Origin of the sequence: Pseudomonas sp. MWU13-2517, assembly GCF_023242545.1 — a bacterium.
Taxonomy (GTDB): domain Bacteria; phylum Pseudomonadota; class Gammaproteobacteria; order Pseudomonadales; family Pseudomonadaceae; genus Aquipseudomonas.
This window is the reverse complement of record NZ_JALMFA010000022.1, coordinates 1-57671: the sequence shown is the minus strand read 5'-3', so window position 1 is coordinate 57671 and position 57671 is coordinate 1. Positions and strand designations below refer to the sequence as shown.

Annotated in this window: 50 protein-coding genes (1 of these 50 running past the window's edge); 21 read left to right on the top strand and 29 right to left on the bottom strand. The window is 60.7% G+C overall.

Annotation, left to right across the window (positions count from 1 at the left end):
- The 3 genes from M5B97_RS25870 to M5B97_RS25860 form a co-directional block, all read left to right on the top strand.
- Positions 1-699, top strand: partial view of a transporter substrate-binding domain-containing protein gene (locus tag M5B97_RS25870; RefSeq protein WP_134660432.1) — the 3' portion only. Its footprint begins 99 nt before the window's first position; the window shows 699 of its 798 coding nt (coding positions 100-798); its start codon lies beyond the left edge, outside the window; the stop codon is at positions 697-699.
- A 173-nt stretch (positions 700-872) separates the two neighbouring features.
- Positions 873-1832, top strand: coding sequence for an amino acid ABC transporter permease (locus M5B97_RS25865; protein ID WP_123716242.1), 960 nt, complete (start codon positions 873-875; stop codon positions 1830-1832).
- Entirely contained in the window at positions 1825-2559 is a 735-nt protein-coding gene (locus tag M5B97_RS25860) for an amino acid ABC transporter ATP-binding protein (protein WP_134660434.1), read from the top strand. Before M5B97_RS25865 ends, M5B97_RS25860 begins: the two co-directional genes overlap by 8 nt.
- 3 nt (positions 2560-2562) lie before the next feature.
- Here M5B97_RS25860 and M5B97_RS25855 read toward each other — a convergent pair whose 3' ends face one another.
- The 11 genes from M5B97_RS25855 to ubiE all read right to left on the bottom strand — a co-directional run bounded on the left by M5B97_RS25855 (position 2563) and on the right by ubiE (position 12654).
- Positions 2563-4470, bottom strand: coding sequence for a methyl-accepting chemotaxis protein (locus M5B97_RS25855; RefSeq protein ID WP_248733065.1), 1908 nt, complete (start codon positions 4468-4470; stop codon positions 2563-2565).
- Positions 4471-4598: 128 nt separating this feature from the next.
- On the bottom strand, positions 4599-6515 hold the full coding sequence (locus tag M5B97_RS25850) for a methyl-accepting chemotaxis protein (RefSeq protein ID WP_134660436.1): 1917 nt from the start codon (positions 6513-6515) through the stop codon (positions 4599-4601).
- Between the two features lie 167 nt (positions 6516-6682).
- Positions 6683-7390: a 16S rRNA (uracil(1498)-N(3))-methyltransferase gene (locus M5B97_RS25845; RefSeq protein WP_248733064.1), complete on the bottom strand. Its 708-nt coding sequence runs from the start codon at positions 7388-7390 to the stop codon at positions 6683-6685.
- The gene (tatC, locus tag M5B97_RS25840) at positions 7387-8178 is read right to left on the bottom strand and encodes a twin-arginine translocase subunit TatC (RefSeq protein ID WP_123716237.1); all 792 of its coding nucleotides are present in this window, start codon (positions 8176-8178) and stop codon (positions 7387-7389) included. Before tatC ends, M5B97_RS25845 begins: the two co-directional genes overlap by 4 nt.
- Positions 8175-8576 carry a Sec-independent protein translocase protein TatB gene (tatB, locus tag M5B97_RS25835; RefSeq protein WP_123716236.1) on the bottom strand — a complete coding sequence of 134 codons (402 nt, stop codon included), beginning with the start codon at positions 8574-8576 and terminating at the stop codon, positions 8175-8177. The genes tatC and tatB overlap by 4 nt, the downstream gene beginning before the upstream one ends.
- Before the next feature lie 10 nt (positions 8577-8586).
- Entirely contained in the window at positions 8587-8865 is a 279-nt protein-coding gene (locus M5B97_RS25830; RefSeq protein WP_012721795.1) for a twin-arginine translocase TatA/TatE family subunit, read from the bottom strand.
- Between the two features lie 25 nt (positions 8866-8890).
- Positions 8891-9223: a phosphoribosyl-ATP diphosphatase gene (locus M5B97_RS25825; protein WP_123716235.1), complete on the bottom strand. Its 333-nt coding sequence runs from the start codon at positions 9221-9223 to the stop codon at positions 8891-8893.
- Positions 9224-9225: 2 nt separating this feature from the next.
- Positions 9226-9618 (bottom strand): phosphoribosyl-AMP cyclohydrolase, encoded by a 393-nt coding sequence (gene hisI, locus M5B97_RS25820; protein ID WP_012721796.1) that lies wholly within the window; start codon positions 9616-9618, stop codon positions 9226-9228.
- A gap of 41 nt (positions 9619-9659) precedes the next feature.
- Positions 9660-11264, bottom strand: coding sequence for a ubiquinone biosynthesis regulatory protein kinase UbiB (gene ubiB, locus M5B97_RS25815; protein ID WP_123716234.1), 1605 nt, complete (start codon positions 11262-11264; stop codon positions 9660-9662).
- Positions 11261-11884 carry an SCP2 sterol-binding domain-containing protein gene (locus M5B97_RS25810; RefSeq protein ID WP_123716233.1) on the bottom strand — a complete coding sequence of 208 codons (624 nt, stop codon included), beginning with the start codon at positions 11882-11884 and terminating at the stop codon, positions 11261-11263. Before M5B97_RS25810 ends, ubiB begins: the two co-directional genes overlap by 4 nt.
- The gene (gene ubiE, locus M5B97_RS25805) at positions 11884-12654 is read right to left on the bottom strand and encodes a bifunctional demethylmenaquinone methyltransferase/2-methoxy-6-polyprenyl-1,4-benzoquinol methylase UbiE (RefSeq protein ID WP_025858682.1); all 771 of its coding nucleotides are present in this window, start codon (positions 12652-12654) and stop codon (positions 11884-11886) included. Before ubiE ends, M5B97_RS25810 begins: the two co-directional genes overlap by 1 nt.
- A 145-nt stretch (positions 12655-12799) precedes the next feature.
- Here ubiE and M5B97_RS25800 point away from each other — a divergent pair, with 145 nt between their 5' ends.
- From M5B97_RS25800 to M5B97_RS25790, 3 genes are all read left to right on the top strand, one after another.
- Complete coding sequence (locus tag M5B97_RS25800) at positions 12800-13075, top strand: polyhydroxyalkanoic acid system family protein (RefSeq protein ID WP_071482648.1); 276 nt, start codon at positions 12800-12802, stop codon at positions 13073-13075.
- A 104-nt stretch (positions 13076-13179) separates the two neighbouring features.
- Complete coding sequence (locus M5B97_RS25795) at positions 13180-13602, top strand: phasin family protein (RefSeq protein ID WP_123716232.1); 423 nt, start codon at positions 13180-13182, stop codon at positions 13600-13602.
- Positions 13603-13614: 12 nt separating this feature from the next.
- Positions 13615-14541 (top strand): phasin family protein, encoded by a 927-nt coding sequence (locus M5B97_RS25790; protein ID WP_248733063.1) that lies wholly within the window; start codon positions 13615-13617, stop codon positions 14539-14541.
- A gap of 65 nt (positions 14542-14606) precedes the next feature.
- Here M5B97_RS25790 and M5B97_RS25785 read toward each other — a convergent pair whose 3' ends face one another.
- The 6 genes from M5B97_RS25785 to M5B97_RS25760 all read right to left on the bottom strand — a co-directional run bounded on the left by M5B97_RS25785 (position 14607) and on the right by M5B97_RS25760 (position 21066).
- Positions 14607-15134, bottom strand: a complete 528-nt coding sequence (locus M5B97_RS25785) for a fimbrial protein (protein ID WP_123716230.1) — start codon at positions 15132-15134, stop codon at positions 14607-14609.
- Between the two features lie 18 nt (positions 15135-15152).
- On the bottom strand, positions 15153-16094 hold the full coding sequence (locus M5B97_RS25780) for a fimbrial protein (protein ID WP_248733062.1): 942 nt from the start codon (positions 16092-16094) through the stop codon (positions 15153-15155).
- Between the two features lie 56 nt (positions 16095-16150).
- Positions 16151-18718, bottom strand: coding sequence for a fimbria/pilus outer membrane usher protein (locus M5B97_RS25775; RefSeq protein ID WP_248733061.1), 2568 nt, complete (start codon positions 18716-18718; stop codon positions 16151-16153).
- A 139-nt stretch (positions 18719-18857) separates the two neighbouring features.
- Positions 18858-19586: a fimbria/pilus periplasmic chaperone gene (locus M5B97_RS25770; protein ID WP_248733060.1), complete on the bottom strand. Its 729-nt coding sequence runs from the start codon at positions 19584-19586 to the stop codon at positions 18858-18860.
- Positions 19587-19631: 45 nt separating this feature from the next.
- Complete coding sequence (locus tag M5B97_RS25765; RefSeq protein ID WP_248733059.1) at positions 19632-20408, bottom strand: fimbria/pilus periplasmic chaperone; 777 nt, start codon at positions 20406-20408, stop codon at positions 19632-19634.
- A gap of 76 nt (positions 20409-20484) precedes the next feature.
- Positions 20485-21066 carry a fimbrial protein gene (locus tag M5B97_RS25760; protein ID WP_123716225.1) on the bottom strand — a complete coding sequence of 194 codons (582 nt, stop codon included), beginning with the start codon at positions 21064-21066 and terminating at the stop codon, positions 20485-20487.
- Between the two features lie 370 nt (positions 21067-21436).
- Between M5B97_RS25760 and M5B97_RS25755 the strand changes: the two genes are divergently transcribed.
- Positions 21437-22099: a response regulator transcription factor gene (locus M5B97_RS25755; RefSeq protein ID WP_248733058.1), complete on the top strand. Its 663-nt coding sequence runs from the start codon at positions 21437-21439 to the stop codon at positions 22097-22099.
- A gap of 22 nt (positions 22100-22121) precedes the next feature.
- Here M5B97_RS25755 and M5B97_RS25750 read toward each other — a convergent pair whose 3' ends face one another.
- The 10 genes from M5B97_RS25750 to M5B97_RS25705 all read right to left on the bottom strand — a co-directional run bounded on the left by M5B97_RS25750 (position 22122) and on the right by M5B97_RS25705 (position 34890).
- Positions 22122-22742 carry a TetR/AcrR family transcriptional regulator gene (locus tag M5B97_RS25750; RefSeq protein ID WP_123716224.1) on the bottom strand — a complete coding sequence of 207 codons (621 nt, stop codon included), beginning with the start codon at positions 22740-22742 and terminating at the stop codon, positions 22122-22124.
- A 28-nt stretch (positions 22743-22770) separates the two neighbouring features.
- Complete coding sequence (gene phaC, locus M5B97_RS25745) at positions 22771-24453, bottom strand: class II poly(R)-hydroxyalkanoic acid synthase (RefSeq protein ID WP_134660444.1); 1683 nt, start codon at positions 24451-24453, stop codon at positions 22771-22773.
- An 89-nt stretch (positions 24454-24542) separates the two neighbouring features.
- Positions 24543-25388 (bottom strand): poly(3-hydroxyalkanoate) depolymerase, encoded by an 846-nt coding sequence (gene phaZ, locus M5B97_RS25740; RefSeq protein WP_123716222.1) that lies wholly within the window; start codon positions 25386-25388, stop codon positions 24543-24545.
- Positions 25389-25536: 148 nt separating this feature from the next.
- On the bottom strand, positions 25537-27216 hold the full coding sequence (gene phaC / locus M5B97_RS25735; protein WP_123716221.1) for a class II poly(R)-hydroxyalkanoic acid synthase: 1680 nt from the start codon (positions 27214-27216) through the stop codon (positions 25537-25539).
- A 248-nt stretch (positions 27217-27464) separates the two neighbouring features.
- Complete coding sequence (locus tag M5B97_RS25730) at positions 27465-27842, bottom strand: DUF971 domain-containing protein (RefSeq protein WP_123716220.1); 378 nt, start codon at positions 27840-27842, stop codon at positions 27465-27467.
- Between the two features lie 99 nt (positions 27843-27941).
- Positions 27942-29279, bottom strand: coding sequence for an ATP-dependent protease ATPase subunit HslU (gene hslU / locus M5B97_RS25725; protein ID WP_134660446.1), 1338 nt, complete (start codon positions 29277-29279; stop codon positions 27942-27944).
- Positions 29280-29316: 37 nt separating this feature from the next.
- On the bottom strand, positions 29317-29847 hold the full coding sequence (gene hslV / locus M5B97_RS25720) for an ATP-dependent protease subunit HslV (RefSeq protein WP_003171209.1): 531 nt from the start codon (positions 29845-29847) through the stop codon (positions 29317-29319).
- Between the two features lie 256 nt (positions 29848-30103).
- Complete coding sequence (locus M5B97_RS25715; protein WP_123716218.1) at positions 30104-30805, bottom strand: SPOR domain-containing protein; 702 nt, start codon at positions 30803-30805, stop codon at positions 30104-30106.
- Position 30806: 1 nt separating this feature from the next.
- Positions 30807-32543 (bottom strand): arginine--tRNA ligase, encoded by a 1737-nt coding sequence (gene argS, locus M5B97_RS25710; RefSeq protein ID WP_248733057.1) that lies wholly within the window; start codon positions 32541-32543, stop codon positions 30807-30809.
- A gap of 127 nt (positions 32544-32670) precedes the next feature.
- Positions 32671-34890 (bottom strand): primosomal protein N', encoded by a 2220-nt coding sequence (locus tag M5B97_RS25705; RefSeq protein WP_248733056.1) that lies wholly within the window; start codon positions 34888-34890, stop codon positions 32671-32673.
- 216 nt (positions 34891-35106) lie between these two features.
- On the opposite strand from M5B97_RS25705, the gene rpmE reads away from it, so the two are divergent.
- The 3 genes from rpmE to M5B97_RS25690 all read left to right on the top strand — a co-directional run bounded on the left by rpmE (position 35107) and on the right by M5B97_RS25690 (position 37605).
- Positions 35107-35325, top strand: a complete 219-nt coding sequence (rpmE, locus tag M5B97_RS25700) for a 50S ribosomal protein L31 (RefSeq protein WP_010213765.1) — start codon at positions 35107-35109, stop codon at positions 35323-35325.
- A gap of 35 nt (positions 35326-35360) precedes the next feature.
- Entirely contained in the window at positions 35361-36155 is a 795-nt protein-coding gene (locus M5B97_RS25695; RefSeq protein ID WP_248733055.1) for a thermonuclease family protein, read from the top strand.
- Positions 36156-36336: 181 nt separating this feature from the next.
- Positions 36337-37605, top strand: a complete 1269-nt coding sequence (locus M5B97_RS25690) for a malic enzyme-like NAD(P)-binding protein (protein WP_123716214.1) — start codon at positions 36337-36339, stop codon at positions 37603-37605.
- 156 nt (positions 37606-37761) lie between these two features.
- On the opposite strand, the gene M5B97_RS25685 is transcribed toward M5B97_RS25690, so the two are convergent.
- A complete protein-coding gene (locus M5B97_RS25685) occupies positions 37762-40227 on the bottom strand; it encodes a penicillin-binding protein 1A (RefSeq protein ID WP_248733054.1) in 2466 nt (821 codons plus the stop codon).
- Positions 40228-40456: 229 nt separating this feature from the next.
- On the opposite strand from M5B97_RS25685, the gene pilM reads away from it, so the two are divergent.
- The 10 genes from pilM to hemE all read left to right on the top strand — a co-directional run bounded on the left by pilM (position 40457) and on the right by hemE (position 54957).
- A complete protein-coding gene (gene pilM / locus M5B97_RS25680; RefSeq protein ID WP_248733053.1) occupies positions 40457-41113 on the top strand; it encodes a type IV pilus assembly protein PilM in 657 nt (218 codons plus the stop codon).
- Complete coding sequence (locus tag M5B97_RS25675; protein ID WP_123716212.1) at positions 41110-41661, top strand: PilN domain-containing protein; 552 nt, start codon at positions 41110-41112, stop codon at positions 41659-41661. Before pilM ends, M5B97_RS25675 begins: the two co-directional genes overlap by 4 nt.
- Positions 41658-42620: a pilus assembly protein PilP gene (locus M5B97_RS25670; protein WP_248733052.1), complete on the top strand. Its 963-nt coding sequence runs from the start codon at positions 41658-41660 to the stop codon at positions 42618-42620. The genes M5B97_RS25675 and M5B97_RS25670 overlap by 4 nt, the downstream gene beginning before the upstream one ends.
- Before the next feature lie 69 nt (positions 42621-42689).
- Positions 42690-44015 (top strand): type IV pilus secretin PilQ family protein, encoded by a 1326-nt coding sequence (locus tag M5B97_RS25665; protein ID WP_248733084.1) that lies wholly within the window; start codon positions 42690-42692, stop codon positions 44013-44015.
- A gap of 4 nt (positions 44016-44019) precedes the next feature.
- Entirely contained in the window at positions 44020-44538 is a 519-nt protein-coding gene (aroK, locus tag M5B97_RS25660) for a shikimate kinase AroK (RefSeq protein WP_003187914.1), read from the top strand.
- Positions 44539-44663: 125 nt separating this feature from the next.
- Positions 44664-45764 carry a 3-dehydroquinate synthase gene (gene aroB / locus M5B97_RS25655; protein WP_248733051.1) on the top strand — a complete coding sequence of 367 codons (1101 nt, stop codon included), beginning with the start codon at positions 44664-44666 and terminating at the stop codon, positions 45762-45764.
- 10 nt (positions 45765-45774) lie between these two features.
- Positions 45775-47343 carry an AAA family ATPase gene (locus M5B97_RS25650; RefSeq protein WP_248733050.1) on the top strand — a complete coding sequence of 523 codons (1569 nt, stop codon included), beginning with the start codon at positions 45775-45777 and terminating at the stop codon, positions 47341-47343.
- A gap of 355 nt (positions 47344-47698) precedes the next feature.
- On the top strand, positions 47699-52144 hold the full coding sequence (gene gltB / locus M5B97_RS25645) for a glutamate synthase large subunit (protein ID WP_248733049.1): 4446 nt from the start codon (positions 47699-47701) through the stop codon (positions 52142-52144).
- Between the two features lie 124 nt (positions 52145-52268).
- Complete coding sequence (locus tag M5B97_RS25640) at positions 52269-53687, top strand: FAD-dependent oxidoreductase (RefSeq protein WP_248733048.1); 1419 nt, start codon at positions 52269-52271, stop codon at positions 53685-53687.
- A 202-nt stretch (positions 53688-53889) separates the two neighbouring features.
- Positions 53890-54957 carry a uroporphyrinogen decarboxylase gene (hemE, locus tag M5B97_RS25635; protein ID WP_123716205.1) on the top strand — a complete coding sequence of 356 codons (1068 nt, stop codon included), beginning with the start codon at positions 53890-53892 and terminating at the stop codon, positions 54955-54957.
- 156 nt (positions 54958-55113) lie between these two features.
- Here hemE and M5B97_RS25630 read toward each other — a convergent pair whose 3' ends face one another.
- Entirely contained in the window at positions 55114-56388 is a 1275-nt protein-coding gene (locus M5B97_RS25630; RefSeq protein WP_134660454.1) for an MFS transporter, read from the bottom strand.
- 124 nt (positions 56389-56512) lie between these two features.
- On the opposite strand from M5B97_RS25630, the gene M5B97_RS25625 reads away from it, so the two are divergent.
- On the top strand, positions 56513-57406 hold the full coding sequence (locus M5B97_RS25625; protein ID WP_134660455.1) for a LysR family transcriptional regulator: 894 nt from the start codon (positions 56513-56515) through the stop codon (positions 57404-57406).
- Positions 57407-57671 lie beyond the last annotated feature (265 nt).

Genomic DNA, 57671 nt, shown 5'->3' with positions numbered 1-57671 from the left:
ACGCTGAAAGTCGGCATGGACCCGACTTACATGCCGTTCGAAATGACAGATAAGCGCGGTGAAATCATTGGCTTCGAAGTCGACATCCTCAAGGCGATGGCCAAGTCCATGGGCGTCAAGCTGGAGCTGGTCTCCACCGGTTATGACGGGATCATCCCCGCTTTCCTGACCGGCAAGTTCGACATGATCGGCAGCGGCATGACCCTGACCCAGGAGCGTAACCTGCGCCTGAACTTCAGCGAACCGTTCATCGTGGTCGGCCAGACCCTGCTGATTCGTAAGGACCTGGAAGGCACCATCAAGTCCTATAAAGACCTGAACGACGAGAAATTCCGCCTGACCTCCAAGCTCGGCACCACCGGTGAGATGGTCGCCAAAAAGCTGATTTCCAAGGCCAAGTACCATGGCTATGACAACGAGCAGGAAGGCGTGCTGGACGTGGTCAATGGCAAGGCCGATGCCTTCGTGTATGACGCCCCCTACAACGTGGTTGCCGAGAAAAAGGTCGGTAACGGCAAGCTGGTGTTCCTGGAAGAACCGTTCACTTTCGAGCCATTGGCATTCGGTTTGAAGAAAGGCGATTACGACAGCATCAACTACATCAATAACTTCCTGCACCAGATCCGCAACGACGGCACCTACGATCGCATCCATGACAAGTGGTTCAAGAGCTCCGAGTGGCTCAAGGACATGGAATAAGATCGGCTGTTGCGGCGAGGGAGCTTGCTCCCGCTGGAGTGCGAAGCGCTCCGACCAGGCAATGCGGTTTATAGGCCAATTGCCGGTCGCCGGTAGTGGGGCTGCTTTGCAGCCCAGCGGGAGCTAGCTCCCGCGCCACAGAGGGGCTTGCCCCACCTTTTGGATGTTGAGTAATGAAACAGAAAAAAGCCCAATGGCCCTGGCACCTGCTGACGGTGGTCGTGTTGGTCGGCCTGGCCGGCGCCTTGTACTACGCCACTTCGCTGATGTCCTACGAGTGGCGCTGGAACCGCGTACCGCAGTACTTCGCCTACCAGGCTGAAACATCCCAACGTGCCGCCGATATTTCCACCGTGGTTGAACTGGTGCGCAAAGGCGATGTGGCTGAAGTCACCCTGCGCAACGACGCCGGCGCGGAGCAGAAGCTGACCGTGGCCGACAACAGCCTGCAAGTGGCGCGCGGCGATGACGTGGCCGAAGGCGATGTTGTGGGCGTGACCCGCCATTGGGCGTTGGGGCCGCTGATGTGGGGCTTGTGGACCACCTTGTGGTTGTCGGTGGTGTCCGGCGTTTTGGGGTTGGCGATCGGCTTGGCGACCGGCTTGTGTCGCCTCTCCAATAACCCGACTTTGCGCGATCTGTCGACCATCTACGTCGAACTGGTACGCGGCACGCCGTTGTTGGTGCAGATTTTCATTTTCTATTTCTTCATCGGCACGGTGCTCAACCTGTCCCGGGAATTTGCCGGGATTGCGGCGTTGTCACTGTTCACCGGCGCGTATGTGGCTGAAATCGTCCGTGCGGGCGTGCAGTCCATCGCCCGAGGCCAGAACGAGGCGGCGCGCTCCCTGGGTTTGAGCGCCAGCCAGTCGATGCGTCATGTGGTGTTGCCGCAAGCTTTCAAGCGCGTGTTACCGCCACTGGCCGGGCAATTTATCAGCCTGGTGAAAGACACCTCGCTGGTGTCGGTGATCGCTATCACCGAGTTGCTCAAAAGCGGCCGTGAGGTGATCACCACCTCGTTTTCGCCGTTTGAAATCCTGTTCTGTGTGGCAGGCCTGTACCTGTTGATCAACCTGCCGCTGTCGAAAATGGCCAGCCGGCTTGAGCGGAGGCTCGCGCAAAGTGATTGAAGTCCGCGATCTGGTAAAAGTCTTCGACACCCGTGGTCACGTCGTGCGCGCGGTGGACCATGTGACCACACAAGTGGCCAAGGGCGAAGTGCTGGTGGTAATCGGCCCGTCGGGCTCCGGCAAGTCGACTTTCCTGCGCTGTCTGAATGGCCTGGAAGCGTTCGATTCGGGCTCGGTGAGCATCGACGGCCTGCAACTGGCCGATCCGAAAACCGACGTGAACGCCTATCGCCGTGAAGTCGGCATGGTGTTCCAGCACTTCAACCTGTTCCCTCACATGACCGTGCTGGAAAATCTGTGCCTGGCGCAAAAAGTCGTGCGCAAGCGCGGTAAGAAAGAACGCGAGGCCAAGGCCCTGGCGCTGCTGGAAAAGGTGGGCATTGCGCAAAAGGCCAACGAGTTTCCATCACGTCTTTCCGGCGGCCAGCAGCAGCGCGTCGCGATCGCTCGCGCCTTGGCGATGGAGCCCAAGGTGATGCTGTTCGACGAACCCACTTCGGCCCTCGACCCGGAAATGGTCGGCGAAGTACTGGACGTGATGAAGACCTTGGCCCTGGAAGGCATGACCATGGTCTGCGTCACCCACGAAATGGGTTTTGCCCGCGAAGTCGCCGACCGGGTGCTGTTCTTCGATCACGGCAAGTTGCTGGAAGACGCGTCCCCGGCCGAGTTCTTCGATGCCCCGAAAGACCCGCGGGCCCAAGCGTTTCTGCGCCAGGTCCTGTAAGCGTCATAGCCTGAATTTGCCGATCAGTGTCTGCAGATCCAGGCTGAGCCGCGTCAACTGAACACTGGCGGCCGCCGTTTCTTCGCTGGCGGCTGCCGTCTGTTCCGATACGTCCCGCACCTTCAACACGCTGCGATTGATCTCCTCGGCCACCGCGCTTTGCTGCTCGGCGGCGGCAGCAATCTGCGGGTTCATTTCCTGAATGATCGATACCGTGCGCGCAATGGCCGCCAGCGCATCACCGGCATCGCGGGTCAGGCCGACGCTGGCGTCGGTCAGGTTTCGGCTGCTGTCCAGGATATCCGCCACCTGCTCGGTGCCTTTGTTCACGTCAAGGATCAGCCCTTCGATTTCTTCCGCCGATTCCTGTGTGCGTTGCGCCAGGGTGCGTACCTCATCGGCGACCACGGCAAACCCTTCACCGGCACTCCCGGCGCGCGCCGCTTCGATGGCGGCGTTCAGCGCCAGCAGGTTGGTTTGCTGGGACACGGACTTGATCACGTCCAGCACACTGCCGATCTTCTGGCTCTCCTGTTGCAGTGCGAGCATGGCGCGGCTGGACAGTGCCATTTCATTGGCCAGGTGACCAATCTGCTGCACCGCCTGCGTGACCACCTGTTCACCGGCGTTGGCCTGTTGGTCTGCTTCATGGGCGGCGGCCGACGCCCGTTCGGCATGTCGCGCTACCTCCTGGGCGGTGGCGAGCATTTCGTTCATGGCCGTGGCTACCTGGTCGGTTTCGTCTTTCTGGTGGTTGACTCCCGTACGGGTCTGCAAGGTGACGGTGGATAATTGTGCGGCGGCGCTGGCGATCTGCCGCGCGCTGTCACCGATGCTGCTGATCAGGCTGCGCAGGTTGCGCGTCATCTGCCCGATGCTCCGTTGCAATTGGCCCAGTTCATCGCGTCGCGCCACCTGGATGTCGTGGCTCAGGTCACCGTCGGCGACACGATGGGCAGCGGTGAGGATTTCACGCAGCGGTACGGCAATCTGCCGGGCAATCCACCACGCGGCCAGCGTGCCCAATAGCAAGGCGGATACGGTGACGCTGATCAGCAGTAGACGCGTGTGGCTCGCTTCGTGATCACCCTGGGTGTTCTGGCTTTCAATCAGCAGGAGGTTTTGCTCGCGCAGCTCATTGAGTTGTTGTTCAAAGCGGTTTTGCACGGCCTCAGTGTTGAGCTGGGCGTCCTTGAGCTTGGTGAGTTGCTCGCGATAGTTGACCAGCTCGGTTTTGAGCGGCGCCGAGTCGACAGGCAGTGTGGCGACTGCGGCCTGTGCGACTTCCAGCGCGTCGAGAGTCCTGGCGATGGCCTCGGCGTAAGCTTGCAGCGATTGCGCGGCCCATGCGGGGCTCTGGACGCGATCCTCGGCCTGCTCCAGGGCCTGGCGCAGTTGTTCGATGGTCTCGAGCGCGTTCCCGTCTTGTTGGTCGGGTAATTCGCTGGCGAGTTGCGCGAGCGTCTCGCTGGCTTGCAGCGCCGTCCTTTTGAGCGAAGGGCGAATACTCTCGCGTTGCTCGATCAAGGGTGGCAGTTGCGCCAGTGCCGCCTTGAAACCAGCGACCAATCGCGTCGCGTCCTGCAAGCGTTGCAGGTCGACAGGGTCTTTCAAACGGTTTGAAAGGTTGCCCAGATGCCCATCGATCCGTTCAATCTTCATGGCCATCTTGCCCAGGCTGTCGGCGTCCGTAAGGGTGCGGTACACGATGCGGTCAGCGCGCATGGATTCTGTCTCGACGGCCAATTGCCCCAAGACCGTCAGGCTGCTGGATCGGTACAGGGCGGTATTCAAGGCTTGCCAGCCGGTAACGGCGATCAGGAAGCTGAGGACCAGCACTTGGCCGAATCCCAGGATGAGCTTGATGCGGACGCTGGCATTGACCAGCAAGTGGGTCAGCCGAGAAAACATGGTGAACCTCCAATCAGAAAAAGCGTTCCGTTAAAACGCTAAAACGATTCGAGGTGATGGCGGGCTGATAACTGCGTAGGAAGTTTCATAAATTGCGGCGGCCTTGATGGACCGCCGCGATGAAACGGTCAGACGCGGAAGCGCCCGACCAAGGTCTGCAAATAGATCCCCAGCCGCGCCAGTTCTGCGCTGGATGCGGCGGTTTCTTCGCTGGCCGACGAAGTCTGCTCGGACACGTCGCGCACATTCAACACGCTGCGGTTGATCTCTTCGGCAACGGCGCTCTGCTGCTCGGCGGCGGTGGCGATCTGCGAGTTCATCGCCTGGATGGCCGAGACTGTGCGGGTGATGCTGGCCAACGCACTGCCGGCGCGACGGGTCAGGTCGACGCTGCTGTCGGTCAGGCCACGGCTGTTGTCCAGGATGGTGGCCACATGCTGGGTGCCACTTTGCAGGCCGACGATCAACTCCTCGATCTCTTCGGTGGACTTCTGGGTACGTTGGGCCAGGCTGCGTACTTCATCGGCCACCACTGCGAAACCGCGTCCGGCTTCACCGGCGCGTGCCGCTTCAATCGCCGCGTTCAGCGCCAACAGGTTGGTTTGCTGGGCCACCGACTTGATCACATCGAGTACGCTGCCAATCTTGTCGCTTTCGCGTTTCAGGTCGCCCATGGCGACTGTGGAATTGCCGACTTCGGTGGCCAGGCGCTCGATCTGGTTGATGGCTTCATTGACTACTTTGTCGCCTTCGCGGGCCTGTTGGTCAGCGGCCACGGCGGCTTCGGACGCTTCCTCGGCGTTGCGCGCCACTTCCTGCACGGTGGCAGCCATTTCGTTCATGGCGGTGGCCACCTGGTCGGTTTCGACCTTCTGGCTATTGACCCCGGCGCTGGTTTGTTCGGTCACGGCCGACAGTTGTTCGGCGGCGCTGGCGATCTGGGTGACGCCGTCGCTGATGCCGCCGATCAGTTCGCGCAGGCCCACGGTCATGCTTTGCATGGCGCGTTGCAACTGGCCCAGTTCGTCCTGGCGCATCGAGTCCAGGTTGTGGCTCAGGTCGCCAGAGGCCACGCGCTCTGCGACTTTGAGTGTCTGGTTCAATGGGATGACGATTTGGCGGGTAATGGCCAGGGCAGCGAATATGCCGAAAATCAGCGCCAGCACGGTGGCCAGCAGCAACAGCTGTTTGGCGCGCACCACGTCGGCATCACGCACCGCCGTTTGCGAGGTGGTGAGTTTTTCGCTATGGCCCAACAGGATATCGCCTTGGGCCTTCATGGTTGCCATGGCGGCCGCGCTGGCGACTTGAGCGTCGCGATACTGGCTGACGGCAGCGCGATAGGCTTGCAGCGACACGCCGGCTTCTTGCAGGTTGGCCTGGTAAGGCGCTGGTAGCTGGCCTTGCAGGTCGCTGATTTTTTTCAGGGCGTTGTCGATGGCATCCAGGGCAGGTTGTTCGGCCTCCGTCTTGCCGCTGTAGGTGTAGCCGCGAACCTGGAAGCGCGATTGCTGGATCAGTTTGCTCAACTCCACCACGCTATTGAACTGGGTGACGCTGTCACCTTGCAGCAGGGCTTTTTCGATTTCATTGATCTTGACCACCGCATTGTCGGCGGTGTCACCCAATTGGCTGCGGGCGCCTTCACGCTTGAGGCCGGCCTGGACCATGGTGGCGAAGGCGTTTTTGTATTGGTTCAGGGCCTCCAGTTGTTGCTCGACCAGCGCCTTGTCGCTGGGCTGTTCGATCAGGCCCTGGGCGGTTTTCAGGCCACTGTCCAACTGCGTGAGCAGGCCATTGACCGCATCCGTGCCTTGTTCGCCGCGACGCATTTCGAAGTCCAGGCGTGCCAACCGCAGGTCTTTGGTCAGGCTGTTCAGGCTGGAAATAAACCCCAGTTTGTCGCCACGGCTGGTCACGTCGCTCAAGCCGGTCCAGCCGGTGAAGGTGATCAACAGCGTCAGAATCAACACCAAGCCAAAGCCTACGCTCAGCTTGCGATTGACGCTCACATTCCCCAGTTTTTCGGCTAACCAACGATACATGCTGCGCTCTCCTTTGGAACAAGGCTTGGACTTATTCAAAGGCTATCGGCTGGCAGGGAGATATCTGTAGGAAAGGCTGAAGTTGTCGTGAGCGAGCTGGCCCTGGCGTACTGGCCAGGACCTGCCCCGCGCAGGGCCGGCGCTCACTGCAACATGCCGGTTCGTCGCTAGAAGAGGCGGGCGAGCAGGGCGGTGACGGCAGTTTCCACGCGCAGGATGCGTGCGCCGAGTTGCACCGGTTGCAAGCCGGCCTTGGTCAGCAGGTCCACTTCGTAGGGAATCCAGCCGCCCTCGGGGCCAATGGCCAGTGTCACCGGCTCATCCAGCCCGCGTGGGCAGGCCGGGTAAGCACCGGGGTGGCCGATCAGGCCCAGGGTGCCTGCGGTCATGGCCGGTAAACGGTCTTCAACGAACGGCTTGAAGCGCTTTTCGATAATGATCTCGGGCAGCACCGTATCCCGTGCCTGTTCCAGGCCCAGGATCAGTTGCTCACGGATCGCTTCAGGCTCCAGGAACGGTGTTTGCCAGAAGCTCTTCTCCACCCGGTAGCTGTTGACCAGCACCACCTTGGGCACGCCCATGGAAGCGACGGTTTGCAGCACCCTACGCAACATTTTCGGGCGTGGCAGTGCCAGCAACAGGGTCAGGGGCAGTTTGGCCGGCGGTGGTTGATCGAAGCTGACTTGCAGCTCGGCCTCGCACGTTTCCAGGCGCACTAGTCGAGCGTTGCCCATCAGGCCGCCGACGCAGCCCACCCGCAGGCTGTCGCCCACTGCAGCGCGGTGGACTTCCTGCATATGCACCAGGCGTCGATCACGCAGAATGACCCGGTCGGCCGCGATAAAGTCGGCTTCCTCCAGCAGCAGCAGGTTCACGGCTGGGTCGCTGGCGGCTGGTCGTTGTCAACGGGTGGGTCATCCGGCTGGTCGCTGCGCTTGGTGATCAGGCTGCCGAACAGGATGCCGATCTCGAACAGCATCCACATGGGCACGGCCAGCAACGTCTGGGAGAAGATGTCCGGTGGCGTGAGAATCATGCCGACCACGAAGCAGCCGATGATCACGTACGGGCGGATCTTCTTCAGGTATTTGACGTCGACCACGCCGATCCACACCAGCAGCACCACGGCCACCGGAATTTCGAAGGCCACGCCGAAGGCGAAGAACAACGTCATCACGAAATCGAGGTAGCTGGTGATGTCGGTCATCATCTCCACGCCGGCCGGAGTGGCTGCGGCGAAGAATTTGAAGATCAGCGGGAACACCAGGAAATAGGCGAACGCCATGCCGGTGTAGAACAGCAGGATGCTCGACACCAGCAGCGGCACCGCGATGCGCTTCTCATGCTTGTACAGGCCTGGTGCGATAAAACCCCAGATCTGATGCAGGATCACCGGGATCGCCAGGAACAGCGACACCATCATGGTCAGCTTCAGCGGCGTGAGGAACGGCGACGACACATCGGTGGCGATCATCGTCGCACCGGCCGGCAGGTACTGGCGCAGAGGCGTTGAGACAAAGGTGTAGATTTGCTGGGTAAAGGCGAACAACCCGGCAAAGATGATGAAGATGGCCGCTACGCAACGCAGCAGGCGGGTACGCAACTCGGTGAGGTGCGAGACCAGCGGCATGTGCTGGTCGTTTTCCGGTTTATCAGCGCTCATGGGGCTCGCGGCGGCAATGTAGGGTCATGGGGCGCGGGCGACGCAACGGGCGTCGGCGCAGGCTCGGTGGGCGCAGCGGGCGTGGTTTCTGCAACGGGGGCCGGTGCAATGCTGTGTTCGGCCACAGGCTCGACCGGCTTGGCCGGCTCCTGTACCGGCGACAGGATCTTCCGGGCTTCCTGTTCCAACGACATTATGTGTTCGTTGTGCAGTTGGCGGCGGATCTCGTCGGCACCGATTTCCCGTTCAACTTCCTGTTTGATGGCATTGAAACTGCGTTTCAGGCGCCCGATCCACAGGCCGGCCGTGCGCGCGGCACCGGGCAGGCGTTCCGGGCCCAACACCAGCAAGGCCACGAGGCCGACGAGTAACAGTTCAGAGAAGCTGATACCAAACATTAGTCAGTGCTCACGAGTCTTTGCGGGTCGGCTCTTCGACTTTTTCAGCCTGCACGTCGAAGGTCCGACGCTCGGTGATCGGCTGGGTGGCCTGCGGGTGTACCGGTTGGGCCGGCGGCACCGGATTGACGACCGGGTCGGCTGGTTTTTCGTCGTCGTTCATGGCTTTGCGAAAGCCCTTGATCGACTCGCCCACGTCGGTGCCCAGGTTCTTGAGTTTCTTGGTGCCGAATACCAGTACCACCACCACCAGAATGACGATCCAGTGTTTCCAGTCAAAAATGCCCATGCTGCAATTCCTCTGTAGAAGTTATTCAGGCGGACGGGCGCGAGGCCTTTTCGACGTGCCCGGACAAGCCGAAGCGACGGTCCAGTTCGTCCAGTACGGCCTGTGGATGCTGCCCCAATTGGGCGAGCATGACCAGGCTATGGAACCATAGGTCGGCGGTTTCGTAGATGACATCGCTGCAGTCGCCGCTGATTTGCGCGTCCTTGGCGGCGATGATGGTCTCGACGGATTCTTCGCCGAGTTTCTCCAGGATCTTGTTCAGGCCCTTGTGGTACAGGCTGGCGACGTAGGAGCTGTCGGCATCCGCGCCTTTGCGGTCTTCCAGCACCTGGGCCACGCGGTTCAGGGTATCGCTCATGTTCAGTGTCCTGCCGAGTAGATGGCGTGCGGGTCTTTGAGCACCGGCTCCACAACTTTCCATTCGCCGTTCTCGAACACGCGATAGAAGCAGCTGTGACGGCCGGTGTGGCAGGCGATGTCGCCGATCTGCTCGACCTTGAGGATTACCACGTCGGCGTCGCAGTCGATGCGCATCTCGTGCAGGGTCTGCACGTGCCCGGACTCTTCGCCCTTGCGCCACAGTTTGCCACGCGAGCGTGACCAGTAGATGGCGCGCTGCTCAGTGGCAGTGAGGCTCAGGGCCTCGCGGTTCATCCAGGCCATCATCAGTACGCGCCCGGTCTTGTAGTCCTGGGCAATGGCCGGCACCAGGCCGTCACTGTCCCACTTGATCTCGTCCAGCCAGTCTTTCATGTTCGGCTCCGGCAATTTGCGACAGTGTATAACCGGATTGGCTATCGACGCACGATCAGATAAACGCCCACGGCGACCATGATACCGGCCGGCCAGTGGCCCAGCTGGTTCAGCGGGCCACCAATGGCCAACATCACCCCGCCGACCAGGTGCGCGGCGCCCAGCAGGCGCAGGAACCAGTCGTCCTTGCGCTTCTGCCAGGGCGGCGCCGGGTCCTTGGCGTGGGGCTGGGACATGCGCTCGAGCAGGTCGCGGGTCATGTTGGCCAGGTGTGGCAGTTGCTCGAACTGGCTGTGCAGATTGCCGATCAGGGTCTTCGGGCTGACCCGCTCGCGCATCCAGCGTTCGAGGAACGGTTGTGCGGTATTCCACAGGTCGAGGTCCGGGTACAACTGGCGACCCAGGCCTTCGATGTTCAGCAAGGTTTTCTGCAACAGCACCAACTGCGGCTGCACTTCCATATTGAAGCGCCGCGCGGTCTGGAACAGGCGCATCAGCACCTGACCGAAGGAAATATCTTTTAACGGTTTTTCAAAGATCGGCTCGCACACGGTGCGGATCGCCGCTTCGAATTCGTTGAGCTTGGTTTCCGCCGGCACCCAGCCCGAATCGATGTGCAACTGTGCCACGCGGCGGTAGTCGCGCTTGAAGAAGGCGAACAGGTTGCGTGCCAGATAATCCTGGTCTTCCGGAGTCAGGCTACCGACGATGCCGCAGTCGATCGCAATGTACTGCGGGCTCCACGGGTTCACGGTGCTGACGAAGATGTTGCCCGGGTGCATGTCGGCGTGAAAGAAGCTGTCGCGGAACACCTGGGTGAAGAAGATCTCCACGCCACGTTCGGCGAGCATCTTCATATCGGTACGCTGGTCAGCCAGGGTCGCGAGGTCGGTGACCTGCACGCCATAGATGCGCTCCATCACCAGCACTTTGGGGCGGCACCAGTCCCAATACACTTGCGGCACGTACAGCAGCGGCGAGCCTTCGAAGTTGCGCTTGAGCTGGCTGGCATTCGCCGCTTCGCGCAACAGGTCGAGTTCGTCGTAGATGGTTTTTTCGTAATCGGCGACCACGTCCACCGGGTGCAGCAGGCGTGCGTCGGCGGAGAAGCGTTCGGCGGCGCGGGCGAGGATGAACAGCCACGCCAGGTCCTGGCCGATGATCGGCTTGAGGCCGGGGCGAATCACTTTCACCACCACTTCTTCGCCGGTCTTGAGTTGTGCGGCGTGCACTTGCGCCACCGAGGCCGAAGCCAGCGGCTCGATGTCGAAGCGTCTGAACACCTCGCTGATCTTTTTGCCGAGCTGTTCTTCGATCAGCTTGACCGATTGCTGGGAGTCGAACGGTGGCACGCGGTCCTGCAGGAGCATCAGTTCGTCGGCGATGTCTTCCGGCAGCAGGTCGCGGCGGGTGGAGAGGATCTGCCCGAACTTGATGAAGATCGGCCCCAGGTCCTGCAGCGCCAGGCGCAGGCGCGCGCCACGGCTCAGTTCCAGCTGCTTGCGCGGGAACCAGCGCCATGGCAGCACATAGCGTACCGCCAGAAGAAACCACGGCAGGGGCAGGGCGAACAGCAGGTCATCGAGGCGGTAGCGGATTACGACGCGCTGGATACGAAACAAACGGCGGACGGCGAGCAGCTTCATGCGTTATCGCTTGGATCAAGGGAACGGCTCAGGCGCTCGAAGCGGGCCTCAAGGCGTTCCAGGTCGATTTTGGCCTTGTCGAGCTCACGAAAGCGCGCTTGCGCTTCCCGTTGTCCGACCAGAGTGCGCGATTCTTCGCTCAGGTATTCGGCAAGGTTCTGGTTGAGGCTGGCGAACCCTTGCTGGTACCAGCGCGAGCGGCTGCGCAGGTGCCCGCTGATCAACTGGGTGGCGACGGGGCCGATCCAGCGCGACAGCTCGTATTCCCAGTCCAGCTCCAGGTCTTGCAGCACGGCGGCCAAGTCCATCAGCACCGCGCTGTCGCCTTCCAGCTCCACTTCGGCGCTGTGCAGGATGGCGGTCTTGTTGCGGCTCAGGGCCAGGTGCAACAGGCTCGATGCCGGCGCACGCAGGGTGCAGTCAGCTTCGGCGGCCCAGTTGCCGGCGAGCATCAGGCCTTCATCGCTGGGCAGGATAAACAGCTGCAAGGCGGGGCTGCGGCAGTCGACGGCGATGATCTTGCCGTTGAGGTGAGCGAGCCGCGCCAGGGCAGTGCTGTCCAGGCGCAGCACACGGTTGATGCCGTGTTCCACGCTGGCGAGGAGACCTTTGAGCAGCATCAGGGCTTGATGCCGCGATGCAGGGCGACGATGCCCGAGGTCATGTTGTGATAGGTCACGCGGTCGAAACCGGCTTCTACCATCATCGACTTCAGGGTTTCCTGGTCAGGGTGCATGCGGATCGATTCGGCCAGGTAGCGATAGCTGTCGGCGTCATTGGTGATCAGCTTGCCCATCAACGGCATGAAGGCGAAGGAGTAGGTGTCGTAGACCTTGGACATCAGCGCATTGGTCGGTTTGGAGAACTCCAATACCAACAGGCGGCCACCGGGCTTGAGTACGCGCAGCATGGAGCGGATCGCGTCTTCTTTGTGGGTGACATTGCGCAGGCCGAAGGCGATGGTCACGCAGTCGAAATGGTTGTCCGGGAACGGCAGCTTTTCCGCGTCGGCCTGGACGAACTCGATATTGCCGGCCACGCCTTTATCCAGCAGGCGATCGCGACCGACCTTGAGCATCGAACCGTTGATGTCCGCCAGCACTACCTGGCCGGTAGGGCCGACGAGCTTGGAGAACTTGGCCGCCAGGTCGCCCGTGCCGCCGGCGATGTCCAGCACGCGGTTGCCGGTGCGCACGCCCGACAATTCGATGGTGAAGCGTTTCCACAGGCGGTGCATGCCGCCCGACAGTACGTCGTTCATCAGGTCGTACTTGGCGGCCACGGAGTGGAACACCTCAGCGACTTTTTCCGCTTTCTGGCTTTCCGGGACGTTCTTGAAGCCGAAGTGAGTGGTGGGTTCGGCATCGCTGCCTTTGCGCTGATCAGTCATATCGCTGTCACCAAGAGAGAATGCGGGACATGATAATCCCCATGGCCTGCTTTGTCTTGGCAAGGCTGAAGGTAAGATAGGCGGTCACCGGGACCTTTTGCCGCATGGCAGGTGTTCCACTCGCTATTAAAGAGGAGTCATAGCAATGGCCCGTATTACCGTTGAACGTGCACACACCTTGGGTAAGGAAGGCGCGCGGGCGAAGGCCGAGAAGTTGGCGCACAAGCTCAAGGAGCAATATGGTCTGGAGCCATCATGGTCTGGCGATACCTTGAACCTCAAGCGTTCGGGGGTTAAAGGCACTGTATTAGTGGCCGATGATTCGCTGCGTATTGATGTGGAATTGGGCCTGTTGATGTCGGCCATGAGCGGTACTATCAAGTCCGAAATCGAGAAAGCGTTGGACAAGGCGCTGGCTTGATCCTCTGCGCTTAGGGTGCCGATTCTAATTTTTCATCCTACTTTGTGCCCAGGCCCTCAACTCCTGCGGGCTGTTCCTCCACCCTATTTTGCGTGAGGTGCACCATGGCCAAAGTTATTTTGAAGAAAAAAAACGACGTACAGTCCACTGCCCTGAGTGACGTTAAAAGCTATGCCCGCAAGATCTGGCTGGCGGGTCTTGGTGCGTATGCCAAGGTCGGCAGCGAGGGCGGCGAGTACTTCAAAGAGCTGGTTAAGACTGGTCAACATGTTGAAAGTAAAGGCAAAAAAGTTGTGGTTGAACAACTTGATGCTGCCAACAGTCAGATTGATCAAGTCAAGAGTAATGTCTCAGGTGTCAAAGGCCTGGTAGAAGTTCAACTGGATAAAGTTGAAAAAGTCTTTGACACGCGTGTTGCAAGTGCCTTGAATCGGATCGGCATTGCGTCTAAACATGACGTTGAGACACTCTCTGCTAAGCTCGAAGAGCTGACGGCATTGCTCGAACGTGTCGCGCGTAAACATTAAGGAGACAACGGGATGGCTGTTCAAAAGAAAACTCAAAAAGATGGCAGCTCGTGGATCGGGGAAGTTGAAAAATACTCCCGTAAGATCTGGCTTGCTGGTTTAGGCGTGTACTCGAAGGTGAGCAGTGACGGCGGTAAATACTTCGAGACCTTGGTTAAAGATGGCGAGAAAGCCGAGAAGTTGACCAAGACCACCGTGGGCAAGAAAGTCGAGGCGGCCAAGGCCAGCGCCGGCTCCGCCAAGTCCAGTATTTCTGATACTTGGGGCAAGTTGGAAGAGTCGTTCGACAAGCGTCTGAACAGTGCAATTTCTCGATTGGGCGTACCCAGCAAGGCTGAGCTGAAGACGCTGCACAGCAAGGTCGACACGTTGACCAAGCAAATCGAAAAGCTCACCGGCGCGAAAGTGGCACCGGCGAAAACTGCAGCCGCCAAACCGGCCGCCAAGCCTGTTGCTAAAACCGCAGCTGCCAAGCCTGCCGCGAAAACGGCTGCCAAGCCGCTGGCAAAAGCCGCCGCCAAGCCTGCAGCCAAGGCTCCGGTAAAAGCCGCTGCCAAACCAGCCGCCAAAACCGCCGCCGCTAAACCTGCGGCCAAGCCTGCTGCTAAACCAGTGGCCGCCAAAGCCGCTGCCAAGCCCGCCGCTAAAGCCGTCGCCAAACCTGCTGCCAAACCGGCCGCCAAGCCTGTTGCTAAAACCGCTGCTGCCAAACCAGCCGCTAAGCCGGCTGCCACTAAACCAGCTGCCACTAAACCAGCCGCCGCTAAAAAGCCGGCAACTGCTAAGAAGCCTGTGGCACCGAAGCCAGCTGTTGCGGCCAAGCCTGCCACTGCGTCTGCTTCAACCGCCTCCACAGCCAACTCGGTTTCCGCACCGGCGTCTGCTGCCAACACTGCGACTGCAACGCCGGCAACCCCGACGCCATCCAGTCAGTCCTGATTTAACCGGGACAAAAATGCCCGGCCTGCGAAGGCCGGGCATTTTTTTGCGCGCTCAGGCCCTCGTCAGTTGTAAGTGATGGACACGGTAACGGCGCTGACCAGGCTGCCTTGGCTGATCGCTGCGCCGGTTTTATGGTAGGCGGCCCTAAGTGGCAGAACCGCCTTGTTGTCGCTGGTCGGCACCGTTCGGCTACGTTGGGCGGGCGTGCCATTGGCGGGGATCGTTGCAAGAGTGGAGGTGCGGTGCGCCAGCCAGAGGGCTGTCCCCGCGGAGGTGCCGGCGTTGGCAAATAACAGCCCGTTGCCCGTGGAGACGGTGCCGGCAAACAGGAAAATCACATTGCGGATGTCCGATTCGCAGTCGGCGGAAATCTCAAAGTCATGCTCCCCTGTGAAATTGACCGAATCAAAGTCAGATACTTTGACTGTTGGCAGGGTAATGGTGCGGTTCACATCGCCAGCGGCCAGGTTGCAGGTACCCGCGTCGACCTGGCCCTTGAAGTTAAGGATGCCAGTGGTCGCGGCGTGTACCGTGCTGGCGGCCAGGCCCGCGGTCATTACCAGCGCTAAAGGCAGGATTCGAAAGCTCATCAGGTAGTCCTTGTTGTTTCAGTTATAGGTAATGTTGACGGTGGCAGTACTGGCGAGCGTGCCTGAGCTGACCGTGCCGTTTTTGTGATAAGCCGCGCTGAGCGGCAGGATGGCGCGATTACCGGAAACCACCAGCGTGCGCGTGCCGTTGTTGCTGATGGTCTGGGGTACACCGTTGATGCGTGAGTACAGCCACAGTGCTACACCGGCGGCGGTGCCGGTGTTGGCGAACAGCACGTCGTTCCCGGAGGCGGGAGTGCCGGTGATGCTGAAGGTGACGCTGGTTGCATCGGTGCAGTTGGCTGTCAGATCGAAGTCTTTTGCGCCCGCGTAGACCTCGTCTTTCAAGGCGCTGACTTGAATGGGCGGAAGCGTGATGGTGCGGTTGACGTCACCGGCAGCGAGGTCGCAGGTGGCGGCAGGCCTGACAAAGCGGACCGGGCTGCCGAGCTGCAGTTGAAAGCGCTCTGGAGTGATAACCCAGTGCTTTTCCCAGAATCTTCCACTGGGTATTGTCCCGGTCGTCACCGGTCCGATTTTGTAGAAGGTGGCCTGCGCTGAGGTGAAGCTGGGTATCTTGCCGTAAACCTGTTGGTAACCTTGGTCATACAGTGCAAAGGCTGTCGGGCCGCCACCGCCGGCCCACGTCATCGTGATCCGCAGGCCTACACCTGGAACCTCCGTGTGGTAGGCCTCTGTCCCTGGGTGTTGCAGTCGGGTATATCGACCCCAGACCCCGCTATGGGTAGCAACACTGCACTGCGCAAAGTAGTCGGGAGCCGTGCCGTTGAACGCCACGCTAGTGATGACGCTTCCTACCGGGAGGCTGTCCGGTACAGTGATCGTCGCCGGCAGATTCAAGGTAAACGTATCATTCTGGAATCTGTCGCAGTTCGCCTGGGCGGCGACCGGTATGCCAAGGGCCAGCAGTGCCGAAACGAGCAGGATAGGGTGTTTCATCGTCAGTCCCTTAGTCAGAAATAGGGGGGTTGGGCGCGATGCGCGCACTCGCCGTATCAATCGCTTGTCCTGGCTGTGCAAGTGCCGGCGTCCAGATGGCGCAAGCGCTGGGCACCTTTGGTTCCCGGCGCTTTGCCCAGGCCGTAGTGCAGTCGGCAAGACGCGTCGTCATGGCTACCCCACTTGACGGTCAAAAGCCCCTGGTCACGCGGCACGCGTACGAACGCCTTGCCGCCCTGGCCGACGATCCCCACGCTTGCTCCGTCTTCATCGAACACATCCGACCCGAACGGCAGCAGGCTGCCATCCTCGCGCAGTGCCGTGATCAGCACGGCTTGGCCGCTGACTGTGTCGAACTGCAGCTTCACCACCGAGCCTGCACGGGGCGCCACATTTTGCGCGGCGGTCTTGAGTTCCACGTCGACCGACAGGTCCTTGGGGTCCAGCTCGACCACGTTCTGGCGATACGGCGTGAGGTGGGGCACTACGGCAAAACCACGCTTGCCGACCTGTGCACCGTGGTTGCCATTGACCCGTGCACCCTGGGCATCCGGCGCCTGGACGATGCCGATGGTGTCGCCCAGCTCCGGGGCAAAGGTCACGTCGTCAGCGTGGGCGACAACGCCACCGGTCATGCCAAATGACATGGCGCGGTAGGTGTTGCTCTGACCATACCCTGCGGACAGCACGCCATGACTGGCCTGGTACTTGACGTCGGCGGTCACGGAGTTACCGCTGCCTTGCGTACGACTGCCTCCCACCCCATAGGTGAATTCGCTGCGTTCGCCCAGTGTGCCGCCAAGGTTCACACGCTCGCCGCTGCTTTGATTGCCGCGAAAGGCTGTGCTGGTCAGGGTTGGTGACCGCGCGTCGCTGCCCAACGGCATGCTCACGGTCAGCTCCAGTTGTTTATCGACCCGGTCACTCAGCAGATCCTTGGTGCGCTGGGCACTGACGGTGTAGTGCATGCCCTTCCAGCTACTGGTGTAGCCGGCGGTGAAGGTCAGGTTGCCGCTTGCGCGATTCCAGTAGTTTTGTGAAGAACCGGTCAAGTACACCGAGCCGTTGCCCAGGCTCTGGTTAAGGCTGATGTCCATCCTGTCACGCAGGCGCGACAGGTTGTCCAGGCTGCGCCCGTCGATGGCCAGGTCGCGGACCCGTGCCGCGTCCGCGATGCTCAGGAAACCTTCCGTGGAATAACGGTAGGCACCGAGGGCAAAGTGCGTACCGGTGTCGGTGAAGTTCTTGCTGTAGCGTAACTGCAGGCTTTGTCCGCCACGCGGTTCGTGACCCGGCAGGGCTGCTCTCGAGGTGGTCAGGTCAAGAGACAGGGCTCCGACCGGGGTATTGAACGCCGCACCCATCAGTTGCGACAGATAGTCCTCGCTCACTACCGCGCCCATGTAGGCAGTGAGCAGGTTGTTGAGCCCGTTTTGGTAGGTCGCCTGCGCCAGAACAGGTGGATGGTGCAGTCCGATTTCGTCCAACTGGCCGACACTCAGCGAGTAGCGGGTATGGCCCGTCCTCAGCAGGTTGGCGTTGGCGGCGAATGGCACGATAAATTCGCGCTGACGGCCGTCGGCTTCAGTCACCGTGACGGTCAAGTCGCCGCCATAACCTGTAGGAAACAAGTCGTTGAGGACGAATGGACCGGGCGCCACAGACACTTCATCCAGCAGCACGCCACGTTGGCGCACGGTGACTCGGGCATTGGTCTGGGCGATGCCCCGTACGACGGGCGCAAAGCCGGCCAGGGAGTCCGGCAGCATTCGGTCATCGCTGAACAGGCTGGCGCCGCGCAGGCGTACGCTGTCGAACAGCTCGCCAGGGGTGTAGATCTCGCCCAGCATCAGTTGTGAGCGCAGTAGGGGCAGTTCGCGTTGCACGTAGGTGCTGCTGCTTTGATAGCCTGATGTGGCGTCGGTCTGGCTGAAACTGCCATTGTGGCGCCAATGCCAGTCACCCAGATTGAGCCCGGTGTTCAGGCCCAGATAATGAGAGTTGAGCGAGCGGCCTTGGGTGCGGGTGGCAAAGGTGTTGACGTTGTAGCGTGCGAAGGCTGCATCGACCCCGCCATCCCAGTGCTTGGGGTCAACATAGCCACGCGCTTTGCGCGCCAGGTAGATCTGCGGAACCTGCAGCGTCAGGCGGTTTTCGCCCGAGTCGAATTGACTGGTGCTGCCTGGCAGGTAGGTGGACATCTCGGCGCACGCGGCAAACGCAGGGATGGGCGTTCGACCGGACTCGGCGGGTTGTTTCTGAGGCGCATCCAGGTCGACGCCAAACCTGAGCAGCGCGTCTCGCTCCAGGCACATCTGTGCAGAGTCCTGGCCCTTGACCGCGACGAAGGCCACGGTTTCGCGCCCTATCCACTGGCCGTTGAGGTAGACATCGGTGCGGTAGCTGCCGGGGAGTACGACATTGCCCCGGCTGAATTTTGAAATATCGACCTGTTGGCCGCCCGTACCGTCCGGAAAGAAGGCAGGGTTGAACTCGACATTCTCGACCGCGTGGGCCTCGATGGCATGAGCACCGCTCAGCAGTAACAGGCAACGCGCCGTATGCGTCAACCGATGACGTGTCAGGGGCCAGTGTCTTACGCTGACAGGCGTGTTCAAACTCATGTTTACCATTTCCAAAAATAGGTGCTGTCCGAATTCGGGCAAAGCGAAGCCCTGCCCTGAAAAATGGGCATCAAACGGGTGTGTTCAGTGAGGTGAGTAACGGGGGCGGGAAGCTACGGTGCTCGGCAGACCACGTCGCTCACATCGAAATCCTGGCGCGGTGAGATGTCTTCACCCCAAAGTCGTCGAGGGTCTGGAATTCCACAGTGGTTGCGCTGCCCGGCGGTGACTTGAGGCTGGGTACTTCAAAGCGGTTACGACCACCCGGGGCCACCATGTTCTCGGTGCTGGATGCCGCGGTCTTGCGTGCATGACGCAGCTTTGACTCCAGCACGTCGATGTCTTCGAACGTCACGTGATAGGGGGTGGGGTTGTAGACTTCCAGGACTTGCCCCTGCTCGGTGGACTCACGCCGCCATTGCAGTTTCCCCGGCGCAGCCTCAACCCCATAAGGCAGGTTCGGCGGGCGAAAAAACAGCTTGATCCGCGAGCGGAAGGCGAGCTGTAGCTGATTGCTCTGCTGAGCGTCTTGCGCCTGTGCGGGCACTTCCAGCAGGTTGAACCAGAACAGGCTTTCCTGTTTCGACGGCAAGCTTTCGCCGGTGTATGCCAGGCGAACAACCTGCTGCTTTCCGGGTTCCATGCGGAAGATCGGCGGCGTGGCGATAAACGGAACTCCGGCAAGATCCGGTGTGGAGTGTTCGTCGCCGTTGTCCAACCATGCCTGTATCAATACCGGTGACTGGTTTTTGCTTTCAAGCCTGACCGTCACCTCTTTGTCGTTCTGCGGGTAAATGATCCGGGTGTTGTTGATGACAACGCTGGCATGCGCGATGGCGCCGCCGAACAGCGCGAATGCCAAGGCCATCAGATTGAAAAGCCGATATGAAATAGAGGTTGCGTTCATGGGAGGTCATCGGGTGGTTGAAGAGGCAAGGTTTGCCGAATGGCGCACTCGGGCACCGAAGTCGCTGACGGTCGTGAACTCGACCTTGGAGGCGCCACGGGGGGGATCGCGCAGGTCTGGCAGGGCGAACAGTTTCACGTCGCCGGCCGGCATCAGCAGGCCATCGTTGGCTTCCTGGTTCGGCGCTTTGCTGAAGCGTCTACCTTCACTGAGCAAGTCAACGGTGGTCAGGGAAATATGGTACGGAGTCGGGTTGGTCGCCTGCAGCGCATAGCCCTGATCCCGGGTCACCAGTTTCCATTGCAGTTTTGCCGGAGCGCTCCCCACCGGATAGGGTAATGACTGGGGGCGCAGGAACACGCGCAAGCGCGTCCGGAACGCCAGTTCGATCTGGTTGTTTTGCTCGGCACCGGCAGCCACCGGGGGCACTTCCAGTACGTTCAGCCAGTACAGGCTTTCGCGGTCGGTGGGCGGTGTTTCGCCAGAGTAGCGCAGGCGCACTGCCTGCTGTTGATGAGGCTCGATGCGAAAGATCGGTGGTGACAAGGTGAACGGTGTTTGTGCCGTCGCCGGTGTCGAGCGCAGATCACCCGTGTCCAGCCAGGTCTGCACCAGCGCCGGGCGGTCGCCTTTGTTTTCCAGACGCACGACGACTTCCTGCTGTTCGGCAGGGAAGATCACGCGAGTGCCATAAATAATCACCCCTGCATGGGCGGGAATCGCTTGCAGCGATAACAACCCAACAGCACAGGTGGCCAGCGCGAGGCGAGCCATTGTTTTCATGTCCAAGGTCTCTTCGAATCAAGGGTGGGACCTGCAGGGCCGCTGCAGGTCCGTTACCTACAAGGCGTGGTGCTCCTTAATCGGCGTACACGACCATAAAGCCGACGCGCGTCTTGACCGTACCTTCGGTGGCAGGTGCCGTGGCGTACATTTGCGCGGCCAGTGGGATGACGGCCTGGTTGTCGGCGATGACAACGCCCTCCGATTTTTCGGTGTAGACGTTGATCGGAGTGCCGTTACGGTTAGTCACTTCAACCTGGACGTTCTTGGCGTTGGCGGTGTCATCAGGGTTGTCATAGCCATCGATGTTCAGGCGCCCGGTCGCTACGTCAATGGCCGGGCTGGTGGGGTCGAACGCGACCATGGCGGTGCGGCCATTGGTGCAGCTGCCTTCGCCTGGCGCGCCAATCCGGATGGTGAAGCCGGTCAGGTTGGCACGATCACCGGGTCGTGCCAGGCGCGCCGCAGAAACACCACCCAGGTTCACGTCCTTGACCACTGCACCGGTACCCGGCGCAGCGCCTTCGATGGTGCAGGTCGTATCGTTCACCAGCCCGGTGAAGTTGATGGTGCCGTCATTGGCTGCATGTGCGGTTTGCGATACGGCGGCAGCCAATGCAAGGGCTGTTGCAACGGTGGAGAGAGCATTGAATTTCATAGTATTTCCAAGCGTGATTTATCTGGGATATGCCTCGCAGGCTTGTCAATTGTTTAAAGCGCTGCAAGCTGGCGAGGCACACAGATAATCGGCTGGGACCGTTGATGCTGCCTATAGAGAAGTAACGATATTGGTCTCGTGATTGTTCGAAATTTTGTATTTAGAATCCAAATAGTTGTATTGACTATGCTGTGTAAGATTGCGCTGTAAGTTCGAGATGTAAGAGGAATCCTTATTGTTGTTATTGATTGATCCTCCTGAGCGGCTGGGATATACCGTGCTACTAATGATCGGCAAGTTTTTGTAATTAGCGGTACTCACAAGATCGGGTTTTTCGATGCCTACTTCAACTTCCAGTACGCACACCATCATGTTGCTTGATGATCATGAGATGGTTAGACAAGGGATCGAGCTGGGTCTGGGCAAGGAGGCCGACCTTGAGGTCATCGGTTCCTTCGGGACAGGCAAGGCGTTATTGGAGGCGCTTGCCCAGCGATCTGCCGATGTGGTCGTGATGGATTTTATCCTGGGGCCTTCAGACATTGATGGCCTCAGTCTGATACAGACGCTGAGTCGACGTTTCAAACAGTGCAAACCTATCGTCCTGTCGTCCCACTACACACCGGCAACGGTGTTAATGGCGTTGAAGGCAGGAAGTTGGGGGGTATTGGGCAAAACCCAGAAGTTGACGGAGTTGATTGCGGCTATTCGAACAGTCGCACAGGGGCGCATTTACCTGCAGCCCTGTATGTTGCCGGAACAGCAGGGCACCCAACATGTCTTTAATGGGGCAGACATGCAGTCAACGTTGGGTGGGGGCGGTTCGTTACCCACCAACACCAGCCTCACACCCAAAGAGCAGGAGGTACTGCGGTGCTTTCTCGATGGCATGTCGGTGAGTTCAATTGCGGCAAAGTTCTCGCGCAGCGCCAGTACTATCAGTACGCAAAAACAATCGGCCTATCGAAAGCTGGGCATCAAGACCGATAGCGAGCTTTTCAAGTTCACTCAACAGTTTGGCAAGCCGGAATAGGCAGGCGGCAGACTGCAGGGCCTCAGCCCGGGTTATCCAGGTAACGCAGGGCGAACTGTTCTGTCGCCAGGCGGGCTGTCGCCAACAGGTGTGGCGCCACCAGCATCATGATTTGGTAGACCACCACCTGCACTTCACCTTCGCGATCGAGAACCCTCTGGTAATCCAGGGAAAACAACAGGGTCAGGGTGATCTGTTCCACCAACTGGCCCAGGGCCTGGGTACTGCTGACCAACTGCCCCGCGGCTTTCAACCGTGCCAGCAGTGAAGCCAAGGTGCGCTTGAGTGCTGTGAGCAGGGTGCGAATGCCCTTGGCCAGTTTCGGCAGGCGCCCGGCGAGGTTCGACAGGTCCTGGAACAGAAAGCGGTAGTGGGCCATGCGTTCGACGATCAGGTGCAGGAACAACCAATAATCTTCGGCCTCCAGTTGCGCGTTCGCGGGTGGATCGAGCAAGGGTGCCAGCTCACACTGAAAGCGCTCAAACAGCCCAAGTACCAGCGGCTCCTTGCCATGGAAGTGGTAGTAGAGGTTGCCGGGACTGATCCCCATCTCATTGGCCACCTCCATGGTCGACACGTTGGGCTCGCCCTTGCGGTTGAACAATTGCAGGGCACATTCAAGGATACGGTCGCGGGTCTTCATCCAGTCTTCTTAAATGAGTTCGTTGAGCTCAGCGCACCCGCACATAAGTGCCTGGCGCCGCTTCCATCGGTGGGTAATTCTGGTTGCCCAGGGCGGTTAGGGTTTCGCGTAGCACGCCCGAACGCTGCGCAATCCACTCCAGCCATTGCGGCCACCAGCTGCCTTCGACGTGTTTGGCGTCGTAGTACCAGGCGCGTGGATCGCTGCTCAACTTGGCGTTCTCGACGTAGTTGGCCTTGGGGTTGCCCGGCGGGTTGAGGATGCTCTGGATATGCCCGCTGTTGGACAGCACGAAGCGTCGCTCGCCGCCGAGCAATTGGGTGGAGCGGTACACCGCGTCCCACGGCGTGATGTGGTCGTTGATCCCGGCGACGCTGAAGCTGTCCACCGTGACCTTTTGCAGGTCGATCGGCGTGCCGCACACTTCCAGGCCGCCGGGGTGGCTCAACGGGTTGTGCTTGAAGAAATCCAGCAGGTCGCCATGCAGCGCGGCAGGCAGGCGCGTGTTGTCGTTGTTCCAGTACAGGATGTCGAAGGCCGGTGGCTCTTTGCCCAGCAGGTAGTTGTTGATCCAGTAATTCCAGATCAGGTCATTGGGGCGCATCCAGGCGAACACCTTGGCCATGTCGCGACCGTCCAGCACGCCCTGCTGGTAGGAGTGGCGTTTGGCGGCCTCCAGGGTTTGCTCATCGACAAACAGGGTGGCGGGGCTGTCGATCTGGCTGTCGAGCAGGCTGACCAGATAAGTGGCGCTGGAGATGCGCCGTAGCTGGCGCTTGGCTTGCAAGTGGCCTTGCAGGGCCGCAATGGTCAGGCCACCGGCGCAGGCGCCCATCAGGTTGACCTCCCGGGCCCCGGTGATCGCCCGGCACACATTGAGCGCTTCCTCCAGTGCCGCAACGTAAGTGGACAGGCCCCATTCGCGATGGCGCACATCCGGGTTGCGCCAGCTGATCATGAACGTCTGCAGGCTGTTCTTCAGGGCGTATTGCACAAAGCTGTTGGTGGGGCTCAAGTCGAAAATGTAGTACTTGTTGATTTGCGGCGGCACGATCAGCAGCGGCTTGGCGTACTGTTTTTCGCTCATGGGCTTGTACTGGATCAGCTCCAGCAGCTCATTGCGAAACACCACCGAGCCCGGCGTGGTGGCTACCGTCTTGCCCACCTCGAAGGCGTGCTTGCTCACCTGGCGCGGCAGGCCGTTGTTGTGCAGCAGGTCTTCGAACAGGTTGCTCACACCGCGCACCACGCTGTTGCCACCGGAGTTCAGCAGCTCCTTGATGGCCAGTGGGTTGAGCAGGGTATTGGAGGGGGAAATGGCGTCATTGAGCAAGGAGAAGGCGAAGTGCGCACGGGCGCGGTCATCGGCACTCAAGTGGCTGTCATCGATCCAGTGGCGGGTCTGCTGCTGCCAGCTCAGGTAGGCTTGCAAGCCGCGCCGGTAGAGGGGGTTGAGCTTCCATGTGGGGTCGATGAAGCGGCTGTCGTTGGGGTTGGGCTCGTGCACGGTTTCGCCCAGCAGCACGCGCCCCAACTGACCGCTCAATGCCAGGGCATGACGGGCGGTATGTATCGGGTTGCGCAAGCTGTGGGTGGCCACGCTGCGTAGGGTCGACAGCAGGTCTCGTCCCCTGAGACCGGTGATCGCGTTTTGCGCATTAATGAACGCAGCGGGGGTGGGCGCCGGGTTCGTCACGGGTCTTTCTCGCATGAGCCAACACTCCTTGGTCAAGTCATCAAGCTGGCACGCCAATTCAGAACCATAGTCGGTTCCTGGGAAGTTGCGCGGCGGTGTGGTCCTTACACCGCGGGGCGCGGGTGAATCACAGCCCGCAGGCGCTCCTCCTCGAGAAACTTCATGATGATCGGCGCCACCGCTTCCGCCCGAGTGATCAGAAACAGGTGGCCGTCATCGATGATGTGCAACTGCGCGTTGGGGATGCGCCAGGCCAGCAGGCGCATATTGATCAGCGGGATCAGCGGGTCGTCGTCCCCCGCCAGCACCAGGGTCGGCTGGCGGATCTTGTGCAGCCAGTGGATGCTGGTCCAGCCCAGCCCGGCAAACAGCTGCCAGTAGTAACCCAGCTTGCCGGCCGAGCGCACTTTGCTGGCGTGTTCGGCGGCCAGTTTGGAATCGCGGCGGAACGAGCCGCCATAAATCATTGGCGCAATGCGTACCACATGGGATGGCTGGATATAACGGCGGGGGCTGGCCATCAGCCACAGCACTTTTGGCTTGCCCGGTACCATTACCGCGCCCGCCGCCGTCGCCGCCAGGATCAGTTTCTTGCAGCGCTCGGGGTAGTCATAGGCAAATTGTTGCGCCAGTGCACCGCCCCAGGACACACCCACCACATTGACCTGGCCGTAGTCGAGATAATCGAGCATGCGCGCGGTGAGCTTGGCCAGGCCGGGAAAACGATAGGGTACGCTGGGCGTCGACGACCCACCCACGCCTGGCACGTCGAAGGCGATCACTTCCAGGTCCGGGTCCAGCGCCTGGGCGAACGGAAATACCAGCTCAAGGTTGGCGCCGATGCCATTGAAGATCAGCAGCGGCGTCAAGTGAGGCTTGCCCGGGCGTACCGCCGTGCGGATAGTCTGGCCATCCAGGTCGATGGTACGGAAGATGAACGGTTGCGGCATGCTCAAGCCCTGTGAGGTATGACGGTTGGAATGCAGGCCAAACGAGGGAGGGGGCTGGCTCCCGAAGGCGGTGTGTCAGTCACCCGATCCATCGGCTGATCCCCTGTAATCGGGAGCAAGCCCCCTCCACATTCGATCTCATTTCAATCTAGCGTTCATGTACATAAGTGCCCGGCGCAGCTTCCGCCGCCGCGTAAGTCTTGTTACCCAAGCTTGCAGGCGCCTTCTTCAGCTTGCCCGCTCGCTCCGCCAACCAACCCTGCCAATGCAACCACCAGGAGTCGGTGTGTTTGGTGGCATTCTCCTGCCAGTCCAGGGCCTTGCCGGTCAGACTGTCGCTGGTCTGGTAGCGGGCCTTGGGGTTGCCCGGCGGGTTGAGAATGCTCTGGATATGCCCGCTGCTGGACAGCACAAACTCCACCTTGCCACCAAATAGCTGCGCCGACCTGTAGCATGACTGCCACGGCGTGATGTGGTCGTTGGTGCCGGCCAATGAGTAGATATCCGCGGTGACCTGCTTGAGGTCAATCGGCGTGCCGCACACTTCCAGGGCGTTGGCACGCACCAGCGGGTTGTTCTTGAACAGTTCGATCAGGTCGCCGTGGAAAGCGGCCGGCAAGCGCGTGGTGTCGTTGTTCCAGAACAGAATATCGAACACCGGTGGTTCATTGCCGAGCAGGTAGTTGTTGACCCAATAATTCCAGATCAGGTCGTTGGGGCGCATCCAGGCGAACACCTTGGCCATGTCGCGGCCTTCCAGTACGCCGGCCTGATAGGAGTGGCGCTTGGCCGCCTCCAGCGTCTGTTCATCGACGAACAGTGCCACCTGGGTGTCCAGGGCGGTGTCCAGCACGCTCACTAACAGGGTCAGGGCGTTGACCTTCTTTTCCCCCAGCGCCGCGTAATGGCCGAGCAAGGCCGTGCAGGTGATGCCGCCGGAGCAGGCGCCAAGCATGTTGACGTCCTTGCTGCCGGTGATCGCCGTGACCACATCCACCGCTTCCTTGAGCGCCTCAATGTAAGTGGACAGGCCCCATTCGCGCTGGGCCTTGGTCGGGTTGCGCCAACTGACAATGAACGTTTGCTGGCCATTGCGCAGGCAAAAGCGCGCCAGGCTCTTATCCGGGCTCAAGTCAAAGACATAGAATTTGTTGATCTGCGGCGGCACCACCAATAGAGGGCGTTCGTGCACCTGCTCGGTGATTGGTTTGTACTGGATCAGCTCCAGCACATCGTTGCGAAACACCACCGCGCCTTCGCTGGTGCCCAGCGTCTTGCCCACTTCGAAAGCGCCCATGTTGACCTGGCTCGGCATGCCGCCGTTGTGCACCAGGTCTTTGGCGAGATGGGAAAGCCCATCGAGCAGGCTTTTGCCGCCGGTTTCAAAAAAGCGTTTGACCGCCGCCGGGTTGGCCGCGCTGTTGGTGGGGGCCATGGCTTCGGTCATCAGGTTGATCACGAAGTGGCCGCGGCTGATGTCCTGTTCGGAGAGGTTGCTGTCGCCGATCCAGTCGTGCAGTTCCTTGCGCCACGCCAGGTAGGTTTGCAGGTAGCGTTTATAGAGCGGGTTCTGGCTCCAGGCCGGGTCGTTGAAGCGACGGTCATCGCTCTCGGGCACCAACTGGGATTTGCCGAACATCACGTTTTTCAATTCAACGCCGAAGTGGGCGACGTGTTTGACGCTGTGCAACGGTTGCTTGATGGCTTGGGTCAGTACCATCTTCGCCGAGGCCAATAAATCCTTTTTGCGTAACGCGATGATCGGGTTCAGCCCCAAGGTGTTTTCCGAGGCTTGGCGTTTCAAGTCATCGTTGTTCTTGTTACTCATCTACGACGCTCCATTGTCCGAAAGACGAGTACCGGGTACCGCTGTGCACCAGGTTTCGATACACAACACAAGCCAGGTACGCGACTCGGGTGACCGTTGATACCGCATCGTCAAATGCAGGGAACTTGCCAGTTCCATTGGTTACCCGAGTTTAATTTTTTTCGCAAGCGGGCCAATCGTTGACCACGAGACAGGGCATTCAAGCAGATGAAATTAGAAAATGCTCTCTAAAGCACCAGAGGCCTGAGTTAGAGCATCAGCCGCACGACAGACTCACTGGGGTCGCGGGTTTTTCCGGCTGCCTTGAGCTCGGCGAGATAGTCGGCCCACAGCGCGTCCTGACGCACGGCCAACTGGTAGAGGTAGTCCCAGGTGAACAATCCGCTGTCATGACCGTCGTCGAAGGTCAATTTCAGTGCGTATTGCCCGGCCGGTTCCACCTTGATCAAGCGCACGTTGAGTTTGCCGAATTGCAGGATGGGTTTGCCGTGACCCTGGACCTCCGCGGAAGGTGAGTGGGTACGCAGCAGTTCGGCGGGAAGTTGGTACACCTCGTCGGGCCCATAGGTGAGGCCGAGGGTGTTGGAGGTTTTGTGGAGATTTACAGCGGTGGGAAATTTCGACATTGGGGGAGACCTGGGCGGTAGGCTGCAAGCTTCAAGCTTCAAGCGGCAAGTTAAATGCGATCAACTTGCCGCTTGTAGCTTACTGCTTACAACTTAGCCCTACAGAATGTAGCGCGACAAGTCTTCGTTCTGCGCCAGTTCGCCCAAGTGGCTGTTGACGTAGTCGGCGTCGATCTTGATCACTTCGCCATTCTGCGCACCGGCCAGGTCGCCAGCACTGAAGGACACTTCTTCCAGCAAGCGCTCCAGCAAGGTATGCAGGCGACGCGCACCGATGTTCTCGGTTTTCTCGTTGACCTGCCAGGCGATTTCGGCCAGGCGCTTGATGCCGTCCGGCTGGAACTCGATACCCAGGCCCTCGGTTTTCAGCAGCTCACGGTACTGCTCGGTGAGCGAGGCATGCGGTTCGCTGAGAATGCGCTCGAAGTCACCCGGCGTCAGTGCCTTGAGTTCCACGCGAATCGGCAGGCGGCCTTGCAGCTCCGGCACCAGGTCGCTGGGCTTGCTCAGGTGGAAAGCACCGGAGGCGATAAACAGGATGTGGTCGGTCTTGACCATACCCAGCTTGGTGTTCACGGTGCAGCCTTCGATCAGCGGCAGCAGGTCGCGCTGTACACCCTCGCGGGATACATCCACGCCGCCGGCGTTGCCGCGCTTGGCCACCTTGTCGATCTCGTCGATAAACACGATACCGTGCTGCTCGACGGCTTCCAGGGCCTTGGCCTTGAGTTCTTCCTCATTCACCAGGCGCCCGGCTTCTTCATCGCGCACCAGTTTCAGGGCTTCCTTCACCTTGAGCTTGCGGCTTTTCTTCTTGCCCTTGCCCATGTTGGCGAACAGGTTCTGCAACTGGCTGGTCATTTCTTCCATGCCGGGCGGGGCGGAAATGTCGACGCCGGAAATCTCGGCGACTTCGATCTCGATTTCCTTGTCGTCCAGTTGGCCTTCACGCAGGCGCTTGCGGAACAGCTGGCGGGTGTTGGAGTCGGAGGCCGGTGCGGCGTCTTCGTTAAAGCCCATGCGTGCCGGTGGCAGCAGGGCGTCGAGGATGCGTTCTTCGGCGGCATCTTCGGCACGGTGGCTGACCTTGGTCATCTCCTGCTCGCGCAGCAGCTTCAAGGCAGCGTCGGCCAAATCACGGATGATCGACTCGACGTCGCGGCCCACATAGCCCACTTCGGTGAATTTGGTGGCTTCGACCTTGATGAAGGGGGCATTGGCCAATTTGGCCAGGCGACGGGCAATCTCGGTTTTACCGACGCCGGTCGGGCCGATCATCAGGATGTTCTTGGGCGTTACTTCAACGCGCAGTTCTTCGGGCAGTTGCATCCGGCGCCAGCGGTTACGCAGCGCAATGGCAACGGCGCGCTTGGCATCGTCCTGGCCGATGATATGGCGGTTAAGTTCATGGACGATTTCGCGGGGAGTCATGGACATAGTGTTTGGCGGCCTCAAGCGCAAATAAGCCTGCGGCTTACTCGGCGAGGTCCTGCTCCTCAATGGTCTGGTTGTGGTTGGTGAACACGCAGATATCGCCGGCGATACCCAGGGCGGTTTCGACGATTTCCCGGGCCGACAGGTCGGTTTTCTTCAAGAGCGCGCTGGCTGCCGCTTGGGCGTAGCCACCGCCGGAACCCATGGCGATCAGGCCATGTTCAGGTTCGACCACATCGCCGTTACCGGTGATGATCAGGGAAGCATCTTTGTTGGCAACGGCCAGCATGGCTTCCAGACGGCTGAGGGAGCGGTCGGTGCGCCATTCTTTGGCGAGTTCGACAGCGGCGCGTACGAGATGGCCCTGGTGTTTTTCCAACTGCCCCTCGAAACGTTCGAAGAGGGTGAAGGCGTCGGCGGTAGCGCCGGCAAAGCCTGCGAGAACCTGGCCGTGGTAGAGGCGACGGACCTTTTTGGCGTTGCCTTTCATCACGGTGTTGCCAAGGGAAACCTGGCCGTCGCCGCCCATGACGACTTTGCCGTGGCGACGTACTGAAACGATGGTGGTCAAGGGGAGAGTCTCCACGCAGCGGGGCGAAAATGCCCTGATGGAAACTCATATGGGGGTGACGAGGGGGATTTCAACCGTAGGGGTACGTGGCGGACGAGTGGCGTTTATCGGTCTTACGCATTTGCGAGAACACCACGAAACCAAATGTGGGAGAGGGCGTGCCCCCGATAGCGGTATGTCAGTCAATGCAATCTTGGCTGACCCACTACCATCGGGGGCAAGCCCCCTCCCACAGGTTGATCGGCGTTGAGCCTGATCAGCGGCTCTGGCGTTGTTGTAACAACAGGTTGCTAAACCCGGCGCCGGCCAATTGCTTCTGCGCCACGGTCAGCTGCTCACGGTTGCTGAATGGGCCTACCAGCACGCGATACCAGGTCGCATCCTTCACCGTGCCGGATTCCACCGTCACCGCCTGGCCCAACAGAATGATCTGTGCGCGTACGCGGTCCGCATCTGCCTGTTTCGGGAACGAGCCCGCTTGCAGGAAGAACTTGGTCACCGGTGCGGCCTTGGTGGTTGCTACCGGTGGCGGCGGGGGCGGGGTGATACCCGCCAACGCGGCCTGGGCGCGCGCCGTATCGATCTTCGCCGCTTCCGCAGGCGTGACCGGTGTGGTCGGCACTTGTGGCGTCGGCAGGGTTTTCTCCGGCACGGCGTCGGGCGGCACGATCACTTCCGATTCCGGCAGCAGCGTGTAGAAGTCGTACTTCGGCTTCACCGGTACGGTCGGGCTCGGCGCAGTCTTGTTGGCTTCGGCTATTTTCGTGGCCTTCTGCTGCTCTTGCTTGACGCGTTTTACGTCATCGCCTTTGCCCGGCTCCAGCTTCATCAGGATCACCACAAACGCGCCGACCGCCAGGCCGATGGCCATCCACAGCCAGCCCGGAATCGGTTTCTTCGCCGGAGCCTGGTAGCGGCTGGCGCCGCGCTTGGGTGCAGGTTTTTTCTTGGCAGCCAACTTACATACGCTCCAGAGTTTCCAGGCCCAAGAGTTCCAGGCCTTGCTTGAGGGTCCGTCCAGCCAGTGCGGCGAGGCGCAGGCGACTGTGCTTTTGAGCTTCGTCGTCGGCGGTGAGGATCGGGCAATTCTCGTAGAAGCTGGAGAACAGGCCGGCGACTTCGTACAGGTAAGTGCAAAGGATGTGTGGTGTGCCTTTTTCGCCAACACTGTTCAGCACTTCACCGAATTGCGCGAGCTTGGCCGCCAGTTCCTGTTCCTGCGGTGCGACGAGCACGATCTGGCCTTCGACTTCGCTGAAGTCCTTGCCCAGCTTGCGGAACACGCCGGCCACGCGAGTGTAGGCATACAGCAGGTAGGGCGCGGTGTTGCCTTCGAAGTTGAGCATCAGGTCGAAGTTGAAGCTGTAGTCGCTGGTGCGGTGCTTGGACAGGTCGGCGTACTTCACCGCGCCAATGCCGACCACGCGGGCGATGTTGCGCAGGTCGGCTTCGGCCAGTTCCGGGTTCTTTTCTTTCACCAGGTTGTAGGCACGCTCCTGGGCTTCGGTCAGCAGGTCGATCAGCTTCACGGTGCCGCCGTCACGGGTCTTGAATGGACGGCCATCGGCGCCGTTCATGGTGCCGAAGCCCATGTGCTCCATTTCCATCGGGTGAGTCACGAACCCGGCCTTGCGTGCCACGGCGAAGACTTGCTGGAAGTGCAGGGCCTGACGCTGGTCGACGAAGTACAGCGCGCGGTCAGCCTTGAGCTTGCCGCTGCGGTAGCGTACGGCGGCCAGGTCGGTGGTGGCGTAGAGGTAGCCGCCATCGGCCTTGACGATGATCACCGGCAGCGGCTCGCCCTCGGCGTTTTTGAACTCGTCGAGGAACACGCATTGGGCGCCGTTGCTCTCGACCAGCATGCCTGCGGCTTTCAAATCGTTGACGACGTTGATCAAGTCATCGTTGTAGGCGCTTTCGCCCATTACGTCGGCCATGGTCAGCTTGACGTTGAGCAGTTCGTAGATCTTCTGGCAGTGCGACAGCGAGATGTCCTTGAACCTGGTCCACAGTGCCAGGCATTCGGCGTCACCGGCTTGCAGTTTGACCACCAGGCCGCGGGCGCGGTCGGCGAACGCTTCGGACTCGTCGAAACGCTTCTTCGCAGCCCGGTAGAAGTTCTCCAGGTCCGACAGCTCGTCGCTGGTGATCGGGTTTTCCTGCAGGTAGGCCATCAGCATGCCGAACTGGGTACCCCAGTCACCGACGTGGTTCTGACGAATCACCTCATCGCCGAGAAACTCCAGGACGCGGGCCACGCCGTCGCCAATGATGGTCGAGCGCAAGTGGCCGACGTGCATCTCTTTGGCCAGGTTGGGGGCCGACAGGTCGACCACGGTGCGCTGTGCCGGGCCGGCCTTGCGTGCACCCACGTGAGCATCGGCCAGTGCCGCGTCGAGACGATTGGCCAGGGCCTGCGTGTTCTGGAAGAAGTTGATGAAGCCAGGGCCCGCGATTTCAGCCTTGGTGACACTCTCGTCGGCAGGCAGCGAGGCGATGATTTTTTCCGCCAGGTCGCGCGGCTTCATGCCCGCAGGCTTGGACAGCATCATCGCGATGTTGCTGGCGAAGTCGCCGTGGGTCTTGTCGCGGGTGTTCTCCACCTGGATCGCCGGCGTCAGGCCTTCAGGCAACACACCTTCGTCGACGAGTTGGGTGAGGGCTTGTTGGATCAGCTGGCGAATGGTGTCTTTCATGGTGTTCTCTTTCGACCGCAAGCGGCGGCGCGCGAAGCGCAGGTGGAAAAACTGGGCATTATCCGTGGCGAGGGCGGGCTTGCCAACCTTCGAAGGTCCTTCACGGACGATTAACCTGTGGGGGGATTCAGTACAAATCGACCGGATCCACATCCAGCGACCATCGCACCTGCCGGCCACTGGGCATTTGCTCCAGGGCAAGCAACCAGCTACTTAACAGCCGATGCAATGGTGCGCGGGACGTTGCCTGCAAGAGTAGCTGAGCGCGATAGCGTCCGGCGCGGCGTTCCATGGGAGCAGGTACCGGGCCGAGCAATTCGATGCCAGTCAGACCCAGTTCGCCCAATAAACGTTCGGCAACGCTGCACGCTTCATCCAGAAAACCTTCGGCCTGGCCCGGCTTGTGTGCTTCAGCTCGCAGCAACGCCAGATGGGCGAACGGCGGCAGGCCCGCGGCGCGGCGTTCGCTGAGCGCTTGTTCGGCGAAGGCAAAGTAACCTTGTTCCGTCAGTTGAATCAGCAGCGGGTGGTCGGCCAAGTGTGTCTGGATAATCACCTTGCCGGGCTCTTCGGCGCGCCCGGCCCGCCCTGCGACTTGTACGATCAGCTGTGCCATACGCTCACTGGCGCGGAAGTCGCCGGAAAACAAGCCGCCATCGGCGTCCAGGATCGACACCAGGGTCACCCTTGGAAAGTGATGCCCCTTGGCGAGCATCTGGGTACCGATCAGGATGCACGGCTGGCCCTTCTGGATGGTAGCGAACAGCTGGTTCATGGCGTCTTTGCGCGACGTGCTGTCGCGGTCGACCCGCAGCACCGGGTAGTCCGGGAACAGAATCCCCAGGCGCTCTTCGGCGCGCTCGGTGCCGGCGCCTACCGGCCGCAGGTCCACCTTGCCGCACTGTGGGCAGTGGCGCGGCACCCGCTCTACGTGGCCGCAGTGGTGGCAGCGCAGCTCGCCGTAGCGCTGGTGCACGGTCATGCGCGCGTCGCAGCGCTCGCACTCGGACATCCAGCCGCAATCGTGGCACAGCAGCGTCGGCGCAAAACCGCGGCGGTTGAGAAATACCAACACCTGCTGGCCGGCGGCGAGTGTCTGGCCGATGGCTTGTTGCATCGGCCCGGAAATACCGCTGTCCAGCGGCCGGCTTTTTACGTCCAGGCGCAGGAAGCGTGGTTGTTTGGCGCCACCGGCACGCTCGTTGAGGCGCAGGAGGCCGTAACGGCCTGTGTAGGCGTTGTGCAGGCTCTCCAGAGAGGGCGTGGCTGAGCCCAGCACAATGGGAATGTCTTCCTGGCGCGCCCGCACCAGCGCCAGGTCGCGCGCGTGATAGCGCAAGCCTTCCTGCTGTTTATAGGAGCCGTCATGCTCCTCGTCGATGATGATCAGTCCAGGGTTCTTCATTGGTGTGAACAGCGCCGAGCGAGTGCCGATAATGATGTCGGCCTCGCCGTCACGCGCAGCCAGCCACGCCTCCAGGCGCTCACGATCATTGACCGCCGAATGCACGAGGGCGATGCGGGCGTTGAAGCGCTGTTCGAAACGCGCCAGGGTTTGCGGGCCGAGGTTGATCTCGGGGATCAATACCAAAGCTTGCTTGCCGGCTTGCAGGGTTTCGCGGATCAACTGCAAATAGACTTCGGTCTTGCCGCTCCCCGTGACACCGGCCAGCAGGAACGCGTGGAAGCTGTCGAAGCCTGCACGAATAGCTTCATAAGCCGCCCGTTGCTCGGCGTTCAGCGGCAGTTCGGGCTGGGCCAGCCAGTGTTCATGGCGTGGGTCGGGGGCGTGCTTGCGGATTTCCACTTGTACCAGCCCCTTGGCCAGCAGCAAATCCAGGCTGTCCTTGCTCAGCATCAGTTTGCTTAATAGCTGATGGGCGACGCCATGAGGATGCTGGGCCAGCGTGGCCAAGGCTTCACGCTGGCGCGGCGCGCGGGCGATGCGCGGGTCGTCGAGGCGTGCGCCGGGGGCTATCGACCAGAAGCGCTCCTGGCGCGCCTCCGCCAGTTCGCCTTGGCGCAGCAACACTGGCAGCGCCCAACTCAAGGTATCGCCGAGGCTGTGCTGGTAGTACTGGGCGGTCCACAGGCACAGCTTGAACAGTGCGGGCGGCAGTGGTGGTGTGGCATCGAGGATGGCCAGAGCCGGCTTGAGCTTTTCGGCGGGCACTTCGCTGTGGTCGGTGACCTCCACCAGGATCCCGATCATCTCCCGACGCCCAAACGGCACACGCACGCGCATGCCGGGCTGCAACTGCGCACGCAGCACACCGGCCGGGGCCCGGTAGTCGAACAGGCGGCGCAGGGGCGAGGGCAGGGCTAGGCGCAAAATGGCGTCGGGCACGCGGAGGTTCTCATCTAAAGGCAGGCGGTGGCGCAGGGGCGCGAGCCTAGCAGACGGGGAAGGGCTTGGGGTAGCTGATGCTTTTCTGATGAAAGGGAGGTTTGTGTCCTAAGCGTCGCTTGCACGATTTAAAAGCTCTGGTACAATCCGCGGCCTAATTACGTGCGGTATTCGACAATAGTGTCGAGTGGCGGCACGCTAGCCCGAGGAAGTGCCATGAAAGCCGATATCCATCCAGCGTACGAAACCATCGAAGTCACCTGCAGCTGCGGCAACAAGTTCGAAACCCGTTCGAACCTGTGCAAGCCACTGGGTACTGACGTATGCAACGAGTGCCACCCGTTCTACACCGGTAAGCAGAAGACTCTGGACACCGGCGGCCGTGTACAGCGCTTCGCAGATCGCTTTGGTGCTTTCGGTGCCAAAAAGGCCTAAGGCCGATCAACTTGGGAGGCCGTTACGGTTTCTCCATGCTGATGAAAAAGGCGTCCCTTGTGGGCGCCTTTTTTGTGCCCGGGATTTGGCTCTGCACCGCACAGGCCGAGGCGTATTGTCCGGCGCCGGCGTCCGTGACGCAGGTCGAAGTACAGCGTGTGGTGGATGGCGACACGGTACGCCTCAAGGATGGTCGCAGTGTGCGCATGATCGGCATCAACACGCCGGAGACCGGTAAAAAAGGTCGCACGGACGAACCTTTTGCCATTGCCGCCCGCCAGCGCTTGCAGGCATTGGTGACGGCCAGTGGCGGGCGAGTCGGCCTATCGATAGGGCGTGAGGGTAAAGACCATTATGGGCGGACCCTGGCTCACCTCTACGGTGCTGATGGCGAGAACCTGGAAGCGCAGTTGCTGGCCGAGGGGCTTGGGTTTCAAGTCGGTGTGGCACCCAATAACGCTCTGGTCGCTTGCCAGCAAACCGCCGAAGACGTCGCTCGTCGCGCGCGGCTGGGTCTATGGCGGCAATCGCCTGTGCAATCCGTGGCGCAACTCTCGCGGTCCGGCTTTGCCCTGGTCAGCGGCCAGGTGAGCAAGGTTGAGCGCAATCGGGGTGGCATCTGGATTGAATTGCAGGGTGCGCTGGTATTACGTATTGCGCCTGAGCACGTCAGTCAATTCGACAGTGCCCTGCTCAATGGTCTGCAAGGCCGGTTCATCGAGGCGCGGGGGTGGCTGCAGGGTCGCTCGGGGCGTGGCGGGGTGAAAAGCAGCCAAGTGCGCTGGCTTCTACCATTGACTGATCCCAGCATGCTCAAATTGACGTCTTGAGAAAAAATTGTAGACATTTTTTAAGTCAATTGTGAACAGTTGAGCCCTTGTATCCTGTGGCTCTTGGCCGAAAGTCGTAGCGCAGGGCCCTTGACACCTGTGACTGCCCAGTCTTGTAGGGACTTTGCGACACGCGTATCCTCGGCGGTCCGTCGACCAACAGTAAAAGCGGAATGCCGATATGTCTGATTTGAAAACTGCCGCTCTCGAATATCATGCCCATCCTCGTCCAGGAAAGCTGAGTGTAGAGCTCACCAAGGCCACTGCCACCGCCCGCGACCTGTCGCTGGCCTACAGCCCAGGTGTTGCCGAGCCCGTACGTGAAATCGCCCGCGACCCTGAGCTGGCGTACAAGTACACCGGCAAAGGCAACCTGGTTGCAGTGATTTCCGATGGCACCGCGATTCTTGGCCTGGGTAACCTCGGCCCATTGGCTTCCAAGCCAGTCATGGAAGGCAAAGGCGTGCTGTTCAAGCGCTTTGCCGGCATCGACGTTTTCGACATCGAAGTCGATTCCGAAAGCCCGCAGGCTTTCATCGACACCGTAAAGCGCATTTCCATCACGTTCGGTGGCATCAACCTGGAAGACATCAAGGCACCTGAGTGCTTCGAGATTGAAAAGGCCCTGATCGAACAATGTGACATCCCGGTATTCCACGATGACCAGCACGGCACCGCGATCGTTACCGCGGCCGGCATGATCAACGCCTTGGAAATCGCCGGCAAAACCCTGGCTGACGCCAAGATCGTCTGCCTGGGCGCTGGCGCCGCGGCCATCTCCTGCATGAAGTTGCTGGTGAGCATGGGCGCCAAGCTGGAAAACATCTTCATGGTCGACAGCAAGGGCGTAGTTCAGTCCGAGCGTACCGACCTGAACCAGTACAAGGCGATGTTTGCCCACGCTACCGACAAGCGTACCCTGGCTGACGCCCTGGACGGTGCAGACGTGTTTGTCGGCCTGTCCGGCCCGAACCTGCTGAGCGCCGAAGGCCTGAAGTCCATGGCGGCCAACCCGATCGTGTTCGCATGCTCCAACCCGGACCCGGAGATCTCCCCGGAACTGGCTCATGCCACCCGTAACGACGTGATCATGGCTACCGGCCGTTCGGACTACCCGAACCAGGTCAACAACGTTCTGGGCTTCCCGTTCATCTTCCGTGGGGCCCTGGACGTTCGCGCCAAGCGCATCAACGAAGAGATGAAAGTGGCTGCCGCCAACGCCCTGCGTGAACTGGCCAAGCTGCCGGTACCTCAGGAAGTGTGTGACGCCTACGGCGGTATCAAGCTGGAATTCGGTCGTGAGTACATCATTCCGAAGCCAATGGATAAGCGCCTGATCACCCTGATCTCCGATGCCGTGGCCAAGGCCGCCATCGAGACCGGCGTGGCGACCCTGCCGTATCCGAAGCACTACCCGCTCAAAAGCGTGGATGACGTGTTCAACGGCTAAGCCGTTGTAGCGCGTCAACAAAAAGCCCCGGCTCTCGCGAGTCGGGGCTTTTTTTGGTCTGTAGGGGCGAGGTTGCTCGCTCCTACACAAGTCTTAACTGGCTGGCGTTATGGCCAGCCCCTCCTGCAGTGGCTCTGTGTCGAGCCACCGATCGCGTTAGAACAAGTCGATCGGCGCGCCTTCATCCGCCGGCAGTGGGCTGCCCGGAGCGACGCCATTGCCCAGTTCGTTGACCGACGGCGGCGTGTCCTCGCTCTTGAACAGTTCGAAGTACGCATTCGGCGTGCTTGGCGAGGCCGCACGGCCACTGACCGGATCGATCCGCAGGCTGAGGATGCCTTCGGGTTCGGCTTGAGTGTGCAGTGGCTTGTCCTTCAAGGCGGCGCCCATGTAGCTCATCCAGATCGGCAGGGCCACGGTGCCACCGAATTCGCGGCGGCCCAGGCTTTCCGGCTGGTCGTAGCCGGTCCACACGGTGGTCACGTAATCCGCGTTATAGCCCGAGAACCAGGCGTCCTTGGATTCGTTGGTGGTACCGGTCTTGCCCGCCAGATCCGCGCGGCCCAAGGCCAGTGCACGACGACCGGTGCCCTTCTTGATCACGTCCTCAAGGATGCTGTTGAGGATGTAAGTGGTACGGCCATCCACCACGCGTGGCGCAACGGCGGGTGCTTGAGGTTCGGTCGGCGCCGTGGTGCTGGTGACGGGCGCGGCGCCTGGGGCCGGCTCGATGGTGATGCCGCCATTGCCCGGTGCCGCGATGCCGTCGGGAGCGGCCACGCCATTGACGACGTCACCCGGCACGCGTGGCGGGTTGGCGGTGAACAGGGTATCGCCATTGCGGCTTTCGACCTTGTCGATCAGGTACGGCGTAATCTTGTAGCCACCGTTGGCAAAGGTGCTCCAGCCAGTGGCGATTTCCATAGGCGTGAGAGTGGCGGTGCCCAGGGCGAGGGATAGATTCGGCGGCAGGTCCGACTTGTTGAAGCCAAAGCGCGTGATGTAGTCGATCGTCTTGCCGACGCCCATTGCTTGCAGCAGTCGGATCGACACCAGGTTGCGCGACTTGTACAACGCCTCGCGCACGCGGATCGGGCCGAGGAAGGTATTGGTGTCGTTCTTTGGGCGCCAGACCTTGTCCAGGTACTCGTCGACAAACACGATCGGTGCATCGTTGACCAGGCTGGCGGCGGTGTAGCCGTTGTCCAGTGCGGCGCTATAGATAAATGGCTTGAAGCTCGAACCCGGCTGGCGCTTGGCCTGGGTGGCGCGGTTGTAGTTGCTCTGCTCGAAGGCAAAGCCGCCGACCAGGGCACGGATTGCACCGTTCTGTGGGTCCAGGGACACCAGGGCGCCTTGTGCCACCGGCACTTGGCTGAATTTCAGGCTGTCATCCTTCTGACGTTGCACGCGGATCAAGTCGCCCACCTGGGCCACGTCCGACGGCTGCTTGGGCATCGGGCCCATGCTGTTGGTGTTCAGGAAAGGGCGCGCCCATTTCATGCTGTCCCACGCTACATGCGCTTCGCCAGTGCGGGTCAGGACCTGCACGCCATCTTTCTTCACCTGGGTGACGATGGCCGGCTCCAGGCCGCTGATCGAGCGTTGCTTGCCCAGCTCCGCGGTCCAGGCGCTCAGGGTCTTGCCGGGCAGGCGCGACTCGGGGCCACGGTAACCGTGACGCTGATCGTAGGTGATCAGGCCCTCGTGTACCGAGCTGTTGGCGATTTCCTGCAGGTTGCTCGGAACGGTCGTGGTGACGCGGAAACCCTCGGTGTAAGCGTCGCTGCCATAACGGCCGACCATTTCGGCGCGGGCCATCTCGGCTATATACGGAGCGTTCACTTCTGGCGTCGGCACGTGGTAACTGGCGTTCAGCGGTTCGGCCACGGCACTTTCGTAAGCGGCCTGGTCGATCTTGCCCAGCTTGTACATGCGGCCCAGGATCCAGTCGCGACGTTCTTTGCTGCGTGCCGGGTTGGCCAGGGGGTTGAAGCGCGACGGGGCTTTCGGCAGGCCGGCAATCATGGCCATCTGCGCCAGGCTGGCGTCGCGAATCGACTTGCCGTAGTAGACCTGGGAAGCCGCCTCGATCCCGTAGGCGCGGTTGCCCAGGTAGATCTTGTTGACGTACAGCTCAAGGATCTCGTCCTTGGTCAACTGACGTTCGATTTGCAGGGCCAGCAGGATCTCGGTGGCCTTGCGCGAAAAGCTGCGCTCGCTGGTGAGGAAGAAGTTCTTCGCCACCTGCATGGTGATGGTGCTGCCACCGGACTGAATGTGTCCGCTTTTTACCAACTGCGTGGCCGCACGCACCAGGCTGCTGGGGTCGACACCGTAGTGGTTGGCGAAATTGTCGTCTTCGGCCGACAGCAACGCGCTGATGAAATTGGGCGGAATGTCGGCGAAACGGATGGGTGTGCGGCGCATTTCGCCGAACTCCGCGATCAGCTTTTCATCGCTGCTATAGACCCGCAAAGGAATCTGCAACTGGATACTTCTGAGCGCCTCTACGGAGGGCAAACCCGGACTAAGGTAGAGGTAGGCACCGCTGAGTACGAGCAGCAGCCCGCAGACGATCGCGACAATGGAGTACCCGAAAAACTTCAGCAGACGAATCAAGGCTTTTGGATTTCCAGAGAAAAGAATGGGTTACGCGTCGGGGCATGCATGGCAAACGATGGATCGACCCGAGCTGCAGATAAAAAGCAGGAAAAAACGCTGGGCATTAAAGCATTTTCGGCTTGGGGCGTCATTCGCGCCACTCAAACAAGTCGACCGAATGCATTCAGCCCCGTGGCAATCAGAGGGTATGACTGCCGGTATGACCGGCAAATTTTTTGGGAGTTTTATGAGAAAGGGATTTTTCAGGAGAAAAGTCGACACCGTCCTGGGCGTCGATATTCATGGCAGCGGCATCAAACTGGTCGAGCTGGGGCGTTCGACCGCCGGCTATACCGTCGAAGCCTACGCCACGCAGGAGCTACCGGCGCATGCGGTGGTCGACGGTACGTTGCTGGACCTCGAGGGGATAGGGCAGGCGCTGCGCCAGGCTTTGGCGCGCTTGCATACATCGGTTCGCCAGGCCGCGGTCGCCGTGGTTGGGCCTTCGGTCATCACGCGTGTGATCGAGATGGACGCGGGGCTCAGTGATGAGGAGATGGTCTGGATGATCCAGATGGAGGCCGATCAGTACATTCCCTACCCATTGGACGATGTGGCTATCGACTTTCAAGTCCGCGGCCCTTCGGCGCAAGATTCGCGCAGGGTCGAAGTGTTGCTGGCGGCGTGCCTCAAGGAACAGGTCAAGGCTCGCGAAGCGGTTCTGGCCCTCGCCGGGCTTGTCCCGCGGGTGGTGGATATCGAGGGGTTTGCATTGGAGCGTGCGAGCCGTCAGGATTTCGCCAGCTTTACGCCGGGTCGTCGTGTCGATGGTGCACAATGGACCATCGATGCCCAGGCGCTGGGAGTGGCTTGCGGGTTGGCTCTGAGGAGTTTCGCTGAATGACACGAATCAATCTTTTGCCTTGGCGCCAGGCGCTGGCGCAGCGGCGGCGCAAATATTTCCTGATGCTGTTGTTGGCGTTCGCCTGTGTGGCACTCGCTGCGGTGTGGCTGGCTGATCAGGTGATCGTTCGGGCGATAGATCGGCAAGTCACGCGCAATCACCTCTTGGGCAAGGAAATCGCCGTCCAGGACGCGCGTATCAAGACCATCGACGAGTTGCAGGAGCGAAGCCAGCAATTGGCGGAGCGCATGAAGGTTGTGCAGGACCTGCACGACGCCCGATCTTCCAGTGCCCAGCTGTTTGAGCAGTTGGCCCGCGCAGTGCCTGATGGCGTCCGGCTGCATGAAGTACTGGCGAACGGCGACACCGTCAACGTCAGCGGCAGCGCTGAAACCAGCGAGGACATCGCCCAGTTGATGCGCCGTCTGGAGGCCTCTCAAGGCACCCATGCAACACGGCTCCAGCATGTACGTACGGACGCCGGGAGTGGCGACAATGCATTCCAATTGATGGTGCGCCAGGGCGAATCCACCGAGGCGCAACCGTGAGCCTGCCCAGGCTCGACTTTCTCGCACTCATTCACAACGCTGCAACATGGCCCTGGCCTGGCAAGGTTCTGTGCGCCTGCGCATTGGCCGGCTTGTTGTGGGTGGTGGGAGAAGCCTGGTACCTGAGCCCGCCGCGAGAGCGATTGCGCGTACTTGAGGCACGGACAGCGGCGCTGCAACAACAGCTCGCGCAACGAGTGGACGTGGCTGCTGGTCTGGAGGTACGTACCCATCAAGTCAGGGTAATGGAGCAGAAAGCCGCGGGGGTACTTGGAGGCATTCACGGCCAGCCCGAGGTGCCTGAGTTGCTTGAGGACATTGCTCGCCTGGCGGCGGCCAATGGCCTGGTGGTGGAGGGCATCACGCTGCTGGATGAGCAACCTCGGTCGTTTCTCATTGAGCAACCCATGCAGATCGGCACCAGCGGGGCTTACCACGACCTGGCGATGTTCGTGGCTGCCTTGGGACGGCTGTCGAGGATCGTGACGGTGCATGATGTTGCGCTTCGCCCGGACGGCACCTTGCTGCATCTCGACCTGCTGGCAAAGACCTATCGCAGTGATGCGCCGCCCGGGCTGCCTCTCGAGTCGGCGGCGCGCTTTGCCTACGATTCATCCTCCCGGCGCGATCCGTTCCAACCTCTCGCTTTTCAGGATGAGCGGGTATCCGGTCGGCCGGCGCCCGCGCCTGACCTCATTCGTGCGAGGGGAAAGCTGGAAGGTCTGGCGACCGACCAGTTCGAAATGGTCGGCACACTGTCCCGTGGCGGGCAGATGTTTGCCTTGCTACGTGCTGCGTCAGAGGTCTACCGGCTGACGGTGGGCGACTACCTGGGGCCGAATCATGGCCGGGTCAAAACTATTCATGAGGGGCACATCGAACTCGTCGAGCTGTTCCCCGATGAACAAGGCGCATGGCTGGAACGCTCACGAACCTTGAAGCTGAACGTCAACTCATAACGGAATCAATCAATGAAAAGGACTTTCTCGTCCTTCGGTGTGGCGCTATGGATAGCGTTCACGGCACCGATGGCTACCGCTGTGCCCAATCGCCTGCACCTGACCCAGTTGCCGCCTCCCGGCAGCGTGTCGCCGGGGGAGTATTCCGGTGAAAAGCTGAACCTCAACTTCCAGAACATCGAGCTGCGTGCGGTGCTGCAACAAATTGCCGACATTGCTGGCCTCAACCTTGTGGCCAGCGATGAAGTGCAGGGCTCGATCACCTTGCGGCTCAAGGACGTGCCCTGGGACCAGGCGCTTGACCTGGTGCTGCACACCAAGGGCCTGGATAAACGATTGAAGGCGGGTGTATTGCTGGTCGCTCCTGCCGACGAGCTGGCTGCACGCGAACTGCTGACGCTGGAGTCGCGCAGGCAAATGGCTGAGCTGGCGCCGTTGCGTCGAGAGTTGTTGCAGGTCAATTACGCCAAGGCGGCAGACCTGGCCAAGCTGTTCCAATCAGTCAGCGGGCTTGAAGGCACCACCGATGAGCGTGGCTCGGTTGCGGTGGATGACCGCACCAACAACATCATTGCCTACCAGACCGGGGAGCGACTGGAAGAGTTGCGACGCATTGTGGCGCAACTGGATGTACCGGTGCGGCAGGTGATGATCGAAGCGCGCATCGTCGAGGCCAATGTTGATTACGACAAGAGCCTGGGCGCGCGCTGGGGCGGTGGGTTCAGCCGCGGAAAGTGGGGCGCCGGCGGTATTCGCAAACCGCTGCCCGACGGCGCGGAACCACCGCAAGACCCTCCCACTTCTCCCTTTGTCGATCTTGGTTCGCTGACGGGGACGTCAGGCCTGGGTATCGCCTATATCACCGACAACCTGTTGCTGGACCTTGAGCTGACGGCCATGGAGAAAACCGGCAACGGTGAAATCGTCTCTCAGCCCAAAGTGGTTACGGCCGACAAGGAAACCGCGCGCATCCTCAAAGGCACCGAGATTCCCTATCAGGAGTCCAGCTCCAGTGGCGCCACCTCGGTGTCGTTCAAGGAGGCTTCGTTGTCCCTGGAAGTGACCCCGCAAATCACCCCCGACGACCGGGTCATCATGGAGGTCAAAGTCACCAAGGATGAGCCCGACTACCTGAACAAACTCAACGATGTGCCGCCGATCAAGAAGAACGAGGTCAATGCCAAGGTGTTGGTCAAGGATGGCGAGACCATTGTTATTGGAGGGGTTTTCTCCAATACCCAAAGCAAAGTGGTAGATAAAGTGCCATTTTTGGGCGATGTACCGTATCTTGGCCGCCTTTTCCGGCGCGATGTGCTGGCGGAGAAAAAATCCGAGCTGCTGGTATTCCTGACTCCGCGTATTATGAATAACCAGGCGATTGCTGTGAGTCGTTGATTCTGTGCGAAATTTGATTCTTGTAGGACCGATGGGGGCTGGAAAAAGCACCATCGGCCGTTTGCTGGCCAAAGAGCTGCGCCTGCCGTTCAAAGATTCCGACAAGGAAATTGAATTGCGCACGGGCGCCAATATCCCATGGATCTTCGATAAGGAAGGCGAACTGGGCTTTCGCGACCGCGAGCAGGCGATGATTGCCGAGCTGTGCGGCTGCGACGGCGTGGTATTGGCCACCGGCGGCGGCGCAGTGATGCGCGATGAAAACCGTCGGGCGCTGCATGCCGGCGGTCGGGTGGTCTACCTGCACGCCTCAGTGGAACAGCAAGTAGGCCGGACTGCCCGCGACCGGAATCGCCCGTTACTGCGCACAGCCGACCCGGCAAAGACTTTGCGGGATTTGCTTGCGCTGCGCGATCCGCTGTATCGGGAAATCGCTGATCTGGTGGTGGAAACCGATGAGCGGCCACCTCGGATGGTGGTACTCGACATTCTTGAACGCCTGCAACGGCTGCCACCCCGTTAAAGCCAGGCCCGAAATGCGCTATTCTCGGCGGCGCGTCATTACCTTCCAGGGTGTGGCGTAGAGCCATTAGACGACGTCAGATCTCGACGTTAGCGGTCGTCAATACATCTTTAACGCGGGGACACATGCAGACACTTAAGGTCGATCTAGGCGAGCGCAGCTACCCGATCCATATTGGCGAAGGTCTGTTAGACCAGCCCGAATTGCTCGCACCGCATATTGCCGGGCGACAAGTGGCGATCATCTCCAATGAAACAGTCGCGCCGCTGTATCTTGAGCGTCTGAGCCGCAGCCTGGCGGCTTACTCGGTGATCTCCGTGATTTTGCCCGACGGCGAAGCCCACAAGAACTGGGAAACCCTGCAACTGATCTTTGATGGCCTGCTCACTGCACGCCATGATCGCCGCACCACTGTTATCGCCCTGGGCGGCGGTGTCATCGGTGACATGGCCGGCTTTGCCGCCGCCTGCTACCAGCGGGGCGTGGACTTTATCCAGGTGCCGACCACCCTGTTGTCCCAGGTTGATTCGTCGGTGGGCGGCAAGACCGGCATCAATCATCCGCTGGGCAAGAACATGGTCGGCGCGTTCTACCAACCGAATGTCGTGCTGATCGACACCGCGACACTGAACACCCTGCCGCCGCGGGAATTGTCGGCCGGGCTGGCGGAAGTCATCAAATACGGGCTGATCTGCGACGAGCCGTTCCTGACCTGGCTGGAAGAACATGTCGATGCCTTGCGCAGTCTTGACCCGGTGGCATTGACCGAAGCGATATCCCGCTCCTGCGCCGCCAAGGCGCTGGTGGTAAATGCCGACGAACGGGAGTCCGGTGTACGGGCCACCTTGAACCTGGGTCACACCTTCGGCCATGCGATCGAGACACACATGGGCTATGGTGTGTGGTTGCATGGGGAAGCCGTAGCGGCTGGCACAGTGATGGCATTGGAAATGTCGCAACGCCTGGGCTGGATCAGTGCCCAGGAGCGTGATCGTGGCATCCGCCTGTTCCAACGTGCGGGTTTGCCGGTCATCCCGCCTGAGGAGATGATCGAGTCGGATTTCCTCGAACATATGGCAATAGACAAGAAAGTGATCGACGGTCGACTGCGACTGGTGTTGCTGCGCCACATGGGCGAAGCGGTAGTGACCGACGATTATCCGAAAGAGATTTTACAGGCCACGCTGGGAGCGGATTACCGCGCCCTGGCCCAGCTGAAAGGTTAATAAGATCCCGATGACTAGTTTGCATGCCGACGAGGCGTTTCTCGGCCATTACCATCTAAGCCACGACCCTTTTGCTCCACGGGTGCCTGGTTTCAAATTCTTCCCGGCGCAGCGCAAGCCGGTGCTCGGTCAGTTGCATCACCTGGCGCGCTACAGCCAGCTGTTGCTGGTGGTGACTGGCCCGCTGGGCAGCGGCAAGACCTTGCTGCGCCAGGCGCTGGTGGCCAGTACCAACAAGCAGACGGTGCAGAGCGTGGTGGTGTCGGCCCGTGGTGCCGGCGATGCGGCTGGCGTGTTGCGCCAGGTAGCCCAGGCGCTGGACGTGTCTACCGCCGAACCGAACGCGATCCTCAAGCAAGTGGTGCAACTGGGCCTGACCGGCCAGGAAGTCTACCTGTTGGTCGATGACGCCGAGCAGCTCGACGAATCCGCCCTGGAAGCGCTGCTGGCGCTGGCTGCGGGGACTCCCGAAGGTCGTCCCCATGTGTTCCTGTTCGGTGAGTCGTCGTTGATCGCTGATCTGGAGCAGATCAGTGGCGATCAGGAGCTGTTCCACGTCATCGAATTGCAGCCATACGAAGAAGAGGAAACCCGCGAATACCTGGCTCAACGCCTCGAAGGCGCCGGGGCCGGTATCGAACTTTTCTCCGCTTCTCAGATCTCTGATATTCACGAAAGCTCCGACGGCTGGCCTGGCACCATCAACCAGGTCGCCCGGGATGCCATGATCGAAGCCATGATTGCCAGCCGCTCTGCGGTTAAGCGTCCAAAGATGGGGTTCACTATGCCTAAGAAGCACGTATTGGCTATTTCCGCCGTTGTGGTGGTCGCTGTAGCCGCCGCCTGGTTGATTCCAGGCCGTAGCAAGGCACCCGCCACTGCCGGCGCGCCAGCCGAACAGGCGCAACTGCCCTTGGGCAAGCCCACACCCAACGTCGAATTCGCCAACTCCGGTCAACCGACCAACCTGCCGATGGTCGGCCAACCGGTGATGCGCGGCCCGTTGGCCGAGGCTGCCGGTGGTATCTCCGAAGGTGATGACGGGGTGCCGGTGGAAGGTTCCAGTTCCACGCCTCCGACCGTGACCACTACCGCGCCACCTGCGGGCGTACCTGCCGGCCCTGCACCGACCCCGACCGCCAAGCCTACCCCGGCTCCGACCGTTGCCACCGCCAAGCCAGCACCTGTAGCCAAGCCTGTAGCACCGGCACCCGTGGCCAAGCCTGCGCCAGCGGCCAAACCGGCTGAAAAACCTGCCGCCACCGTTGCCAAGGCAGCCCCAGCCGCCGCCGGCAGCAGTTGGTACACCAGCCAGCCTGCTGGCCACTTCGTGGTTCAGATCCTGGGCACCAGTTCCGAAGCCAACGCCCAGGCGTTCGTGAAAGAGCAGGGCGGCGAGTACCGTTATTTCAAGAAAGTGCTCAACGGCAAGCCTCTCTACGTGATTACCTACGGCAGCTTCCCAAGCCGTGCCGCAGCCGATTCTGCTATCAAAGCCTTGCCAGCGAAGGTTCAGGCTGGTAAACCTTGGCCTCGCACTGTTGCCAGCGTCCAACAGGAACTGGCAGCAACTCGCTGAAGATCCGGCGGCCTTACCCAGGCTGCCCTCCCGGCACCTCAAAAAATAACCGCAAGTGCGTGCAGTTCCTCCAGGAACCGCGCGCTTTGTGGTGTCTGCGTCACAGTAGCTTTTGAGTCGATGCGGTCAGAATTAAAAAAGTTTTGACTAGCACAGCATATCGCTTTAAACCTTTCATAAATGCGACATGAATTTGCGACATTTCGTCGTTAAATTTGTGAGCGTTCGTGTCGGTGTGTACAATGACCTCCCTTTTGCCCCCGTTAAGCCGGCGTACGTTCGGCGTGGTAGGTAACCGGTTGAATTGAAAAGAAATTTGCCTCGATATAAGAGGCAGCCTGGTGAGAAAGTGTCTATGAAAGCAGGTCTGTACCAACCCGATGAATTCAAGGATAACTGCGGTTTCGGTTTGATAGCCCATATGCAGGGCGAGCCCAGTCATACCCTTCTGCAAACGGCCATCGAGGCCCTGACCTGCATGACCCACCGCGGTGGGATCAACGCCGACGGTAAAACCGGTGACGGTTGCGGCCTGCTTATTCAAAAGCCCGACCAGTTCCTGCGTGCTGTCGCCAAAGAGCAATTTGCAGTCGACCTGCCCAAGCAATATGCCGTGGGCATGGTGTTCTTCAACCAGGACCCGGTCAAAGCCGAAGCCGCTCGCGAGAACATGAACCGCGAGATACTCGCTGCGGGCCTGCAACTCGTCGGCTGGCGCAAAGTGCCGATCGACACCAGCGTACTCGGCCGCCTGGCCATGGAGCGCCTGCCACAGATCGAACAAGTGTTCATCGCAGGCGATGGCCTGAGCGATCAGGACATGGCGATCAAGCTGTTTACTTCGCGTCGTCGCTCATCGGTAGCCAACGCCGCCGACACCGATCACTACATCTGCAGCTTTTCCCACAAGACCATCATTTATAAAGGCCTGATGATGCCGGCGGACTTGACCGCCTTCTATCCGGACCTGAGCGATGAGCGCCTGCAAACCGCAATCTGCGTGTTCCACCAGCGCTTCTCTACCAACACCCTGCCGAAATGGCCGCTGGCTCAGCCATTCCGCTTCCTCGCCCACAACGGCGAGATCAACACCATCACCGGCAACCGCAACTGGGCTGTGGCGCGCCGCACCAAGTTCGCCAACGATTTGATGGACCTGGAAGAGCTCGGCCCGCTGGTCAACCGCGTGGGTTCCGACTCTTCCAGCATGGACAACATGCTCGAGCTGATGGTCACCGGCGGCATCGACCTGTTCCGTGGCGTGCGCATGATCATTCCGCCAGCGTGGCAGAACGTCGAGACCATGGACCCGGATCTGCGTGCATTCTACGAGTACAACTCGATGCACATGGAGCCGTGGGACGGCCCGGCCGGTGTGGTAATGACCGACGGTCGCTATGCGGTGTGCCTGCTCGACCGCAACGGCCTGCGCCCGGCGCGTTGGGTCACCACCACCAACGGTTTCATCACCCTGGCGTCGGAAATCGGCGTATGGGACTACAAGCCTGAAGACGTTATCGCCAAAGGTCGCGTAGGCCCTGGCCAGATCCTGGCCGTGGACACCGAAACCGGACAGGTCCTCGACACCGACGCCATCGACAACCGCTTGAAGTCTCGTCACCCCTACAAACAATGGCTGCGCAAGAACGCCCTGCGTATCCAGGCGACCATGGAAGACAACGACCACGGTTCGGCTTTCTATGACGTCGACCAGCTCAAGCAGTACATGAAGATGTACCAGGTCACGTTCGAAGAGCGCGACCAAGTGCTGCGCCCGTTGGGTGAGCAAGGCTACGAGGCCGTGGGCTCCATGGGCGATGACACGCCGATGGCCGTGCTGTCCCAGCGTGTACGCACGCCGTATGACTATTTCCGCCAGCAGTTCGCCCAGGTGACCAACCCACCGATCGACCCGCTGCGCGAAGCCATCGTGATGTCGCTGGAAGTGTGCCTCGGTGCCGAGCGCAATATCTTCCAGGAGTCGCCGGAGCACGCATCCCGCGTTATCCTCAGTTCGCCAGTCGTGTCCCCGGCCAAGTGGCGCTCCTTGATGACCCTGGACCGTCCAGGCTTCGACCGCCAGATCATTGACCTGAACTACGACGAAACCCTCGGCCTTGAAGCGGCTGTACGCAACGTCGCCGACCAGGCTGAAGAGGCCGTGCGCGCCGGTCGTACCCAGATCGTACTGACCGACCGCCACATTGCCCCGGGCAAGCTGCCGATCCACGCTTCGCTGGCCACCGGTGCGGTGCACCACCGTCTGACTGAAAAAGGCCTGCGCTGCGACTCCAACATCCTCGTGGAAACCGCCACCGCCCGCGACCCGCATCACTTCGCAGTGCTGATCGGTTTCGGCGCCTCCGCGGTTTATCCGTTCCTGGCCTATGAAGTCCTGGGCGACCTGATCCGCACCGGTGAAGTGCTGGGCGACCTCTATGAGGTGTTCAAGAACTACAGGAAGGGCATCACCAAGGGCCTGCTGAAGATCCTGTCGAAGATGGGCATCTCCACCGTCACCTCGTACCGCGGCGCTCAATTGTTCGAAGCCATCGGCCTGTCCGAAGAAGTCTGCGAACTGAGCTTCCGTGGCGTGCCAAGCCGCATCAAGGGCGCGCGTTTCGTCGACATCGAAGCCGAACAGAAAGCCCTGGCCGCTGAAGCCTGGAGTGCGCGCAAGCCGATCCAGCAAGGTGGCCTGCTCAAGTTCGTGCACGGTGGCGAATACCACGCCTACAACCCGGACGTGGTCAACACCCTGCAAGCCGCCGTGCAGCAGGGCGACTACGCCAAGTTCAAGGAATACACCTCGCTGGTCGACAACCGTCCGGTATCGATGATCCGTGACCTGTTCAAGGTGAAGACCCTGGACACCGCGATGGACATCAGCGAAGTCGAGCCGCTGGAGTCGATCCTCAAGCGCTTCGACTCCGCCGGTATCTCCCTGGGTGCGTTGTCGCCCGAGGCCCACGAAGCCCTTGCCGAAGCCATGAACCGCCTGGGTGCGCGTTCCAACTCCGGCGAAGGCGGCGAAGACCCGGCGCGCTACGGCACTATCAAGAGCTCGAAAATCAAGCAGGTGGCGACCGGCCGTTTCGGTGTGACCCCGGAATACCTGGTCAACGCCGAAGTGCTGCAGATCAAGGTTGCCCAGGGCGCGAAGCCTGGTGAGGGCGGCCAACTGCCGGGTGGCAAGGTCAACGGTCTGATCGCCAAGCTGCGCTACGCGGTGCCGGGCGTGACCCTGATCTCGCCGCCACCGCACCATGACATCTACTCGATCGAAGACTTGTCGCAGCTGATTTTCGACCTCAAGCAGGTCAACCCGCAGGCCCTGGTCTCGGTGAAACTGGTGGCGGAAGCTGGCGTAGGCACCATCGCCGCCGGTGTGGCCAAGGCCTATGCCGACCTGATCACCATCTCCGGCTATGACGGTGGCACCGGCGCTTCGCCGTTGACCTCCATCAAGTACGCCGGCGCACCCTGGGAGCTGGGCCTGGCGGAAACTCACCAGACCCTGCGCGGCAACGATCTGCGTGGCAAGGTGCGCGTACAAACCGACGGCGGCCTGAAAACCGGCCTCGACGTGATCAAGGCCGCAATCCTCGGCGCCGAAAGCTTCGGCTTCGGTACCGCGCCAATGATTGCCCTGGGCTGCAAATACCTGCGCATCTGCCACCTGAACAACTGCGCCACCGGCGTGGCGACGCAGAACGAGAAGCTGCGCAAGGATCACTACATCGGCACCGTCGACATGGTGGTGAATTTCTTCACCTACGTTGCCGAAGAGACCCGTGAGTGGCTGGCCAAGCTGGGCGTGCGTTCGCTGGAGGAGCTGATCGGGCGTACCGACCTGCTGGAAATCCTCGAAGGCCAGACCGCCAAGCAGCACCACCTGGACCTGACGCCGCTGTTGGGCAGCGATCACATCCCGGCTGACAAACCGCAGTTCTGCGGCGTCGACCGCAACCCGCCGTTCGACAAGGGCCTGCTGGCCGAAAAAATGGTCGAGATGGCCGCTTCGTCGATCAATGATGCCAGCGGTGGCGAGTTCGCTCTGGATATCTGCAACTGCGACCGTTCCATCGGCGCACGCGTCTCCGGCGAGATCGCACGTAAGCACGGCAACCAGGGTATGGCGAAAGCGCCGATCACCTACCGCTTCAAGGGCACTGCCGGCCAGAGCTTCGGCGTGTGGAACGCCGGCGGCCTGCACATGTACCTGGAAGGTGACGCCAACGACTACGTGGGCAAGGGCATGACCGGTGGCAAGTTGGTCATCGTTCCGCCTCAAGGCAGCGTCTACAAGACCCAGGACAGTGCCATCATCGGCAACACCTGCTTGTACGGCGCCACCGGTGGCAAGCTGTTCGCCGCCGGCACTGCCGGTGAGCGTTTCGCCGTGCGTAACTCCGGTGCCCACACCGTGGTGGAAGGCACCGGCGATCACTGCTGCGAGTACATGACCGGGGGCTTTGTCGCAGTACTGGGCAAGACCGGTTACAACTTCGGTTCGGGCATGACCGGCGGTTTCGCCTACGTGCTCGACCAGGACAATACCTTCGTCGACAAGGTCAACCACGAGTTGGTCGAGATCCAGCGGATCAGCGGTGAAGCCATGGAGTCCTACCGGAACCACTTGCAGCACGTGCTGGACGAGTACGTTGAGGAAACCGGCAGCGAATGGGGTCGTAACCTCGCCGAGAACCTCGACGACTACCTGCGTCGCTTCTGGCTGGTCAAGCCCAAGGCTGCGAGTTTGAAATCTCTGCTATCCACCACACTTGCGAGTCCGCAATGACGACGCAGCGGCAAGTAGCAAGCTTCAAGCCGCAAGCTAAGAGCAGTGCGCGGTGTGCCGGTTCAATTGATTTCTTGCAGCTTGAAGCTTGTAGCTTACAGCTGTCGTGTACGAGGTTTTAAAGATGGCCGAACGTCTCAGCAACGACTTCCAATTCCTCGATGTCGGGCGTAAAGATCCGAAGAAGAAACTGTTGCGTCAACGCAAGAAAGAGTTCGTGGAAATCTACGAACCCTTCAAACCCCAGCACTCGGCCGACCAGGCCCACCGTTGCCTGGGTTGCGGTAACCCGTATTGCGAATGGAAGTGCCCGGTGCACAACTTCATTCCCAACTGGCTCAAGTTGGTGGCCGAGGGCAACATCCTCGCCGCCGCCGAGCTGTCCCACCAGACCAACACCCTGCCGGAAGTGTGTGGCCGGGTGTGCCCGCAGGACCGTCTGTGCGAGGGTGCCTGCACCCTTAACGATGGCTTCGGCGCAGTGACCATCGGCTCGGTGGAGAAGTACATCACCGACACCGCGTTCGCCATGGGCTGGCGCCCGGACATGTCCAAGGTCAAGCCGACCGGCAAGCGCGTCGCCATTATCGGTGCCGGCCCGGCAGGCCTGGGCTGCGCCGACGTGCTGGTGCGCGGCGGCGTGACTCCGGTGGTATTCGACAAGAACCCTGAGATCGGCGGCCTGCTGACCTTCGGCATCCCCGAGTTCAAGCTGGAAAAAACCGTACTGAGCAACCGCCGTGAAGTGTTCACCGGCATGGGCATCGAGTTCCGGCTGAACACCGAGATCGGTAAAGACGTGACCATGGAGCAACTGCTCGAAGAATACGATGCCGTGTTCATGGGCATGGGCACCTACACCTACATGAAGGGCGGCTTTGCCGGTGAGGACCTGCCAGGCGTCTACGACGCTCTGGATTTCCTGATCGCCAACGTCAACCGCAACCTGGGCTTTGAAAAGTCGCCGGAAGATTTCGTCGACATGAAGGGCAAGAAGGTCGTGGTGCTGGGCGGCGGTGACACCGCGATGGACTGCAACCGTACCTCGATCCGCCAGGGCGCCAAGTCGGTGACCTGTGCCTATCGTCGTGACGAAGCCAACATGCCCGGCTCGCGCAAAGAGGTGAAGAACGCCAAGGAAGAAGGCGTGAAGTTTCTCTACAACCGCCAGCCGATCGCCATCGTCGGTGAAGACCGCGTCGAAGGCGTAAAAGTGGTCGAGACCCGTCTCGGCGAACCGGACGCCCGTGGCCGTCGCAGTCCTGAGCCGATCCCGGGCTCCGAAGAGATCATCCCGGCCGACGCCGTGGTCATCGCCTTCGGTTTTCGTCCAAGCCCGGCACCGTGGTTCGAGCAGTTCCAGATCCAGACCGACAGCCAGGGCCGCGTCGTGGCCCCGGAACAAGGCCAGTACAAGCACCAGACCAGCAATCCGAAAATCTTCGCCGGTGGCGACATGGTGCGTGGGTCTGACCTGGTAGTGACAGCGATCTTCGAAGGCCGCAACGCCGCCGAAGGCATCCTGGATTACTTGGGCGTCTAGCGATGTCAGCGGCAAGCTTCAAGCTTCAAGCTTCAAGCCGCAAGCTGCAAGCATCGTGGCTTCTCGCTTGCAGCTAATTGCTTGAAGCTTGCCGCTGCTTTTATCCCACCAATTGACCCGATAGAAAAAAAGGCACGGCGCATTCCGTGCCTTTTGCGTCGCGCTCTGAGAAAATGCCCGTACTTTTTTTGCGGATGCCGACATGACTGCCCTCAAGAACGACCGTTTCCTTCGTGCCCTGCTCAAGCAGCCTGTAGACGTCACGCCCGTGTGGATGATGCGTCAAGCCGGTCGCTACCTGCCGGAATACCGCGCCAGTCGCGCCAACGCCGGCGACTTCATGAGCCTGTGCATGAATCCCGCGTTCGCCTGCGAAGTCACGATGCAGCCGTTGGACCGTTATCCACAACTGGATGCGGCCATCCTCTTCTCCGATATCCTCACGATCCCCGACGCCATGGGCCAGGGCCTGTATTTTGAAACCGGCGAAGGCCCGCGCTTCAAGAAAGTCGTCAGCACCCTGGCCGATATCGAGGCCCTGCCGATTCCTGATCCACACAAAGACCTCGGTTATGTGATGGATGCCGTCAGCACCATCCGCCGCGAGCTCAATGGCCGCGTGCCGCTGATCGGCTTCTCCGGCAGCCCGTGGACCCTGGCTACCTACATGGTTGAGGGCGGCTCGTCGAAAGACTTCCGCAAGACCAAGGCGATGCTCTACGACAACCCGCAAGCCATGCACCTGCTGCTGGACAAGCTGGCGCAGTCGGTTACCTCCTACCTCAACGGCCAGATCATGGCCGGTGCGCAAGCGGTGCAGATCTTCGACACCTGGGGCGGCAACCTGTCGGCGGCGGCGTACCAGGAGTTCTCCCTGGCCTACATGCGCAAGATCGTCAGCGGCCTGATCCGCGAACACGAAGGCCGTAAAGTGCCGGTCATCCTGTTCACCAAGAATGGCGGCCTGTGGCTGGAGAGCATTGCCGACGCCGGTGCCGATGCATTGGGCCTGGACTGGACCTGCGACCTGGGCGAAGCCCGTCAGCGTGTGGGCAACCGCGTCGCGCTGCAAGGCAACATGGACCCGACCGTGCTTTATGCCAAGCCGGAAGCGATCCGCGCCGAAGTCGGGCGCATCCTCGCCAGCTACGGCAAGGGCACCGGCCACGTGTTCAACCTGGGCCACGGCATCACGCCGGAAGTGAACCCTGAACATGCCGGCGCCTTCCTGCGCGCGGTGCACGAGTTGTCGGCGCAGTACCACGAGTAACACGCCAAACAAATGTGGGGGCGGGCTTGCTGTGGCGAGCAAGCTTGCTTGCGCTGGGGTGCGAAGCGCCCCCGAGTAGTCGGCGACTGCTGCGCAGTCGAGCGTGAGCAAACTCCCTCGCCACAGCAAGCCCCTCCCACATTTCGCCGTATCGGGTCAGACCTTCACATTCCCCAGCGGCGGCAACTTCGCCAGCTTCAACGCCACCAGCAAAGCCCCGATCAGCAGCGCCACGATAAACGCCCCGATCCCGTTCCACCCGGCAAAGTGCCAGAAGAATCCCCCCGCGGTACCGGCGATACTCGACCCCGCGTAGTAGCAGAACAGATACAGCGACGATGCCTGCCCCTTCGCCTTGACCGCGCGCCGGCCGATCCAGCTGCTGGCCACCGAGTGGGCGCCGAAGAAGCCGAAGGTAAAGATCAGCATGCCGGGCACCACGATCCACAGTGGGGTGAAGAGGGTGAGGGCGATGCCAGCGAGCATCAATACGATGGTGCCCCATAACACGCGGCGGCGGCCGAGGCGGTCGGCCAGGGAGCCGATCTTGGCCGAGCTGTAGATGCCCGAGAGGTACACCAGCGACAGCAGGCCGACCACCGCCTGGCTCAGGTCATACGGATCGTCGAGCAAGCGGTAGCCGATGTAGTTGAACATCGTCACGAAGGCGCCCATCAGCAGGAAGGCTTCGAGGAACAACCACGGCAAGCCCGCGTCCTTGAAGTGCATGACAAAACCGTCCAGCAGGCTACGAGGCTTGAGGCTGGTGGCGCGGAAGTTGCGCGACTCGGGAAGGATTCTCCAGAACACCGCAGCCGCAATCAGCGCCAGGGCGCCAATGATCAGCATCGCGGTATGCCAACTGACGAAGTCGATCAGCACGCCGATGATCAAGCGCCCGCTCATGCCGCCGATCGCGTTGCCGCCGATGTAAAGGCCCATGGCCAGGCCGATGTGTTGCGGGTGGATTTCTTCGCTCAGGTAGGTCATCGCCACCGCTGCCAGGCCGCTCAATGACAGACCCACCAGCGCACGCATCAAAAGGATGCCTTCCCACGTCGGCATCAAGCCGCTGGCGATGGTTGCCAGCGCCGCGCAGAACAGTGCGGATACCATCACCGGTTTGCGTCCCAGCCTATCGGAGATCGGCCCGGTGATCAGCAAACCGAATGCGAGCATTGCCGTGGCTATCGACAGGATCAGGCTGCTTTGCGCCGCATTGATGGAAAACTCATGGGACAGCGCCGGCATCATCGGCTGCACGCAATACAGCAGGGCAAAGGTGGCGAAACCACCGGAGAACAGCGCCAGCACCGTGCGCATAAACATCGGTGTGCCTTTTTCGATGTACTCGTCGTTGAGCTGGGCGACCACCTCATCCAGGGCGGTGGGTGGGCGTTCTTGAGCGAATGGCGCGACAGCAGATTTCACGGGGACCTCGAGGAGGGAAAGCCTGCCAGGACAGGCAATGCAAAAAAGAATATAGCTGCCTAATGATTCTTTCCAATATATTGTTCGACCTGTTTGATAGCTTTAACGACCTAATGAGGTGTGCATGGAATTGCGTCATTTGCGGTACTTCATTGCCGTCGCTGAAGAACTGCATTTCGGCCGCGCCGCACAGGCGCTGGGCATCTCGCAGCCGCCGCTGAGCCAGCAGATCCAGGCGCTGGAACAGGAGCTGGGGGCGCGCCTGTTTGAACGGACCAATCGTCGGGTTGAGCTGAGCGAGGCCGGGCGGTTGTTTCTGCAAGAGGCACGGCTGGTGCTGGCCCAGGTCGACAAAGCGGCCGACGTGGCCCGGCGCGCGCAATCAGGAGAGCTGGGTGAACTGAAGATCGGCTTTACTTCATCGGCGCCGTTCAACGCCAGCATTCCCCAGGCGATCTTTGCGTTTCGCCAGGCATTCCCGGCAGTGCACCTGAGTCTGCAGGAAATGAGCAGCACCGAAGTCGCTGAGTCGCTGGTGGATGAGTCGATCCAGGTTGGCCTGATGCGTCCGCTGCCGTTGCCGGATTCGCTGGGTGTCATTGAGCTGATGCGCGAGCCGCTGGTGGCCGTGCTGAATGCCGGCCACCCGTTGGTCGAAGGCAGTGAGCGTGGTTTGCACCTGGCGCAATTGGCACAGGAGCCGTTTGTGTTTTTCCCACGTAGCTACGGCAGCGGTCTCTATGCCCAGTTGCTCAACCTGGCCCGCGATGCCGGTTTCAGCCCGCACTTTGCCCAGGAGGCAGGGGAGGCGATGACCATCATCGGCCTGGTCGCGGCGGGACTCGGCGTGTCGGTGCTGCCAGCGTCATATCAGCGGATACGCATCGATGGCGTGGTGTATCGCACGCTGCTGGACCAGGAAGCGGTGACGGCCGTGTGGCTGGTGCAACGCAAGGGCGTGCAGACGCCGATGGCGAAAGCGTTTGTGGAATTGTTGACGCGTAAGGGGGCGGTGTAGGCGCGTTCACATATCAAGTAACGCAAGGGGCTTAGTTATTACGCAGAATCGCTTTTTTTCTAGCGAGTGGTATGGATGGCACTTCTGCTCTGAGGGATGAACGGCACTCTGCCACGAGTTGCCGTAAAGCGGCTTTCAGGCATACTGCACAAGTTCCCGAAAGGGGCTTGTGAGACTCTGTGGATCCTGGACAACCAGCCATCGCAGAGCCAGGCAGGAAGCGGCGATGACAAGCCAACCTGTTTGTGAAAAGGGCGTCGAAAGG

Bases quoted from the DNA above. Each gene is read 5' to 3' on its own strand.
- phaC (WP_134660444.1), bottom strand. From the start codon at position 24,453: ATGCGAGAAAGACCCGTGACGAACCCGGCGCCCACCCCCGCTGCGTTC.
- M5B97_RS25770 (WP_248733060.1), bottom strand. From the start codon at position 19,586: ATGGCCTTGGCATTCGCGCTGTTCGGCGGCGCCATCGCGCATGCCAGC.
- ubiB (WP_123716234.1), bottom strand. From the start codon at position 11,264: ATGAAGCTGCTCGCCGTCCGCCGTTTGTTTCGTATCCAGCGCGTCGTA.
- M5B97_RS25665 (WP_248733084.1), top strand. From the start codon at position 42,690: ATGGCTACCGCTGTGCCCAATCGCCTGCACCTGACCCAGTTGCCGCCT.
- M5B97_RS25865 (WP_123716242.1), top strand. From the start codon at position 873: ATGAAACAGAAAAAAGCCCAATGGCCCTGGCACCTGCTGACGGTGGTC.
- hemE (WP_123716205.1), top strand. From the start codon at position 53,890: ATGACTGCCCTCAAGAACGACCGTTTCCTTCGTGCCCTGCTCAAGCAG.
- M5B97_RS25775 (WP_248733061.1), bottom strand. From the start codon at position 18,718: ATGAGTTTGAACACGCCTGTCAGCGTAAGACACTGGCCCCTGACACGT.
- M5B97_RS25695 (WP_248733055.1), top strand. From the start codon at position 35,361: ATGCTGATGAAAAAGGCGTCCCTTGTGGGCGCCTTTTTTGTGCCCGGG.
- hisI (WP_012721796.1), bottom strand. From the start codon at position 9,618: ATGAAAGACTGGCTGGACGAGATCAAGTGGGACAGTGACGGCCTGGTG.
- tatB (WP_123716236.1), bottom strand. From the start codon at position 8,576: ATGTTTGGTATCAGCTTCTCTGAACTGTTACTCGTCGGCCTCGTGGCC.
- phaZ (WP_123716222.1), bottom strand. From the start codon at position 25,388: ATGCCGCAACCGTTCATCTTCCGTACCATCGACCTGGATGGCCAGACT.
- M5B97_RS25785 (WP_123716230.1), bottom strand. From the start codon at position 15,134: ATGAGCTTTCGAATCCTGCCTTTAGCGCTGGTAATGACCGCGGGCCTG.
- M5B97_RS25850 (WP_134660436.1), bottom strand. From the start codon at position 6,515: ATGTATCGTTGGTTAGCCGAAAAACTGGGGAATGTGAGCGTCAATCGC.
- M5B97_RS25765 (WP_248733059.1), bottom strand. From the start codon at position 20,408: ATGAAAACAATGGCTCGCCTCGCGCTGGCCACCTGTGCTGTTGGGTTG.
- M5B97_RS25650 (WP_248733050.1), top strand. From the start codon at position 45,775: ATGACTAGTTTGCATGCCGACGAGGCGTTTCTCGGCCATTACCATCTA.
- tatC (WP_123716237.1), bottom strand. From the start codon at position 8,178: ATGAGCGCTGATAAACCGGAAAACGACCAGCACATGCCGCTGGTCTCG.
- M5B97_RS25830 (WP_012721795.1), bottom strand. From the start codon at position 8,865: ATGGGCATTTTTGACTGGAAACACTGGATCGTCATTCTGGTGGTGGTG.
- M5B97_RS25675 (WP_123716212.1), top strand. From the start codon at position 41,110: ATGACACGAATCAATCTTTTGCCTTGGCGCCAGGCGCTGGCGCAGCGG.
- M5B97_RS25750 (WP_123716224.1), bottom strand. From the start codon at position 22,742: ATGAAGACCCGCGACCGTATCCTTGAATGTGCCCTGCAATTGTTCAAC.
- M5B97_RS25780 (WP_248733062.1), bottom strand. From the start codon at position 16,094: ATGAAACACCCTATCCTGCTCGTTTCGGCACTGCTGGCCCTTGGCATA.
- M5B97_RS25790 (WP_248733063.1), top strand. From the start codon at position 13,615: ATGGCTGTTCAAAAGAAAACTCAAAAAGATGGCAGCTCGTGGATCGGG.
- ubiE (WP_025858682.1), bottom strand. From the start codon at position 12,654: ATGACTGATCAGCGCAAAGGCAGCGATGCCGAACCCACCACTCACTTC.
- M5B97_RS25690 (WP_123716214.1), top strand. From the start codon at position 36,337: ATGTCTGATTTGAAAACTGCCGCTCTCGAATATCATGCCCATCCTCGT.
- M5B97_RS25810 (WP_123716233.1), bottom strand. From the start codon at position 11,884: ATGCTGCTCAAAGGTCTCCTCGCCAGCGTGGAACACGGCATCAACCGT.
- M5B97_RS25800 (WP_071482648.1), top strand. From the start codon at position 12,800: ATGGCCCGTATTACCGTTGAACGTGCACACACCTTGGGTAAGGAAGGC.
- phaC (WP_123716221.1), bottom strand. From the start codon at position 27,216: ATGAGTAACAAGAACAACGATGACTTGAAACGCCAAGCCTCGGAAAAC.
- M5B97_RS25755 (WP_248733058.1), top strand. From the start codon at position 21,437: ATGTTGCTTGATGATCATGAGATGGTTAGACAAGGGATCGAGCTGGGT.
- hslU (WP_134660446.1), bottom strand. From the start codon at position 29,279: ATGTCCATGACTCCCCGCGAAATCGTCCATGAACTTAACCGCCATATC.
- M5B97_RS25855 (WP_248733065.1), bottom strand. From the start codon at position 4,470: ATGTTTTCTCGGCTGACCCACTTGCTGGTCAATGCCAGCGTCCGCATC.
- argS (WP_248733057.1), bottom strand. From the start codon at position 32,543: ATGAAAGACACCATTCGCCAGCTGATCCAACAAGCCCTCACCCAACTC.
- M5B97_RS25825 (WP_123716235.1), bottom strand. From the start codon at position 9,223: ATGAGCGATACCCTGAACCGCGTGGCCCAGGTGCTGGAAGACCGCAAA.
- M5B97_RS25795 (WP_123716232.1), top strand. From the start codon at position 13,180: ATGGCCAAAGTTATTTTGAAGAAAAAAAACGACGTACAGTCCACTGCC.
- M5B97_RS25625 (WP_134660455.1), top strand. From the start codon at position 56,513: ATGGAATTGCGTCATTTGCGGTACTTCATTGCCGTCGCTGAAGAACTG.
- rpmE (WP_010213765.1), top strand. From the start codon at position 35,107: ATGAAAGCCGATATCCATCCAGCGTACGAAACCATCGAAGTCACCTGC.
- M5B97_RS25760 (WP_123716225.1), bottom strand. From the start codon at position 21,066: ATGAAATTCAATGCTCTCTCCACCGTTGCAACAGCCCTTGCATTGGCT.
- M5B97_RS25640 (WP_248733048.1), top strand. From the start codon at position 52,269: ATGGCCGAACGTCTCAGCAACGACTTCCAATTCCTCGATGTCGGGCGT.
- pilM (WP_248733053.1), top strand. From the start codon at position 40,457: ATGAGAAAGGGATTTTTCAGGAGAAAAGTCGACACCGTCCTGGGCGTC.
- aroB (WP_248733051.1), top strand. From the start codon at position 44,664: ATGCAGACACTTAAGGTCGATCTAGGCGAGCGCAGCTACCCGATCCAT.
- M5B97_RS25730 (WP_123716220.1), bottom strand. From the start codon at position 27,842: ATGTCGAAATTTCCCACCGCTGTAAATCTCCACAAAACCTCCAACACC.
- gltB (WP_248733049.1), top strand. From the start codon at position 47,699: ATGAAAGCAGGTCTGTACCAACCCGATGAATTCAAGGATAACTGCGGT.